Annotated in this window: 53 protein-coding genes, 1 tRNA gene and 1 pseudogene (1 of these 55 running past the window's edge); 28 read left to right on the forward strand and 27 right to left on the reverse strand. The window is 67.9% G+C overall.

Translation table 11 applies throughout. From position 1 onward, the window contains the following. Positions 1–318 precede the first annotated feature (318 nt). From P3L18_RS02420 to P3L18_RS02430, 3 genes are read right to left on the reverse strand one after another with little or no spacing between them, the layout of a single operon-like run. Positions 319–1596: a hypothetical protein gene (locus P3L18_RS02420; protein ID WP_276113138.1), complete on the reverse strand. Its 1278-nt coding sequence runs from the start codon at positions 1594–1596 to the stop codon at positions 319–321. Further along, positions 1596–2993: a condensation domain-containing protein gene (locus tag P3L18_RS02425; RefSeq protein WP_276113139.1), complete on the reverse strand. Its 1398-nt coding sequence runs from the start codon at positions 2991–2993 to the stop codon at positions 1596–1598. Before P3L18_RS02425 ends, P3L18_RS02420 begins: the two co-directional genes overlap by 1 nt. Continuing rightward, complete coding sequence (locus P3L18_RS02430) at positions 2990–4456, reverse strand: condensation domain-containing protein (RefSeq protein ID WP_276113140.1); 1467 nt, start codon at positions 4454–4456, stop codon at positions 2990–2992. The genes P3L18_RS02425 and P3L18_RS02430 overlap by 4 nt, the downstream gene beginning before the upstream one ends. 620 nt (positions 4457–5076) lie before the next feature. Here P3L18_RS02430 and P3L18_RS02435 point away from each other — a divergent pair. The 3 genes from P3L18_RS02435 (at position 5077) to P3L18_RS02445 (ending at position 8827) form a co-directional block, all read left to right on the forward strand. Next, positions 5077–6048 (forward strand): glycosyltransferase family 2 protein, encoded by a 972-nt coding sequence (locus P3L18_RS02435; protein WP_276113141.1) that lies wholly within the window; start codon positions 5077–5079, stop codon positions 6046–6048. Positions 6049–6122: 74 nt separating this feature from the next. Further along, positions 6123–7430: a hypothetical protein gene (locus P3L18_RS02440; RefSeq protein ID WP_276113142.1), complete on the forward strand. Its 1308-nt coding sequence runs from the start codon at positions 6123–6125 to the stop codon at positions 7428–7430. A gap of 23 nt (positions 7431–7453) precedes the next feature. Continuing rightward, entirely contained in the window at positions 7454–8827 is a 1374-nt protein-coding gene (locus tag P3L18_RS02445) for a glycosyltransferase (protein WP_276113143.1), read from the forward strand. 17 nt (positions 8828–8844) lie between these two features. Here P3L18_RS02445 and P3L18_RS02450 read toward each other — a convergent pair whose 3' ends face one another. From P3L18_RS02450 to P3L18_RS02475, 6 genes are all read right to left on the reverse strand, one after another. Beyond that, positions 8845–10164 (reverse strand): hypothetical protein, encoded by a 1320-nt coding sequence (locus tag P3L18_RS02450; protein ID WP_276113144.1) that lies wholly within the window; start codon positions 10162–10164, stop codon positions 8845–8847. A gap of 1 nt (position 10165) precedes the next feature. Then, positions 10166–11014 carry an ABC transporter permease gene (locus tag P3L18_RS02455; protein ID WP_006369512.1) on the reverse strand — a complete coding sequence of 283 codons (849 nt, stop codon included), beginning with the start codon at positions 11012–11014 and terminating at the stop codon, positions 10166–10168. Positions 11015–11037: 23 nt separating this feature from the next. Next, complete coding sequence (locus tag P3L18_RS02460; RefSeq protein WP_276113145.1) at positions 11038–12021, reverse strand: ATP-binding cassette domain-containing protein; 984 nt, start codon at positions 12019–12021, stop codon at positions 11038–11040. A 48-nt stretch (positions 12022–12069) separates the two neighbouring features. Continuing rightward, the gene (locus P3L18_RS02465) at positions 12070–15099 is read right to left on the reverse strand and encodes a BTAD domain-containing putative transcriptional regulator (RefSeq protein ID WP_276113146.1); all 3030 of its coding nucleotides are present in this window, start codon (positions 15097–15099) and stop codon (positions 12070–12072) included. Between the two features lie 15 nt (positions 15100–15114). Then, on the reverse strand, positions 15115–15687 hold the full coding sequence (locus P3L18_RS02470; RefSeq protein WP_079931113.1) for a nitroreductase family protein: 573 nt from the start codon (positions 15685–15687) through the stop codon (positions 15115–15117). A 147-nt stretch (positions 15688–15834) separates the two neighbouring features. Further along, positions 15835–16596, reverse strand: a complete 762-nt coding sequence (locus P3L18_RS02475) for a PaaX family transcriptional regulator C-terminal domain-containing protein (protein WP_276113147.1) — start codon at positions 16594–16596, stop codon at positions 15835–15837. A 159-nt stretch (positions 16597–16755) separates the two neighbouring features. On the opposite strand from P3L18_RS02475, the pseudogene P3L18_RS02480 reads away from it, so the two are divergent. After that, positions 16756–17925: pseudogene (locus P3L18_RS02480) on the forward strand (acyl-CoA dehydrogenase family protein); the annotation flags it as partial. Here P3L18_RS02480 and P3L18_RS02485 read toward each other — a convergent pair. After that, complete coding sequence (locus tag P3L18_RS02485; protein WP_276113148.1) at positions 17912–19432, reverse strand: MFS transporter; 1521 nt, start codon at positions 19430–19432, stop codon at positions 17912–17914. The pseudogene P3L18_RS02480 and the gene P3L18_RS02485 overlap by 14 nt on opposite strands. A 129-nt stretch (positions 19433–19561) precedes the next feature. On the opposite strand from P3L18_RS02485, the gene P3L18_RS02490 reads away from it, so the two are divergent. After that, complete coding sequence (locus P3L18_RS02490; RefSeq protein ID WP_006369519.1) at positions 19562–20320, forward strand: TetR/AcrR family transcriptional regulator; 759 nt, start codon at positions 19562–19564, stop codon at positions 20318–20320. An 11-nt stretch (positions 20321–20331) separates the two neighbouring features. On the opposite strand, the gene P3L18_RS02495 is transcribed toward P3L18_RS02490, so the two are convergent. Beyond that, on the reverse strand, positions 20332–21624 hold the full coding sequence (locus tag P3L18_RS02495) for a hypothetical protein (RefSeq protein ID WP_276113149.1): 1293 nt from the start codon (positions 21622–21624) through the stop codon (positions 20332–20334). A gap of 156 nt (positions 21625–21780) precedes the next feature. Between P3L18_RS02495 and P3L18_RS02500 the strand changes: the two genes are divergently transcribed. From P3L18_RS02500 to P3L18_RS02510, 3 genes are read left to right on the forward strand one after another with little or no spacing between them, the layout of a single operon-like run. Continuing rightward, the gene (locus tag P3L18_RS02500) at positions 21781–23046 is read left to right on the forward strand and encodes an aspartate kinase (RefSeq protein WP_006369521.1); all 1266 of its coding nucleotides are present in this window, start codon (positions 21781–21783) and stop codon (positions 23044–23046) included. 5 nt (positions 23047–23051) lie between these two features. Next, positions 23052–24080, forward strand: coding sequence for an aspartate-semialdehyde dehydrogenase (locus P3L18_RS02505; RefSeq protein ID WP_276113150.1), 1029 nt, complete (start codon positions 23052–23054; stop codon positions 24078–24080). A gap of 48 nt (positions 24081–24128) precedes the next feature. Then, complete coding sequence (locus tag P3L18_RS02510) at positions 24129–25157, forward strand: fused (3R)-hydroxyacyl-ACP dehydratase subunits HadA/HadB (protein WP_276113151.1); 1029 nt, start codon at positions 24129–24131, stop codon at positions 25155–25157. A gap of 73 nt (positions 25158–25230) precedes the next feature. On the opposite strand, the gene P3L18_RS02515 is transcribed toward P3L18_RS02510, so the two are convergent. Next, the gene (locus P3L18_RS02515; RefSeq protein ID WP_014358718.1) at positions 25231–25938 is read right to left on the reverse strand and encodes an FCD domain-containing protein; all 708 of its coding nucleotides are present in this window, start codon (positions 25936–25938) and stop codon (positions 25231–25233) included. Between the two features lie 154 nt (positions 25939–26092). Here P3L18_RS02515 and P3L18_RS02520 point away from each other — a divergent pair, with 154 nt between their 5' ends. From P3L18_RS02520 to P3L18_RS02540, 5 genes are all read left to right on the forward strand, one after another. Then, positions 26093–26608, forward strand: coding sequence for a gluconokinase (locus P3L18_RS02520; RefSeq protein WP_006369525.1), 516 nt, complete (start codon positions 26093–26095; stop codon positions 26606–26608). Continuing rightward, positions 26605–28059 carry a gluconate:H+ symporter gene (locus tag P3L18_RS02525; RefSeq protein WP_276113152.1) on the forward strand — a complete coding sequence of 485 codons (1455 nt, stop codon included), beginning with the start codon at positions 26605–26607 and terminating at the stop codon, positions 28057–28059. The genes P3L18_RS02520 and P3L18_RS02525 overlap by 4 nt, the downstream gene beginning before the upstream one ends. A gap of 51 nt (positions 28060–28110) precedes the next feature. After that, complete coding sequence (locus tag P3L18_RS02530) at positions 28111–29394, forward strand: lipase family protein (protein ID WP_172398913.1); 1284 nt, start codon at positions 28111–28113, stop codon at positions 29392–29394. A gap of 1 nt (position 29395) precedes the next feature. Then, positions 29396–30832 (forward strand): hypothetical protein, encoded by a 1437-nt coding sequence (locus tag P3L18_RS02535; RefSeq protein WP_276113153.1) that lies wholly within the window; start codon positions 29396–29398, stop codon positions 30830–30832. Between the two features lie 97 nt (positions 30833–30929). Further along, the gene (locus P3L18_RS02540) at positions 30930–31586 is read left to right on the forward strand and encodes a hypothetical protein (protein ID WP_276113154.1); all 657 of its coding nucleotides are present in this window, start codon (positions 30930–30932) and stop codon (positions 31584–31586) included. Between the two features lie 27 nt (positions 31587–31613). On the opposite strand, the gene P3L18_RS02545 is transcribed toward P3L18_RS02540, so the two are convergent. Beyond that, complete coding sequence (locus P3L18_RS02545; RefSeq protein ID WP_079931982.1) at positions 31614–32942, reverse strand: amidohydrolase family protein; 1329 nt, start codon at positions 32940–32942, stop codon at positions 31614–31616. Continuing rightward, entirely contained in the window at positions 32939–34000 is a 1062-nt protein-coding gene (locus P3L18_RS02550; protein ID WP_079931983.1) for a 2OG-Fe(II) oxygenase family protein, read from the reverse strand. The genes P3L18_RS02545 and P3L18_RS02550 overlap by 4 nt, the downstream gene beginning before the upstream one ends. A 254-nt stretch (positions 34001–34254) precedes the next feature. Between P3L18_RS02550 and P3L18_RS02555 the strand changes: the two genes are divergently transcribed. The 7 genes from P3L18_RS02555 (at position 34255) to P3L18_RS02585 (ending at position 40646) form a co-directional block, all read left to right on the forward strand. Beyond that, positions 34255–34722, forward strand: coding sequence for a Fur family transcriptional regulator (locus P3L18_RS02555; protein ID WP_276113155.1), 468 nt, complete (start codon positions 34255–34257; stop codon positions 34720–34722). Between the two features lie 155 nt (positions 34723–34877). After that, positions 34878–35309: an organic hydroperoxide resistance protein gene (locus tag P3L18_RS02560; protein WP_079931985.1), complete on the forward strand. Its 432-nt coding sequence runs from the start codon at positions 34878–34880 to the stop codon at positions 35307–35309. Positions 35310–35385: 76 nt separating this feature from the next. Continuing rightward, entirely contained in the window at positions 35386–35868 is a 483-nt protein-coding gene (locus tag P3L18_RS02565) for a DNA starvation/stationary phase protection protein (RefSeq protein WP_079931986.1), read from the forward strand. A gap of 178 nt (positions 35869–36046) precedes the next feature. Further along, complete coding sequence (locus tag P3L18_RS02570; RefSeq protein ID WP_276113156.1) at positions 36047–36676, forward strand: histidine kinase; 630 nt, start codon at positions 36047–36049, stop codon at positions 36674–36676. Between the two features lie 422 nt (positions 36677–37098). Continuing rightward, complete coding sequence (locus P3L18_RS02575) at positions 37099–38175, forward strand: helix-turn-helix domain-containing protein (protein ID WP_276113157.1); 1077 nt, start codon at positions 37099–37101, stop codon at positions 38173–38175. After that, complete coding sequence (locus P3L18_RS02580; protein WP_276113158.1) at positions 38172–39194, forward strand: helix-turn-helix domain-containing protein; 1023 nt, start codon at positions 38172–38174, stop codon at positions 39192–39194. Before P3L18_RS02575 ends, P3L18_RS02580 begins: the two co-directional genes overlap by 4 nt. 102 nt (positions 39195–39296) lie before the next feature. Continuing rightward, positions 39297–40646, forward strand: coding sequence for a dipeptidase (locus P3L18_RS02585; RefSeq protein WP_079931989.1), 1350 nt, complete (start codon positions 39297–39299; stop codon positions 40644–40646). A gap of 5 nt (positions 40647–40651) precedes the next feature. Here the strand turns inward: P3L18_RS02585 and P3L18_RS02590 are convergent, their stop codons facing one another. From P3L18_RS02590 to P3L18_RS02600, 3 genes are all read right to left on the reverse strand, one after another. After that, positions 40652–41707, reverse strand: coding sequence for an acyl-CoA dehydrogenase family protein (locus P3L18_RS02590; RefSeq protein ID WP_276113159.1), 1056 nt, complete (start codon positions 41705–41707; stop codon positions 40652–40654). A 72-nt stretch (positions 41708–41779) separates the two neighbouring features. Then, the gene (locus P3L18_RS02595; RefSeq protein WP_276113160.1) at positions 41780–42448 is read right to left on the reverse strand and encodes a lipocalin family protein; all 669 of its coding nucleotides are present in this window, start codon (positions 42446–42448) and stop codon (positions 41780–41782) included. Positions 42449–42556: 108 nt separating this feature from the next. Continuing rightward, a complete protein-coding gene (locus tag P3L18_RS02600; protein WP_276113161.1) occupies positions 42557–43000 on the reverse strand; it encodes a hypothetical protein in 444 nt (147 codons plus the stop codon). A gap of 180 nt (positions 43001–43180) precedes the next feature. Between P3L18_RS02600 and P3L18_RS02605 the strand changes: the two genes are divergently transcribed. Further along, positions 43181–43254: transfer RNA gene (locus P3L18_RS02605), tRNA-Pro, on the forward strand. A 96-nt stretch (positions 43255–43350) separates the two neighbouring features. Here the strand turns inward: P3L18_RS02605 and P3L18_RS02610 are convergent. Continuing rightward, positions 43351–43563 (reverse strand): hypothetical protein, encoded by a 213-nt coding sequence (locus P3L18_RS02610; RefSeq protein WP_276113419.1) that lies wholly within the window; start codon positions 43561–43563, stop codon positions 43351–43353. Between the two features lie 34 nt (positions 43564–43597). On the opposite strand from P3L18_RS02610, the gene P3L18_RS02615 reads away from it, so the two are divergent. Continuing rightward, entirely contained in the window at positions 43598–44386 is a 789-nt protein-coding gene (locus P3L18_RS02615) for a crotonase/enoyl-CoA hydratase family protein (protein WP_079931995.1), read from the forward strand. A 15-nt stretch (positions 44387–44401) separates the two neighbouring features. Here the strand turns inward: P3L18_RS02615 and P3L18_RS02620 are convergent, their stop codons facing one another. The 4 genes from P3L18_RS02620 to P3L18_RS02635 all read right to left on the reverse strand — a co-directional run bounded on the left by P3L18_RS02620 (position 44402) and on the right by P3L18_RS02635 (position 49128). Continuing rightward, on the reverse strand, positions 44402–44806 hold the full coding sequence (locus P3L18_RS02620) for a hypothetical protein (RefSeq protein ID WP_006373136.1): 405 nt from the start codon (positions 44804–44806) through the stop codon (positions 44402–44404). A 92-nt stretch (positions 44807–44898) separates the two neighbouring features. Continuing rightward, positions 44899–45594, reverse strand: a complete 696-nt coding sequence (locus P3L18_RS02625; protein ID WP_079931993.1) for a haloacid dehalogenase type II — start codon at positions 45592–45594, stop codon at positions 44899–44901. A gap of 13 nt (positions 45595–45607) precedes the next feature. Further along, positions 45608–46606 carry a metallophosphoesterase gene (locus P3L18_RS02630; protein WP_276113162.1) on the reverse strand — a complete coding sequence of 333 codons (999 nt, stop codon included), beginning with the start codon at positions 46604–46606 and terminating at the stop codon, positions 45608–45610. 71 nt (positions 46607–46677) lie between these two features. Then, positions 46678–49128 (reverse strand): transglycosylase domain-containing protein, encoded by a 2451-nt coding sequence (locus P3L18_RS02635; RefSeq protein ID WP_276113163.1) that lies wholly within the window; start codon positions 49126–49128, stop codon positions 46678–46680. A gap of 311 nt (positions 49129–49439) precedes the next feature. Here P3L18_RS02635 and P3L18_RS02640 point away from each other — a divergent pair, with 311 nt between their 5' ends. Further along, positions 49440–49748, forward strand: coding sequence for a WhiB family transcriptional regulator (locus tag P3L18_RS02640; RefSeq protein ID WP_006373141.1), 309 nt, complete (start codon positions 49440–49442; stop codon positions 49746–49748). A gap of 138 nt (positions 49749–49886) precedes the next feature. Here P3L18_RS02640 and P3L18_RS02645 read toward each other — a convergent pair whose 3' ends face one another. From P3L18_RS02645 to P3L18_RS02655, 3 genes are read right to left on the reverse strand one after another with little or no spacing between them, the layout of a single operon-like run. Then, on the reverse strand, positions 49887–51419 hold the full coding sequence (locus P3L18_RS02645) for a hypothetical protein (RefSeq protein WP_276113164.1): 1533 nt from the start codon (positions 51417–51419) through the stop codon (positions 49887–49889). Positions 51420–51441: 22 nt separating this feature from the next. Then, positions 51442–52536 carry an ArsA family ATPase gene (locus P3L18_RS02650; protein ID WP_014358756.1) on the reverse strand — a complete coding sequence of 365 codons (1095 nt, stop codon included), beginning with the start codon at positions 52534–52536 and terminating at the stop codon, positions 51442–51444. Further along, on the reverse strand, positions 52536–53555 hold the full coding sequence (locus P3L18_RS02655; RefSeq protein ID WP_231387073.1) for an ArsA-related P-loop ATPase: 1020 nt from the start codon (positions 53553–53555) through the stop codon (positions 52536–52538). The genes P3L18_RS02650 and P3L18_RS02655 overlap by 1 nt, the downstream gene beginning before the upstream one ends. 183 nt (positions 53556–53738) lie before the next feature. Here P3L18_RS02655 and P3L18_RS02660 point away from each other — a divergent pair, with 183 nt between their 5' ends. The 4 genes from P3L18_RS02660 to P3L18_RS02675 are packed head-to-tail and all read left to right on the forward strand — an operon-like array spanning position 53739 to position 56108. Then, positions 53739–53903 carry a DUF4177 domain-containing protein gene (locus tag P3L18_RS02660; RefSeq protein WP_006373145.1) on the forward strand — a complete coding sequence of 55 codons (165 nt, stop codon included), beginning with the start codon at positions 53739–53741 and terminating at the stop codon, positions 53901–53903. 4 nt (positions 53904–53907) lie between these two features. After that, complete coding sequence (locus tag P3L18_RS02665) at positions 53908–54384, forward strand: RidA family protein (protein WP_014358758.1); 477 nt, start codon at positions 53908–53910, stop codon at positions 54382–54384. Positions 54385–54433: 49 nt separating this feature from the next. Further along, entirely contained in the window at positions 54434–55201 is a 768-nt protein-coding gene (locus P3L18_RS02670; RefSeq protein WP_276113165.1) for a TSUP family transporter, read from the forward strand. 43 nt (positions 55202–55244) lie between these two features. Further along, positions 55245–56108 (forward strand): MBL fold metallo-hydrolase, encoded by an 864-nt coding sequence (locus P3L18_RS02675; protein WP_020172490.1) that lies wholly within the window; start codon positions 55245–55247, stop codon positions 56106–56108. A gap of 98 nt (positions 56109–56206) precedes the next feature. Here P3L18_RS02675 and P3L18_RS02680 read toward each other — a convergent pair whose 3' ends face one another. Both P3L18_RS02680 and P3L18_RS02685 read right to left on the reverse strand, forming a co-directional pair. After that, positions 56207–56881, reverse strand: a complete 675-nt coding sequence (locus tag P3L18_RS02680) for a Crp/Fnr family transcriptional regulator (protein ID WP_006373149.1) — start codon at positions 56879–56881, stop codon at positions 56207–56209. Positions 56882–57093: 212 nt separating this feature from the next. Then, the gene (locus P3L18_RS02685; protein WP_026920367.1) at positions 57094–57306 is read right to left on the reverse strand and encodes a hypothetical protein; all 213 of its coding nucleotides are present in this window, start codon (positions 57304–57306) and stop codon (positions 57094–57096) included. Between the two features lie 148 nt (positions 57307–57454). Here P3L18_RS02685 and nth point away from each other — a divergent pair, with 148 nt between their 5' ends. After that, positions 57455–57671 carry the start of an endonuclease III gene (gene nth / locus P3L18_RS02690; RefSeq protein ID WP_276113166.1) on the forward strand. 605 nt of this gene lie beyond the right edge of the window, so the window shows 217 of its 822 coding nt (coding positions 1–217); it begins with the start codon at positions 57455–57457; its stop codon lies beyond the right edge, outside the window.

Genomic DNA, 57671 nt, shown 5'->3' on the forward strand with positions numbered 1-57671 from the left:
GGGAAGGGCCCGTCCATCGGGTAGGGCGGCCACCGGGTGGGAAGGGCGTCAGCATTTGATCGTCAGGTGGGGGAAGACGCGAGCATTCTTCGATGGCGAGTCGTCTTCCCCCGGATGGTCGAGGTGCGAGCCGCGTGCGGCGAGCCTCGAGACTGCCTGCACCGGAGCTGGATTCGAATCACCGTGGACCGGAAGCCCTTCGGCACAGAAGGTCTCGTCGCTGGCGCTCCTCGACACCTCGACCAACCTCAACCATCGGGGTGGGCGCCATCTGATGGAAAGGGCGCGGAAGTGTGCTCCTGGTTGGAGATGTCTCGATCAGGGTGCGGGCAGGGCGAGCGGTCGCGGCTCCCGCAGTCGGCTGCGGAGCGCGGTCAGCAGGCCGGCGATGACGTGCTCGGCGACCGGGCGAGCCGGGTGGCGCACGCGCAATTCGAGACCGCTGTCGGAGCGGGTGAACCAGAACTGTGCCGTGTCGGTCGACGTCATTGCCGAGATGTGTTGTGCGCCGGGAAGCGCAGGCCCGAACTTGCGATAGTCCAGGTACGACACCATGAAGATGTCCTCGGTGGGCAGATGCGGACGACACTGCGTCAGCACGTGATCGAGAGGTAGGCCGGCCAACTCCGAGGCGTGACGTAACCACGTGGTGGCACTGTTCGGGTCGCCGGCATTCACGACGACCGGGGCGTTGGACACCAGCCACCCGGCCGTGGAATGCCACCCGGATGTCCGAGGTCCCCGGGTGTGTATCGGTATCAGCGTCGCCAGGCGCTCCGGACCACCCACGTCGGCGACCGCGGCGGCCAGTGCCGACAGGATCGTCGCAAACGACGAATCCGGCAGCAAATCAGTGCATTCGGAGTCATCGAGCAACGGAACGACGACAGTTCGTTGTGGTGCGCGGCCGGCACCGAGGCGCAGAGGAAACGCCGGAACGGCACCCTCGGTGAGAGCGAAGAAGTCGTGCCACACCTGCATGAGCCGCGTTGAGTCCGCGTCGTCGCAGCGGTTCGGTGACGACGCTGCGGCAGCGTCGGTCAGACAGCGATCGGCATAGCTGAGTGTCGGACGCCGCGGCGTCGTCGGGTCGATGTAGTACTCGCACAAGCGGCGGAGGACCAGGTCGATGGTGATCGCGTCGGCGTGCGCATGGTCGAACGCGCAGATCACCGTGTCGTCGAGGATTCCGAAGAAGACGCCGGGAACATTGCCGGCACGGCAACGCTGCGTGAGCAAGGACTCCACGAAACCGTGCCACACCCGCCCGACCACCCTGGGGCGGACCTGCAACTGCGTTGCGTCGAAAACGTCTTGCGTCGGGACCACCGACACGGTGAAAGACGCTCGGAGGGCATCATGTTCGCCGAGCAGGCGGGCCACTGCACCCGCGACCCTCGACGGATCGGGATGCGCGTCGGGTAGGGTGACCGTCCCGGCCAGCCATGCCCCGCGACCACTGCGCTGCGCCCGCAGATGATTGCCTTGATTGAAGCCGACGGGAAGCCCGCGGCGAGCGGGCGCGCCGACCCAGGTCACCGACAACTCGGTGAGGGTGCCGGTCAACTCGACCTGATCGATGGCGGTGACCCGCATCAGCCGACCTCCACGGTATCGGCCGCCACGGCGGCGGCGAGAATGTCTCGGAGCGTGCGAAACCAGCGGCTCACCGAGTCGGCGGCCACCGGGTTGTCGGGGCGCTGGGTGGTGATCCGGAGCCCGTCGTCATCGCGGGTGACCCACAACGACGCATTGCCGGTCCGGCCCTCGCCGGTGAAGACGAGGAGATCGGAGGTGGCCGGCGGTGCCGGAAACCACCGGAGATCCAGATAGGTCACCATCTGCGGGCTCGCCACGACGGCAGGGTCGATGGCACCTTCGGCGAGGAGAACACCCAACGCGGCATGGACCGGATCGTCGGCGGCCGTACGAGATCGGGCAAGTGCAGCGGCCGCGTCGTCGAGAACGTCCGCAAGCGTGTCGCCGGTCACCTCGAAGCCGAACGGTGCGAAATTGCAGAACCATCCCTGGGAGCCGGCGTACTCGTCGGCCCGCCTGGTGCTGACAACGGTTGCGGTTGCATACCATTCGGCGCCGGTCACTGCGCGCTGCGCGAGTCCGAGTGCCGCGTAGATCACCGCTGTCATCGAGGTGTGGTGCGCGGTCGCCAGCGCGGCGAGCCGGGCCGTCGTCTCACCGTCGGCGAGGTCATCGCCGTGGATGTACACGGGTTGCGGAATCACACCACCGGCGTCCGAGTCGAGGCCCAGAGGTAGTGGGAAGGCGGGGATGGTTCCGCCCGACCGTCCAAGAACCCGCCGCCATTCGGTCACACCCGGTGATAGCGGCGAGATCTGTGCTGCGCGAGCCGCTTCGGCGGCGACGTGGTCGAGAAAGCTGTCATGGGCATCGGTGACCAGCGGATTGTCGAGCGAACCACGGTAACGGGCGAGGATTTCGGCGATACCGAGAATCTGCGACGCACCATCACCGTAGGCGTGATCGATGCCGTAGTACAGATCGAACGATCCCGGACGCGCCACCGCACCGAACGCGCAGCCCGGCCACGAATCGAACACAGCCGCGTACGGAAGATGTTGTGCCAGAGGCTGATGCGGATCGATCTCGCCGAGTACTGACGCCGTGAACTCCACGTCCGCGACGTCGACGACGTAACGCGTGACCGCTGAATCGTCGAGACGGAACGATGATCGCAGACCCTCGTGGGCACGGACGAACTCCGTGAGCGCCGTGGTCATCCGTTCGGTGTCGAGATCGTCGTGCACGGTGACGACGCTGCAGGTGAAACCGCGGTGCTCGCGACCGGCCTCGCGGTGCCGGAGCGTCGCGGAGATGTGGTCCTGCTGAAGGAAAGACGGACCCACCGGATGTGGCGGGGCGGCGGCCGCTGCAGCGAGCGACCGCTCCGACGGCGCCCAGCACACGACGTGACCGGCGGCGGGTGTCCACTCCCGCGCCGCGCCCAGTCTCATCGCCGCTCCGCTGAGCGCGTCGTCGACACGGTGCGCTCCGTCGGCGCGCCGGCGTCCAGCGCCAGTTCTCCGCGATCGGCGACCTCGAGCAGAACCGCCCGGAACTCGGCGAGCAAGGCATGGATCGATGTCGTGGCGATCTCGTTGTTGGGGAAGCGAAGGGAAATGTTGATTCCCTCATGTGTGCGATTGATCCAGAGGTAGACCTCGTCGAGGTTGTGAATTCGGCTGCGCAGCGCTCGATCCCGATCACCCCAGGAGTCGGCACCCGGCACATGTCGGCCGTCGACGTAGGAAACTGCGAAGCGCGGCGCCTCGGTGATGCCGAGCAGTGACGCGATACGCGGGTGCGGCGCGTGCGCGAGAGCTGCATGCCTGCGCACTCCGTTACTTACCGAAGTCAGCGCAGCACTGAAGGTTTCGGCCCCTTCGAGTGACAAATCGACTGGGACCAGACCGACGTACCAGCCGGCCGCGGCCAACGATTGCGGGTCGGTGCGCGTATGCATCGGCATGACGAACCGAACCGACGAGTCGCCGGTGAGCCGTTGAATCGCCACCGCAAGTGCGGTGAACGCGCCGCCCGACATCGACGCACCGTGATTCTTACAGGCCGCAGCGAAGCCGTTGGTCTCCTGCGCGGTCAGCAGCCACCGGGAAATGCTCGACTGCCATCCCGCGCCGTCGGCCACCGCCCCGGTGGGTTGCGTCGGCAATGGCAGGCGGGGCATCTGTAGCCGGCCGTCATCAGTGGTGAGGAAGGATCGCCACGCCTGCACGGCAGGATGATCGGCGGTCATGGTTTCCGCGGCTTGGAATTCGCGCGCACAGTGGTCGACGTACGAACCGCACGACGGCAGCGCCGGCGCCCGACCCTCGACGAGCGCACGATGGATTTCACGGAACTCCGCGATGAGCAGCAGCTGGGTGTAGGCGTCCATCACCGAGTGATCGGCGGCGACGATGACGGTGACTCCTTTCGCCGCCTCGATCGGGCTGTCGGGCTCGATGGTGACAGCCACGACGTGCGGCCACCGCACGGCGCTCACCTCACGGGCGAAGAAGCGCTCGAGATGCCGGTCGACACCGACACCGGGCGGCGGGGCCTGCTGTACCCGCGCGGAGATCGTCACCGATTCGGCCACCGCAACCACCCGGGCGTGGGTGTCGCCGCGCCGGGTGACGGTGGTTCGGAAGGCGTCGTGCCGAACGATCCATGCGCGCAGCACCGCGGCGAACACCGAGTGGTCGAAGTCGCCGGGTAACCGGAATGCGGTGCCGATCCACGATCCCAGACCGAGGTCGCCGGAGTCCGGCGCCGACTCCGAATTATAGAGATGCGCAGTGTGATTGGGCGACAGCGGTCGATCGTCGGATTGCCAGCGGTCGGGTTCGACCGTCGGGATCCACTCGGTGATCCGGCCCGCAGGGACCGGATAGTCGGCGAGCTCTGTGTACTCCATGACATCCCCCGGGGTGACTAGACGGACGGACGGAAACGGCGTGCGCGCGGTCCCCGTTCCGTGCGTCAACGCCGTTGGGGAGAAAGGCTTCACATCTTCTGCAGCGGTGAACACGCGTCGACAGCACCCGACATCGGGCCGTCGGTGGCATGTGCCGACCGCCATCCCCAACCGCTGACGGTGACACAGGTATGACAGTAGGGCCGCCGCCGCGGGGTGACCAGTGGGGAGAGTGAGACATAGGTGACGTTTCGCCGGGCTTGCCGAATCCGTGGTTAGTGATGCAAAATAGCGGGCTTTCTCGTGATTCCTCACGGCGTACGGAATCCGGTGTGCCGTTGCTCCCCGATATCGACGCGACGGTCAACCGTGGTCGTTTCCATGCGAATTCGCTGATGTGACCCAGAACCCTCTGTATTGCCAGGCTTCCGAACCTGACCTAAGCTCCGCTGGGAAGGACATCACGGGGGTCATGTTCGACGACGGTGGTGATGCTTGTGCTCGCCGATCAACGCTTTCCGGTGTGTTCTCCCGACGTTCATGCGATCCGGCACCGATGCCGGTGGTTCTGCCTCGCCGGCCGGCCATGACGCCGATCGGCTACAACACAAGGGATTACGGTGATCTCAGAGACGACCACCCGCGCGGTTCACGACGGCGCGCACGCCGACCATGCCCTGCCGACGCCGCGCGGTGACGGGCGGATTCTCTTGTCGGTGGTGATCCCGGTGTTCAACGAGGCGGACACCATCGGGACGTGTCTGGACCTGCTCATCGAGCAGATCGACGACATCGCCGAAATCGTTGTGGTCGACAACAATTCGACGGACGCCACGCGTGGGATCGTCGAGGAGCGAATGCTGCGGAGCCGTCGGATCCGGATTGTCGAGGAATCCACACAAGGTCTTGTGCACGCACGGAATGCCGGCATGGACAGCGCGACCGGTGACGTCATCGCCCGCATCGACGCCGACACCCGGATTCCGTCGGGGTGGGCTCAGACCATCGTGGAGTTCTTCGAAGCGGATTCGCAGGGCCACTGGTCGGCGCTGTGCGGCCGGGGCGCCGCCTACGGGTTGCCGTTCGAGGGTTCGATGAGCCGGATCGCCCGGCTGCTCGGGCCCGCGGTACGGCGCCTGCGTCGCGACCGGACGACCGTGCCGGAATCATCCGAACCCCGGGAGATACCCGTCCTCTACGGATCGAACATGGTGGTCCGGCGCGAGGTGTGGCAGGTGATCCGTACCCGCGTGAGCATGCGCCGCGACATCTTCGAAGACGTCGACATGGGTCTGTGTGTGCAGGACATCAATGGGCGCAACGCATTTCTGGCATCGCTGACGGTGGGGGTGTCACCGCGGCGGATGGAAACCGGTGTGTCGGCCTTCGCCGAGTACATGAGTTTCCTGCCGCGGACGCTGCTCCTGCATCGCCGCTACGGGCTGGCTGCGGGTGCCGCGTTGGGCTATCTGCCGCCGGTCATCGTCGTCCATGCCGCGCGTCTGGTTCTGATCCGCGCCTATGACGCCGACGCCGGCACGTTCTCGGTACGCAACCTCCTGCGCCCGACGACCGAGCGCGGCCTGCCATGACGGCGCCGGCCGCGACAACTCCCATTGCGACGGCGCCCACCATGTCGGGTCCTGCGATCACACCGGTTCCGCGGGTGAGCGGGCCGGACGAGGCGTTCCTGCTCGCCGAGGAGAAACTCGGCTATGGCACATCCATCCAATACTGCTGGGTCCTCGACGATGACCCCGGAATCGGTGCCGTCGAACGGTTCGCCGAGCAGCTGAGTCATGGACTGCTCCATCGCAGTGTGGGGCCTCGGCGGGTGCCGGGCGCGCAACGGCGGTGGCTGCGGTCACCTTTTGCGCCGCAAGTGATCTCCGGCGCCCGAATCGATGACGCCGCCATCGGGGTGTGGGCCGACGAGGTCCTGCGGGCTGCCGATCTCCGACCGTCTCGCGGACCGGCGTGGCGACTGCACACCACCACCACGACACGGGATCGCCGCGTCGTGGTGCTCCTGGCCTCGCACCTCGTCGCCGACGGCGAGGCGATCATGCGCGCGATCATCTCGGCCGCCGACGGTGCGGCCGTCGACTTGCCGGACACGCACAGCGCCCTGGGGGCTCGGGCATTTCGTGCCGATCTACGCGACAGCGCGCGCCAGGTTCGGGCAGCGGGACGCTCGGCCCGCGCGGCGGTGCGTTCGGCGCGGCAGAAACGTCGGTCGGCGGTCCCCGCGCCGAAAGCCGGAAACAACTCGGCTGCACCGACCTACGATCCCTACCGCGCGAGCCTGGTCACCGTCGACATCGATCGTGACCGATGGCATAGGTGCGCGAAGGCTCACGGCGGGACCGGCAACACCTTGTACACCGCGGTCACCTGCGGCGTGGTGCACAGGTCGGGAGTCCCTGTCGGAGAACAGCTCCGCGTGAGCGTCGCGGTGAGCAAGCGTGGCGGGCCCGAGGACCAGCGCGCGAATGCCTCGGGCGGGGTGTGGCTCCGGATCGACCCTCGGCACCGTTGGCCCGGCGACCTGGGATACCTTCGGGCACTGAGTCGAGAAGCGTTCGCCGCCTATGCGACGTCGGGTACCGACGTTCCCGACGACCTGCAGGCGCTGGTCCGGGTGATGCCACGCCGTGTTCTGGGTGCCGCGCTGCGCAGTGTTCCGGCACCTGACGTCAGTGTGTCCAACCTCGGGGTGCTCGACGAGAAGGTCCGCGCGATCGGCGGTGTGCCGGCATCGTCGTTCCTGCTGCGGATGCTCGTGCGCGGCCGCGCGGGCCGTGATCTGGTGGTACCGGGCCCGGGTCTGTCGACGTGGATCGTCGAGTACGGCGACCGCATCACCATGACGGTCGCCGGTTTCGTGCCCGAATACCACGGCGACAGTGCACAACTCGCGGCAGTGGTCGGCGACGAGTTGTCCGCCTGGGGTCTCCCGCACAGGTTCTGGTGACATCAGCGGTGATCCACACAACGATGCGTACCGGCGCGCCCGACGCCGCGCACCTGGTCTTTCTGCTCTACGGCAGCCGAGGCGACGTCCAGCCGGGCCTGTGTCTCGCTCTGGAATCGGCACGCCGCGGACACCGTGTCACCGTGGCGGTTCCGCCCAATCTGGTGCCGTTGGCCACCGCGGCCGGGGTCGGGGAGGTGGTGCCGATCGGCGCCGACACCGATCGGCAATGGACCTCGGACGAGGCACTCGACGCCCAACGATCGGCACATCCGTTGCGTCAGGCGAAGTTCGCGATCGACACCGCACGCGCGGGCATCGCGGCGTTCGACGACGCGATGATGACGACATTTCTGGGCGACGATCCCACGATCACCGGCGTCGACGCCCTCATCGCCGCACCGCTGTGTCAGGCCCGAGGGCTGGCCGTGGCCGAGCGACTCGGTGTGCCGCTGACGGTGCTGCGGTATGCACCGATGTCGGAGAACGCCCTGATCGGGCCGGTTCCCGGGGTCACCGACGGGTGGACTTCGCAGTGGACGCGCCGGGCGTGGCGAATTCACGATGGCGCGGTGTGGTCGGTGATGAGGCACGGCGAGAACCGCTTTCGACAACGAGCAGGACTACGCCCCGTTCGCACGTCGTGTGCGCAGCGCCTGAATCTCGCGCAGATCCCCCAGATCCAGGCCTACGATCCGGGCATCGTGCCCGGCCTCGCCGAGCAATGGCGGGCGGGACCGTCGATCAAACCGGTGGTCGGGTTCCTCGATCTGCCCTCCCATGCGCGTGCGACGCTCGACGAAACCTCCGGAGCCGATGCCGATCTGGTGCGGTGGCTCGACGCCGGGGAGCCGCCGTTGTTCGTGGGCTTCGGGTCGATGCCGATCGCCAATCCGGCGGCGACGCGCGCGATGATCGCCACGGCCGCCCGGCGCCACGGCATGAGATGCGTATTCGCCTTCGGTGGTCGGTCGGGGGCGCAGGGTGTTTCCTCGGATTCCGGGGTGTCATCCGACGCCGACGAATCGTCCGATAGCTACGACGTGGCCGCGGTGAATCATTCATGGCTGCTGCCGCGGTGTTCTGCAGTGGTGCATCACGGGGGCGCCGGAACCACCGCAGCCGGTCTGCGTGCCGGCATCCCGGCGATCGTGTACTCGTTCACCGCCGAACAGCCGTTCTGGGCCGGCCGGATCGCCGACCTCGGGCTGGGCACCGGGCGGCGCTTCACCCGGCTCACCGCCGAGACGATGTTCGACGACCTGACGGTTGCGCGCAGCGAGTCCGTCCGCACCGCCGCAGCCACATTCGCGGCGACGATGATCAGTTCGGATCGTGCGGTGCGCACCGCCGCCGACATCGTCGACGCGCGCCTGCTGCAGGGAGTTGCCGGATAACCGCGGTCTGCGGGCGGTCAGGCACCCCAGAGGGTGGCAGGCAACCGCCACCGCTCGAGTTCCTCGGCGACGAGACCGCTCAGTGTCGGCTCGTCGGGTACCCGTATGGGATCGAGAGCGGTCAGACACAGGGTGACCACACCGGCACTGCGCGACGACCAACCACTGATACCACCGTCCATGCGGCGCAACGCTTCCGTGGTGGCGCCCAGCGTCATCGACCGCATGGCGACGGGTCCGGGTCGGCCGAAGCCGAGGCCGGCGAAGGCGCCGCCCAGTGTTCCGAGGTTCGACGCGAGGCACAGCGGCGCCCGGGCATCGGTGGCCAGACGCCGAACTATGGTGTCGCCGAGCGGTTGCGCGATCCGCCCGAGGAGTTCGAGCGCCCCCGGCTCGTCGGAGACCGCGGCGAACGCGGCCTTGCTCGCCGCACGTAGCGGGCGCAGATCGCGGCGTCGTGCGGCGCTCAACCGATAGAGTGCGGTGGCGCCGGTGGTGGCGTTCGCCCGACGATCACCGGGCGTTCGCGTCGAGACCGGTAGCCCGATCGGGATCTCGTCGCCGTCGGCAACCCGGCCGGTGGCTTCGAGGACGCCGATCACCAGCGCGGTGAACAGCGTGTTGGCGGTCCCGCCGACAGCGGTTGCAGCAGAGTCGAACTCGGACTCGTCGACGGTGACCACCACCGAAGGGCTCGGCGACGGAACACCCGGCTGTCCGATCGCGGGCACCGGCTCGACCGGCGGTGCCGGCGGACGGGTGAGGGTCGCGGGCCGCGACATCAAAAGCCTTCGGGCGGCGTCGGCGGCACACAGCAGGGTCCGGGCGCCCTCCCGAACCGTGTCACCGACGCCGGCCCGGGCGTCGGTCACGTCGAAGGTCTCACCGGCCACGGCCTCCTCGACGCCGGTGATCACCGCACCGCCGTCGGCGATGACGTGTGAATTCACCCACGACACCGCGGTTTCGCCGGTGTCGTCGACGTACACGGCGGTCAGCCGCCATGCCGGGCCCACCACGGCATCCACACCGACCTCGGCCTGCCGCCGGGCCCACGCCGGTATCTCGTGCGCCGCGATCGCCTTCTCGCAGAACCTGTGGGCACCGGCGGCTCGGGTGTGAATCCACCTGTCGCGCTGCGGAAACGGTGTCCGATCCACCAGTCGGGCCAGGCGCCCGCAGCTCAGCGTCCGGCCGAGCGCCGCGAACTCACCGGGGTCGATGCGGCCCGGCAGGCGCCAGATGGCCTGGTTGACAACGGGTACGCCGAGGGCATGTTCCATGCGGAGGAACAGGTCGTCGTCGACGGTGAGGCGTTCGGGTCGGTCCGGTGACACATCACGCCTGACGGAGATAGGCGCGCACGGTGATCGGTGCGACGACGACGATGATGGCGACCGCACCGATGAGTGTCCAGCCCACGTGCGCGGTGACCTGCCCGTCGTTGATCAGCGAGCGGAGCGAGGACACGAGATGTGAGATCGGATTGACGTCGGCGAGCGTGCGCATCCAGCTGGGCATCGTGGTCACCGGCACGAAGATGTTGGAGGTGAACGTGAGCGGCATGAGTACCAGCATCGACACCCCCTGTACTGCAGAGGCTTTCGACATGAGCACTCCCATCAGCGCGAAGATCCAGCTGATCGCGAAGGCCGCGAAGAGGGTCAGGATGATGCCGGCGATGGTGCCGAGCACACTCGACGGCCGGTACCCGAGGATCATGCCGACGCCGATCGACATGACCGCGGCGATGAGGTAGCGCACGACGTCGGCGATCAATGAGCCGGCGAGCGGGGCGATACGCGCGATGGGCAGGGAGATGAAGCGGTCGAAGACCCCGCGGTCCATGTCCTCGCGCAGTTGCACGCCGGTGACCACCGACGCGGTGATCGCCACCGAGACCAGCACGCCCGGCACCAGCTGGGGCAGATAGGCATCCACGCTGCCGGCGATGGCGCCCCCGAAGATGTTGGCGAACATCACGGTGAACACGATCGGGATGACGATCACGTCGAACAGTTGTTGCGGAGTGTGCTTGAGCCGCAACAGGCCTCGGCGCGCCATGGTGATGGTGTCCCGAATGGCCTTGCCGATACCGATGTGGTCGACGGGGGTGCCCAGGTGCAGTCCTGGGGTGGGGATTTCGGTGGCGGCGCTCAATTGGCCACCTCCGGTGGCGGCGCTCAATTGGCCACCTCCGGTGGCGGCGCTCATGCGGCCACCTCCCTGGACGGTCCGGCGGTGAGGGAGAAGAACACGTCGTCGAGGCTGGGTCGTCGCACCGAGACCTCCCCGACACCGATGCCCGCGCCGTCGAGCGCAACGACCGCACGAGCCGCGGCAGACGGATCGGTGATCGCGGCGATGAGCTGTCCGTTCTCGGGGGTGGTGGTCACCGCCGTGTCGAGAGCGATGCGCAGCACCTCGCGCGCCTCGGAGAGGTGTACCGGGTCGACGGTGACCTCCAACGAGCGGTCGCCGACCCGATCCTTGAGGGTGTCGGCGTCTCCGGAGGCGATGACGCGGCCCTTGTCGATGACGACCAGGGAATCCGAGAGCTGGTCGGCCTCATCGAGATACTGCGTGGTGAGCAGGACGGTACTACCCTGCGCGACCAGGTCGCGGACACTGGACCAGACCTGGGTGCGGGTGGTCGGGTCGAGTCCGGTGGTCGGCTCGTCGAGGAACAGCAGTGCCGGGGTACGGATCATCGATGCCGCGAGATCGATCCGGCGCCGCATACCGCCGGAGAATCCGCTGACGGGACGCCGCGCGGCGGCACTGAGCCCGAACCGGTCGATGAGATCGGTGGCGCGCGTGCGTGCGGCCCGGCCGCTGTATCCCAGCAACCGCGCGAACAACTCGAGGTTCTCCGTGGCGGTGAGATCCTCGTCGACCGAGGCGTATTGGCCGGTGAGTGAGATGAGCGACCGCACCGCGGTGGCGTCGGCGGCCACATCCCGGCCGAAGATCGTCGCGCGTCCGGCGTCGGGGCGGATCAGGGTCGCGAGCATGCGCACGGTGGTCGTCTTGCCTGCGCCGTTGGGGCCCAGGACGCCCAGGATGGTTCCGCGCGGCACGGTGAACGACACGTCGTCGACCGCGACGACGCCACCGAAGGTCTTGCGCAGGTGGTCGGCGTGGATCGCGGTGTCGGGAAGCGTGTCGGCGTGGTGGGTGCTGTCGGCGAGCATGGTGTCGACCCTGCCCGACGCCGCTTTCATTTCGCTTTCACGCACCCCTCAGCGCAGGACGGTGAGCAGCGCGGTGCGCCGTGAGCGTGGGCCGTCGCCGAGATCGATGACGGAGAAGTCGCGCCGGTAGCGGGCGCCCCGAGCGGCAGCGGCGAGGGCATCGGAGGACACCCGGTCGGTGACGAGGGCCACCGCGGCCGCCGCGGCGCCCAAGGCCGGCAGATTGGTGGCCGGCGCTGCGGCCAAGTGCGACAACGAGACCCGCAGCGACTCGGCGGCCAGGCGTGCGGCGACGACCTCGCCGGTCCGCTGCAGGATCACCGCGCGCACACCGTGCAGATAGGCACAGTGGGCATCGGTGGGCGGCCCGACGATCTCGATGGCGCGTTCGGCGGATCGGCGGGCTCCCGACGGGTCGTCGGCGACCAGCAGATCGGCGAGCGCGGCGTGGGCGGTCGCGACGAACGCTTTCGGCGAGTCACCGGAATCGCGCAGACAGGTCTCGAGCAACTCGACCGCGACATCCGGTGCGGAGACCGACAAGGCGACCGCCTGATGAACCCGGGTGCGGGAACTCTCCTCCTGAAAGCCCAGGGCGGCATGGTCATCCGCGGCGCGAGCGAACAGCGTTGCGGCACCCGCACGGTCGCCGAGGAGCAGGTGGCCGCGGCCGAGACGGTGCCGTGCCGCGGCGGTCAACCACGGATGCCCGGCGCGTTCGGCGGCGACGACCGCCCGCAGCGCCGACCGCCGGGACATCGACGGCGCAGCAGCGAACTCGGCGACGTCGGAACGCGCGATCTCCGCGACGGCGGCCACCACCGGGTTCGGAGACCGCGATGCCCGCGCGAGGACGTGCGCGAGCCGTCGGGGCGAGCCGCTGACGGCCTCGACCAGCGGGGCGAGGTGCTCGGGGGGCGCGTGCCGCCGAGCCGTCCGGCGCAATGCGGCACGGGCCCGGCCGGCTGCCCGATACCTGCCGAGAGCAATGAGATAGCCGGTGGCGCAGAGGAGTCCGGGAATCTCGGCCGAGTTGCCGCAGTCGGGGTTGCCGCAGTCGGGGTCGCCGCAGTCGGGGTCGCCGCAGCCCGCGACGGCTGCCTCGGCGAGGTCGCCGAGGTTCGGGTGTCCGCCGGTGCGCACCACCCGCCACAGGGTGATCGGCAGCAGCCGGGCGGGCGCCCCGGGGTCCGCCGGGTCGGGGTCGCCGACGGCGGAGTCGAGGATCGCGAGCACCGCGTCGGTGGTCTCGTCGAGCCGCGCGAAGGCCTTGATGATGTCGGTGCCCAACAGTGCTCCCGCGACGTCGGTCACGAGTCTGCTCGCCCAGTCGACCTTCTCGCGACGCAGTGCGGCCTCGCGCGCCGGATCGGCAGCGGTGCGGGCTCGCGCGAATTCCCGGACCGTCTCGGTGAGTCGATACCGGGTCGCCCCGTCGGGATGGTCGACCACGACGGCGAGCGAATGATTGCAGACCTCGGCCAGTGATCGCTCGGTCACCTCGGTGAACATCAGGGCGTCGTCGAGGCGGACATCACCGGGAAGCGAGGCGAGTACCTCCAGCGTGCGCTGTGCACTGTCGGGCAACAATTCCCAACTCGTCGAGACGATCTCGGACAAGGAGCGTCGGTGTCCGCCGCCGGTCGGGGTGAGGAGTTCGAAACGGGAATCGACACGATCGAGGAGGTCGCGCGGCGACAGGTGCCGCAACTGTGCGGCCGCGAGTTCGATGGCCAGCGGTGAACCGTCCAGGCGTGTGCACAGCTCGCCGAACACCGCGACGTCGGTCGGTATCCCCGGTCGTAGTGCGCGAATCCGCCGCTCGAACAGTGTGGCGCCACGCTCGGGTGTCAACGGCGATACCGTGAGGACCCTCTCATCGACCAGGCCGAGTCCGATGCGGCTGGTGGCCACGATGGTGAGATCGCTACGTCGGGAACGGATGTCGTTGATCAGATCGACAACGAAGTCGATTAGATGCTCGCAGCCGTCGAGCACGATCACCGCGCCGGCGGCGGCCAGGTGTGCCAGGGCGGCGCCGGCAATGCCGGCGGCGGACGCCGAAGAAGCGGTTGGTGCAGCAGCGGTGCCCTGCTCGGGCAGCGCACCGCGGCCGAGCGCCGCCGCCACCGCCGCACGCACGTCATCGGGGGCACGCGCGGCGGACAGATCCACGAAGACATTCATCGGGGCATGGACGGCGATGTACTCGGTGATCAAACGCGTCTTGCCGATCCCGCCGGGACCCAGCACCGTCACCACCGACGACTCACGCAGCGCCACAGCCAACTGCGTCATCATCTCGGCATCGGCGAGGTACTCGTCGGAGGGGGGTGGGGGAGTCCGTGGCAGCGGTGCGTAGGTGAGCGCGGCGCTGTGGGCCGCCGCCAGTTCGGGTCCGGGGTCGGCGCCGAGTGATTCGGTGAGCCCGGCGACGATCCGGGCGTGGATCTGCAAGGCGGCGTTGGGGTCTCCGGCGGCAAGGAGGGCCCGCATGTGTACCGCGGCGAGATGCTCGTCGAGTGGTCGGCGCTCGCGCGCAGTCGCCAACTCGGTGGCCACGATCTGCGGTTCGGTGCGCAACCGGTGGCGCCAGTCAGCCTCCTGCAGTGCACGATATGCGCGTTCGGTGCGCGCGGCGAGCCGTTCGCGCAGTTCGCCGTCCGGGAGGTCGGTGCCCGGCTCGCCACGCCAATTCTGCAGCTCGGCAGCGTATCCGGTGTCGGATGACTGTGTTGACCGTGAGAGAGCCTCGGCGAGGGTGAGATCCGACACCGGTCCGTCGACGACGAGGCGATATCCCGCCGCCGACCCGGCAATCGTCCCGGCGCCGAGAATCCTTCGGAGACGCGAAATCTGGGTCTGGACCGCCCCGTTCGGGTTCTGGGGAGGCCGGTCCGGCCAGGCGTCGGCGACGAGCGCGTCGATGCCGACGGGTCGCGGGTGAGACAGGACGAGTGACACCAGCAGGCTGCGCGCCCGCCCCGAGGTGACCGGCGTCGGCTCGCCCGCGGTGGTGAACACGCAGACCGGCCCCAGGACACCGATCCGCGGGTGGGTCCGGGGTGCCTCGGTCACGATGTCAGGCCGGGATCACTGTGCGGCGGCGAACGGCTCGCCCCACCTGCGGGCGAACGCGATCTCGCTCAGCGGCAACCGTTCCCGGGGTTGGCTGTCGCGGTCGGCGACGTCCGGGTCGAGAAGCGTGGGGTCGTCGGCGAGGCGGCCGAGCGCGAGTATCACCATCGGCCGCTTGTCGGCCGGGACGTCGAATGCCGCGCGTGCGGCGCTCGCGTCGAAGCCGGCCATGGGATGGGGGTTGATCCCCATCGAGACCGCCTGGATGCTCATCTGGGCCACCGCGAGACCCAGGTCGACGGCGCCGTAGTCGTGCAGCTTGGCGTCGTCGGCGGCGTCGCTGGTGCACACCAGGATCAGGGCGCCGGCCGATGGCGCCCACCCCTTGTTGCCGCGATTGAGGGCGGCGGCCAACTGCTCGAACGTGGCGTCGCCGCGGAGACCGACGACGAAGCGCACCGGCTGGATTCGCCCCCACGTCGGCGCCCACCGCCCGGCCTCGAGGATGTCGGTGATCTCTTCGGCGCTGATCGTGGCGTCGGGGTCGTATCCCCGCGCGCTCCAGCGTTCTTCGATGAGTTCGTGCACGCCGTCGAGACTACGTCGTCGTCTCGTGGCCGGCCGGCGAGCGCAGCGTGGCTGTCCTGCGCGGCGCACGAACTGGGCACTGTGGCCGAGGCCATCTCGGGCGAGCGCTGTGACCCGACCCGCCGGGGCTTTGGTCCGCGACACCGCTCAGCGCGGTTCGGTATCGGCGACCTGGTCCTCGCGGAGGTTCTCGCGCATGGCCGCGAGCCATGCGCGGTATTCGGCGTACACCGTGGTCAGCGCCTCGGCGGGCCAGCCTTCCGGGAGCAGCTCGTCGGGCAGCAGTGGGTCGGTCTGCAGGTGATGTACGGCGGCGACCATGATCCGGAACCGCCTCGGCTCGTCGGCCGCACCCCGGTCGGCGACATCGTCGAGAGCGTCGAGGAACGCGTGGCCCCGGCGCGACCAGGCGTCGAGATCCCACAACCGGTGGGTGAGTTCGGCGGAGCCCGACAGTGGGTGGGCCTCGAAGCAGGTCGACACCTCGAGGAGACGGGCCGAGAACGGTCGGTCCAGATTGGCGGGCCGGGTCCAGACGCCCTCGCGCAGTTGCGCAACCCGTTGGCGTGCCATTTCCGAGCGCAGGGCGACCCGGTCGGCGGCGTCGCGTCCGGTGGTGGTGACGACCGCCATCTCCCACAACCCGGTCCACGGCCGGCGATCGGGGGGCTCGACGTCTCGCTGGCGCTGCACGAGGCGCTCGGACAAGGTGTGGCCCGCGTCGTCGCGGATGAGGTCACCGCCGGCCACCATGCGCGTCAGCGCTACCCGCGTCGTGGACTCCGCAATGCCGAAAAGCCGCATGGCGCCAACGATCTCGCGCACCGTCAGCGTCGGTGGGTGAGCACCGAGGAGCAGGCTCAGGATCGCCGAGCGCGCCGGGACGGGAGGCGCGAGCGGATCGGTCATCGCATCCGGACGTTACACCGCGCATCGCCTGCGCCGATGAATCGGCGGCATTACATCATTACATCAGATGATCGCCATGTGTAATGCTCGGTGGATGGCCACCCACGAAGTGACGAATCAGGTTCCTCCGCTGCGCGATGCGAATCCCGCCCGGTTCACCCGGGCCTGCGGCCTCCGCTCGACAAGCGTGGACTCATCGCGGGGATGTCGATGACCGAGAAGCAGGGCGGCTCCGACGTTCGGGCGAACACCACGACCGCGGTGCGCCACCGCGACGGTACCTATCGGATCACCGGGCACAAGTGGTTCACTTCCGCGCCGATGTCGGATCTGTTCCTCGCGCTCGCGCAGGCCCCGGACGGGCTGACCTGTTTTCTCGTCCCGCGGGTACTGCCCGACGGCACCCGCAATCCCTTTCTGCTGCAACGACTCAAGGACAAGCTCGGCAATCACTCCAATGCCAGCAGCGAGGTGGAATACGACGACACCGTGGGCTGGCGGGTCGGGGACGAGGGCGCCGGGGTCAAGGTCATCGTCGAGATGGTCAACCTCACCCGCCTCGATTGTGTGCTGGGGACCGCGACGGCAATGCGCACGGGCGTCACCCAGGCGGCCCACCATGCCGCATACCGCCGCGCATTCGGCACGACACTCGCCGATGCGCCCCTGATGCGCAACGTGCTGAGCGACCTCGCCGTCGAGGCCGAGGCGGCGACGACGGTGGCGTTGTGGCTGGCCGATCTGACCGATGTCGCGACCCGTGGTGATGCGCGTGCCGGCCTGCTCCGGCGAATCGCGTTGGCGGTCAGCAAGTATCACGTGTGCAAGCGCGGGCCCGTCCATGCCGCGGAGTCGCTGGAATGTCTGGGTGGCAACGGATATGTAGAGGACTCGCGCATGCCCAGGTTGTTCCGGGAGTCGCCACTCCTGTCGATCTGGGAGGGCTCGGGCAACGTCGCCGCACTGGACGTGTTGCGGGCCATCGCCAGACAGCCGGAGACGCTCGGGGTGTTCCTCGACGAGGTGAAGCGGGCGGGTGGGGCCGACCGGCATCTGGACCGGGCCGTCGCCGATCTCGAATCGACCTTCGGCGCCCTCGATCCCGCCGACACCGATGCCCTGCAGTACCGTGCCCGTCGCATCGTCGGCGACATGGCGATGGTGCTGCAGGGTTCGCTGCTGGTGCGCTTCGGTCACCCGGCCGTCGCCGACGCCTTCACCGCGAGCCGACTCGGCGGTGAGCAGGGAGACGTCTTCGGCACACTGGCCGCAGGCGTCGACACCCGGTCGATCATCGAGCGGGCCACACCGAAGATCAGCTCCCGCTGATCGCGTCCTTCGGGTTCCGCATCACGACAGCGAGGACGACCGCGAGCACGGTGAGTGTGATCACCGCGGCAAGCGAGGCGGCGTGGACCCCGTCGACGAAGGCTGCGCGGGCGGCGTCGGCGAGGGCGGTGCCGTCGGCACCCATGCCGGTCGCCCGATGCAGGGTCTCGCCGAGGGTGTCGCCGAACCCGGCTCCCGAGCTGTGCTCGCGGAACACCAGCGTCGCCAGCGAGCCGAGCAGCGCAAGACCGAGCGCGGTGCCCAGCTCGAAGCTCGTCTCGGAGATGCCGGAGGCCGCACCCGACCGTTCGGGCGGAACCGAACCGACGACGACGTCGGAGACCAGGCTGAACTGCACGCCGTAACCGATACCGGCGATCGACGTCGACACCAGATAGATCCACAGCGGGCTGTCGGTGGACAGCCACAGCAACCCGAGGTTGCCCAGCGCGGCGAGCACCACCGACCCGATGAACGCGGTGCGGGTACCCACCCACGCCGAGACCCGGCTGGCACCGATCGAGAAGACGGCGACGGCGATCGCCATCGGCAGACCGGCCAGTGCCGCGGCCAGGACGTCATGACCCATCACCGATTGCAGGTACACGCCCGTCAGATACGACATGCCGCCCAACGCCATCATGCCCACGAGCGCGCAGGCGACCGCGGCACTGAAGGCGACGTTGCCGAACAGCTTGAGGTCGAGCAACGGGGCACGGGTACGACGTTGCTGCAGGAGGAACACCGCGAACATGATCACGCCAAAGACACCGATCACCGCGACGACCGGGGTGACACCGTCGGCGGCCATGGTCTTGATCGAGTACACGATCGGCAGGATCGCCAGCAGTGACAACGCCACGCCGAGGAAGTCGAAGGGGTCGGTCGACGGCGCGCGGTACTCGGGAACCAGGCGCGGGGCGAGCACGAACAGCACGGCCAGTACCGGCACGTTGATGAGGAATACGACGCCCCACCAGAAGTGGTGCAGCAGAACGCCGCCCACCACCGGACCGATGGCTGAACCGCCCGCGAAGGCGGCCGTCCAGACGCCGATCGCGCGAGCGCGATCGCGGGCATTCGGGAACATGTTGGCGATCAACGAGAGACTCGACGGCATCAGGGTCGCACCGCCGATGCCCATCAGTGAGCGGGCGGCGATGAGGACACCGGCGCTCGGCGCGAAGGCGGCGATGACCGAGGCGATGCCGAACATCGCGGCACCGGCGAGCAGGATCCGTCGCCGACCGAGCCGGTCGCCGACATTGCCCATCGTGATCAGCAGACCGGCGATGAGGAAGCCGTAGATGTCGAGAATCCAGAGTTGCTGGGCGGCGCTGGGGTCGAGCGCATCGGTGATCGACGGGATCGCCAGATAGAGCACCGAGAAGTCCATCGACACCAGCAGCACGGGCAGCGTCAACACGGCCAGCCCGAGCCAGGTACGGCGATCGGCGACCGAGGTGTCCCGGTGGCGCTGATCGGTCGTGCGGCATTCGGTGGTCATGAGGAGGGCTCCGTATCTGATGTCTGGGTGTTGGTGTCTGGGTATCTGGTGTCCGGATTCTGCATCCGGGGGTTCGCGTCGTCGCGGGTCGGCGCCCGCGTACGACGTACGCTCATAGACGGTACGGATATGGGTACGCTGTACGCAAGTGGAAAATTCCCGGTGCGGGGTGAGGGGAGCGTGGTGGTGGCCCAGTCGGTCCAGAAGCTGACGTCGTCGGCGATCGTCGAGGCAGCCATCGTCGTCGCCGACCGTGACGGGCTCGACGCGCTGTCGATGCGCCGGATCGCCGACGAACTCGGCGTCGGCGCGATGTCGCTGTACCGGCACATCGCCGACAAGGACGCGTTGCTCCACGCCATGGCCGAGGAGATCGGCACCCGGTTTCCCTATCCGGTGCAAGATTGCTCACCCACGTGGCGCGAGCGCATCGAGATCGCCGTCGACGTCGACTGGGCGCTCTACCAACGCCATCCATGGGTGGTGCTCGCGTATGCGACGCCGCGCTACGCCTTCGGGACCGAGTCGCTGGCCGGACTCGATTGGCTGATCGCCGGATTCGTCGACGTCGGTGTCGGGCACGTGCGGGCCGCGGAGATGGCCCTGGCGTTCTGGTCGTTCGTGAACGGCGTCGCGCTGGCCGCCGTCGGCGAACAGCTTCTCAGTGAGCAACTCCGGCGCCCGGGTGCCGAGGCGTCGCCGTCGCCGGCCGGCGGTCTGGCCGACCTGATCGCCGGGCGGCTCGCCGTCGACCCGACGACCCTGCCGCAGCTGGCCGCCCTCGCCGGCAACCCGGACGCGACCCGACTCTCGGACCCACGAGCGGTGCTCGACGCCGGGCTTCGCGTGCTGTGTGCGGGTTTCGCCGCCGAAGTGTCGGGTGGCTGAGAGTCCCGGACCTACATGGCGTGCGGGTACACCGTCAGCATGTGGGCCCCGAACCATGAACTGGCCAACACGATCGGCACCATCACGGCCACCCCGATCGCCGGGCGGGCCCGGGCGAGGACGATGGCCAGCGGCAGGAGCAGCACGAACGCGGGCAACAGCAGCCGGGGCCGACTCATCATGAGACCACTCGACGCCACGATCGACGCGGTGACCAGAACGCCGTAGGTCAGGACCGGCCACGGCAGCCGAGCCCACAGCGCCACCACCACCATCACCAGCGTCGCGACGATGATCCACGACGTCGCGACCGGTGCCACCTCGCCGGAGTTCACCAGTTGATCGTTGACGAAGGTGAATGCCGCCACGCCCCAATCGAAGCGGGTGTCCCAGCCCTGGGTCTGGATCGTGAACCACCCTGTCGGCGAGCCGGTCTGGGCCCACACCACGGCCAGGTAACCGAGGTAGCCGAGCGGGCTGAGGACCACCGCGAACCAGGCGCGGGCGGCCGTCCACATCGACCACGGTGACTCAGACCGGCCAAACACGTCGATCAGCGCGGCCAGCATCACCACCCCGATGACGACCACTGCGGTCGGACGCACCGTCCCGACCAGGCACGCGCAGATCCCGGCGAGCACCCACCGCCGCTGCAGCACACCGACCAGAGCCCAGATGCTCAGCGCACAGAACAGCGTCTCGGTGTAGGCCATGTTGAGGACCACCGACATCGGGGTCGCGGCGAAGATCGCGACGAGATAGAGCCCGACGCGCCGGGCATACGAGTCACCCGCGTCGGTGTGGTCGAGAGCGGCGAGCATCGGTGTCCGCCCGGCCATCCGCTCCACGCACAGCACACCCAACCGCGCTGCCCCCACCGCGGCCACACATCCGAGCACCAGATTCAGTAGTACTGCCGCACCGAACGGGCTCAGGAACGGAAGGTGGGCGAGTGCGCCCACGGCATACGGATAGCCGGGAAAGAAGGCGAAGGCGGTGTCGGCGGTGTGGTAGCCGCGGGCGTCGGTGAGCTCGACGGGCACACCGTCGTATCCGTGTTCGGCGATCGCGAGCATCCATTTGCCGTCCCACGCCGACAACGACTCCCGCAGCGACGAGCCGCGCAGCGCGTCGAACCGGGCCAGCACGAGAATCCCGACGGCACGAATCAGCAGGAAGATGCCGATCGGCGCGAGCCATGACCGCCACTCGGGGGTGGGCAGCGCGCTCGCCGCCGACGCGTGCGTTGGTTCGCCGGGGTCGGGTGTGCGCGCGTCGCGGCCGACGGCACTCGTGGTGGACACGCAGAGATGGTAGGTCAGCGACCTGTGGAAAGCGCGACCTGTGGAAAGTGCGATCTGGGCGGGGCGCCGAGCGGCGGCTGCGAGGTGCACGAGGGCCGCCGGTAAGGTTGTCCCGGCAAACAACGCATCGACACACCTTGCAGGAGGGCAGCCGACGTGGCACTCGTGGTGCAGAAATATGGCGGATCCTCGGTCGCCTCGGCCGAGCGGATTCGTCGTGTCGCCGAGCGCATCGTCGAAACCAAGAAGCAGGGCAACGACGTCGTCGTGGTCGTCTCCGCGATGGGTGACACGACCGATGAGCTGCTCGATCTGGCCCAGCAGGTCAATCCGGCGCCTCCGGCCCGCGAGATGGACATGTTGCTGACCTCCGGTGAGCGCATCTCCAACGCGCTGGTGGCAATGGCGATCAGTTCGCTCGGCGCGCAGGCGCAGTCGTTCACCGGCTCGCAGGCCGGGGTGATCACCACCAGCAGCCACGGATCGGCCAAGATCATCGACGTCACGCCGGGGCGCGTCCGCGCGGCGCTCGACGAGGGCAAGATCGTGCTGGTCGCCGGCTTCCAGGGCGTCTCGCAGGACACCAAGGACATCACCACGCTGGGCCGCGGCGGCTCGGACACCACCGCCGTCGCGCTCGCCGCGGCGTTGGAGGCCGACGTCTGTGAGATCTACACCGACGTCGACGGCGTCTACACCGCCGATCCGCGCATCGTGCCCGACGCCCGGCGGCTCGAGACCGTCTCCTTCGAGGAGATGCTGGAGATGGCCGCGTGCGGCGCCAAGGTCCTGATGCTGCGGTGCGTGGAATACGCCCGCCGATACAACGTTCCCGTTCACGTGCGCTCGTCGTACTCGACCAAACCCGGCACGATGGTGGCCGGATCGATGGAGGACATCCCCGTGGAAGAAGCGATTCTCACCGGCGTCGCGCACGATCGCAGCGAGGCCAAGATCACCGTCGTCGGACTCGAGGACCGGCCGGGCTACGCCGCCAAGGTGTTCCGCGCGGTCGCCGACGCCGAGATCAACATCGACATGGTGTTGCAGAACATCTCCAAGGTCGACACCGGCAAGACCGACATCACCTTCACCCTGCCGCGTGAGCTCGGGCCGCTCGGCGTGGAGAAGTTGACCAAGCTGCAGCAGGAGATCGGGTTCACCGAGGTCCTCTACGACGATCACATCGGCAAGGTGTCGCTGGTCGGCGCGGGCATGAAGAGCCATCCCGGCGTCACCGCCACCTTCTGTGAGGCGTTGAGCGAGGCCGGCATCAACATCGAACTCATCTCCACCTCCGAGATCCGGATCTCGGTGCTGTGCCGCGACACCGAACTCGACGACGCGGTGCGCGCGCTGCACGCCGCGTTCGATCTCGGTGGCGACGAGGAAGCCGTCGTCTACGCGGGAACGGGGCGGTAAGGGACATGGGACTTTCCATCGGAGTCGTCGGGGCCACCGGTCAGGTCGGCGGCGTCATGCGAACCCTGTTGGCGGAGCGCAAGTTCCCCGCCGATTCGGTGCGGTTCTTCGCGTCGTCGCGCTCGGCGGGCAAGAAGCTGCCGTGGGGTGACGGCGAGATCGTCGTGGAGGACGCCGCGACCGCGGATCCGTCGGGACTCGACATCGCGCTCTTCTCCGCGGGGGCGACGATGTCGCGCGAGCAAGCGCCGCGCTTTGCCGCCGCCGGGGTGACCGTCATCGACAACAGCTCCGCCTGGCGCAAGGATCCCGATGTGCCGCTGGTGGTTTCGGAGGTCAACGGCGAACTCGCCAAGAACCCGCTCAAGGGCATCATCGCCAACCCCAACTGCACCACCATGGCTGCGATGCCGGTGCTCAAACCGCTGCACGATGCTGCGGGTCTGCAACGGCTGATCGTCTCGTCGTATCAGGCGGTGTCGGGTAGCGGCCTGGCCGGCGTCGAGGAACTGGCGTCGCAGTCGCGCGCGGTGATCGACGACGTCGAAAAGCTGGTCTACGACGGATCGTCCGTCGAGTTCCCGGCGCCCGACAAGTACGTCGCGCCGATCGCCTTCGACGTGATCGCACTGGCCGGGGCGTTGGTGGACGACGGGTCGGGGGAGACCGACGAGGATCAGAAGCTGCGCAACGAATCCCGCAAGATCCTCGGACTGCCCGAATTACTGGTGAGTGGTACGTGCGTGCGAGTGCCGGTGTTCACCGGGCACTCGCTGTCGATCAATGCCGAGTTCGCCGAGCCGCTCTCGCCGCAGCGCGCGAGGGAGATCCTCGCCGGTGCAGCGGGAGTCGAGGTCGTCGACGTTCCGACGCCGCTGGCCGCCGCCGGCCGCGACAACTCGCTGGTCGGTCGCATCCGTGCGGATCCGGGTGCCCCGGACGGGCGGGGTCTGGCATTGTTCGTCTCGGGCGACAACCTCCGTAAGGGCGCGGCGCTCAACACGATCCAGATCGCCGAACTTCTCGTCCCGTAGCGGGCGCACGATCATTCCCTCACCCCTTCGACCGTAAGGCGTTGCGCCATGTCCGCACCCGACTCCCCGTCCCTCGACTCGCGGCTGGGGCATTACTACGTGATCGACGAGCCGTACCTGGTCGGTCGCGAGAAGGTGCGCGAGTACGCGCGTGCGGTGCAGGATTATCACCCCGCGCACCGTGACGAGAAAGCCGCTGCGCAACTGGGATATTCGGGTGTGGTGACGCCGCTGACCTTCACCTCGATCCCGGCGATGGCCGCCAACCGCGACCTGTTCGAGTCGGTCGTCGTCGGCTACGAGACCTATGTGCAGACCGAGCAGGTCTTCGAGCAGCACCGGCCGATCGTCGCCGGTGACGAACTGACCACCGACGTCGAGTTGTCCTCGGTCCGGCGGGTGGCCGGCCGTGACCTTATCACCGTCACCAACACCTTCACCGACGCCCACGGCGCGGTGGTGCACACCATGCACACCACCGTGGTCGGGGTGACCGCCGACGAGGTCGACCCGGGGATCTCCGACGCGGTGCGCAGCATCATGGTGCACGACGTCAACATGCTCTCCGCCGAACAGTCGGATGCGGAGTATCGCAAGACGGTGCGACCCGAAGGGGAACAACGCATTTCCACCGGCGGTGCCGATCGCGATCCGGGATCGTTACGGTTCGAGGACCTCTCCGTCGGCGACGAACTGCCGACGCGTCACGCCCGGCTGTCACGCGGCGATCTGGTGAATTACGCGGGGGTGTCCGGTGACGGCAACCCGATTCACTGGGACGAGTCGATCGCGAAGCTGGCCGGGCTGCCCGACGTCATCGCGCACGGCATGCTGACCATGGGTCTCGGCGCGGGTTTTGTCTCCGCCTGGTCGGGCGATCCCGGTGCGGTGACCCGCTATTCGGTGCGCCTGTCGCAGGTGGCGGTGGTCTCGGCCGCCGAGGGTGGCGACATCGAATTCAGTGGGCGGATCAAGTCTCTCGACGCCGAGACCCGCAGCGGCGTGGTCATCATCGTCGCGAAGTCCGGCGGCCGCAAGATCTTCGGGCTGGCGACGATGAACGTGCGCTTCGCCTGACGCCTGGAATTCCTGACGGCCGGAATTCCTGACGCCCGAAAGGGCGACGCGCCCAAGATATGTGGCGGGCTGATCAGCTGCGCTCGTCGGCGACCGCTTGTGCTGCCTCGTCGATGATCGCGCGCATGGCGTTCTCGGCGGTGTCGGGTTCGCCGAGCCGGATTGCGCGGGCGACGTCGTCGTGCAGCGCGATGGCCGCGGGATTGGGCCGCGCCGGCATCATGCCGTGATGGGTACGGCCGGCGAGGACCTCGCCGACCACCCCGGTCAGTGCCCGGAACATCTCGTTGCCGCTGGCCTCGAGGAGGCCGCGGTGAAAGATCTTGTCGGCCAACAGGTAGGCGTCGAGGTCTCCGGTCCGCCCGTGCACGGCCATGTCGGAGGCCGCGGCGGCGAGTACGCGGCACTGGTGTTCGTCGGCGCGCTGGGCGGCCAGCGCGGCCGCGGCGGGCTCGATACCCCGGCGTAGTTCGGACAGCGTCAGCAGGAAGGCGGCGCGATCGGCGCCGTCGAGGCGCCACCGGATCAGTCGCGGGTCGAACACGCTCCAGCGGGTTCGGGGCTGCACGGTGATCCCCACGCGTCGCCGGGACGCGACGAGTCCCATCGACTCGAGCACGCGGATCACCTCGCGGGCCAGGGTGCGGGAGACCGCGAACTCGGTTCCGATCCCGTCGAGGGTCACCACCGCACCCTCGGGCAGATCGCCGGAGGCGATGCGCACCCCGAGTTCGGTGAGCACCTGTTCGTGCCGATCGGTGGGGGCAGTGGTCTCGGTCACCCAATCATCTTCTCATTTGCGTGGAGGAGTCGCTCAGCTCCGCTGTTCATCGCGCTGAGGCCGGTAAAGGCCGATGATTCCCGGCATTCACTTGCAATAGTCATACCTTTGAGGCAGTCTATGTGACCAGTAGCACAGCAGCAGAGGAGCGGGCATGGGGTCACCGGTGGTGGTCATGGGAGTATCCGGATCGGGGAAGTCGACGGTCGGCGCCGCGTTGGCGCAGCGCCTGCGGGTGCCGTTCGCGGACGCCGACGACTTTCATCCGCAGTCGAACATCGACAAGATGACGGCCGGTCACGCCCTGACCGACGTCGACCGGCAGCCGTGGCTCGACCTCATCGGGGACTGGCTCGGTGAGCACGGCGACGGCGGGGTGATGAGCTGTTCGGCGCTCAAGCGTGCCTACCGCGACCGCTTGCGCAGCCACCGCCCGGACACGGTCTTCGTCCACCTCGACGGGCCGCTCGAGGTGATCGCGCGGCGGCAGGCGTCTCGACCCGGGCACTTCATGCCGGCATCGCTGCTGCACTCCCAGTTCGACATCCTGGAGCCGCTCGGATCCGACGAGCGTGGAGTGATCGTCGATGTCGACCAGCCCATCGACGTCATCATCGACCGCATCGTCGCCGCGCCACTGATCACCGATGCCACCGGAGGCACCCGATGAACACGCTCACCGCCCTCGCCGCCGACACGAAACTGCCCGACCCGGTCGGCTCCGGCTGGCATCTCGTCGTCGCCGCACTCGCGGGCATCGCCGTCATCGTCGCCCTCATCACGTGGGCCAAGGTTCATCCCTTCCTCGCGCTGATCGCCGGTGCTGCCACCGTGGGAATCGTTGCCGGCGAATCGGTTCCGAAGGTCATCGACTCGTTCACCTCGGGCTTCGGATCCACCGCGGCCGGGGTGGGCATCCTCATCGTGCTCGGAGCGATGTTCGCCAAACTGCTCGCCGACTCCGGTGGTGCCGACGAGATCGTCGACACCATCGTCGGCCACGCCGGGCCGCGGATGCTGCCATGGGCGATGGCCCTCGTGGGTGCGGTCATCGGTCTGCCGATGTTCTTCGAGATCGGCCTGGTGTTGTTGATGCCGGTCATCTACCTCGTCGCCCGGCGCTCGGGCCTCGGCCTGATCCCGATCGGTATCCCGGCGCTCGCCGGACTTTCGGCCATGCACGGCTTCGTCCCGCCGCATCCCGGGCCGCTCGTCGCCATCGACGCGCTGCACGCCGACCTCGGTCTGACCTTGGCTCTCGGTGTGGCCGTGGCGATCCCGACCATCATCGTCGCCGGTCCGCTGTTCGGCACGCTGGCCGGGCGGTGGGTCGTCCTCGACGCACCCCGTACCTTCGACGCCGACCCGGGAACCGTCGGCGCCCACTCCGAGAGCTCCCCGGCAGAGGGCGAATCAGACTCCGGCGCAATACCTTCGGCGCGGTCGCCGAAGGGCCCGGGATTCGGCATCACCCTGGCGACGGTCCTGTTGCCGGTGGTGCTGATGCTCGGCAAGGCCATCGCCGAGATCATCGTCGACGATGACGGTCAATGGCTCCGCAAGATTCTCGACGTGCTCGGTACGCCATTGGTCGCACTGCTGATCGCCGTCGTCGTCGCGATGTTCACCCTCGGGCGGCGCTCGGGCATGACCCGCGACACCCTGTCGTCCTGTGTGGGATCGTCGCTGCCGCCGATCGCGGGCATCCTGTTGATCGTCTCGGCCGGTGGCGGATTCAAACAGGTCCTTGTCGACACCGGCATCGGCACCCTGCTCGCCGACTGGGCGTCGGCCGCGAACATCTCGGTCATCCTGCTCGGCTGGGTGCTCGCCGCGCTCATCCGCGTCGCCACCGGATCGGCCACCGTCGCCACCATCACCGCGTCGTCGTTGATGCTCGGACTCGTCGACGGGCTGAGTTCGGGTCAGGTGTCGCTGGTGGTTCTGGCGATCGGCGCCGGCTCGGTCTTTCTCTCACACGTCAACGACGCGGGATTCTGGCTGGTCAAGGAGTATTTCGGGATGAGCGTCGGGCAGACCTTCAAGACCTGGTCGGCAATGGAGACGATCCTGTCGGTGACCGGACTGATCGTGGTGTCGGTGCTCGGCCTCGTGATCTGAGGGTGACCGGGCTCTACCCCGCGAGGTTACTGTGCGGTAGCTTACCTAGCCATGAGACGAATTCGGGGATTGAACTCATCACGACGAACCTGGGGGATTCGGGGTGCGGCGGTGCTCACCGCCGGCGCGCTGGCCGCCACCGGAGCGAGCCTGGCAGCACCGTCGGCCCAGGCCGCCGACTTCTACACACCGCCCGCGCACTTCGCGAGCGCACCGGGATCGATCATCCGCAGCGAGCCGTCACCGCTGCTGCTGCAGATCCCCGGCATCCCGAACCAGTGGCCGGGTACCGCCAAGCGCGTCATGTACACCTCGGAATACCAGGACGGCTCGCCGGCCGCGGTGACCGGAACGGTAGTCGAACCGACCGCACCGTGGCGCGGCAAGGGGCCACGACCGACCGTCGTGCTCGGCCCCGGCACCGTCGGGCAGGGTGATCAGTGCGCCGGGTCGAAGCTCATGTCGTTCCCGTTGGCGATCGATCCGAGCAAGCCGTCGATCGCGATGAACTACTCGGGTCTGGAGATGAACCTGCTGCTCATCAACGGTGTGCGCGTGGCGATCACCGACTACATCGGGATGGGCACACCCGGTATCCACACCTACGTCAATCGACTCGAATCCGGCCACGCCATGCTCGACGCCGCGCGCGCAGCGCTGAAGATCGCCGGGGCACCGGCGAATTCACCGGTCGCGTTCTCCGGCTACTCGCAAGGTGGTGGTGCGGCGGCATCGGCGGCCGAGCTCGCCTCGACCTACGCGCCCGACCTCAACGTCAAGGCCACCTATGCCGGCGCCCCGCCCGCGGATCTGTCGAAGGTGATCGACCGCATCGACGGCACCGCGATCTCCGGTGCCATCGGCTACGCGATCAACGGCCTCGAAGCCCGGTACCCGGCGCTCAAGACCGTCGTCGACCGGCAGACCAATGCAGCCGGACACACTGCGCTGCAACGGTTGTCGACGCAATGCATCGGTGACACGATCCTGTCCTACGGATTCCAGCGAACCAACTCCTGGACCCGCAGCGGGCAACCGCTGTCGGCAATCGTCAACGCCGATCCGCAGGTCCGCAAGATCGTCGGTGACCAGCTGATCGGGAAGCTCAAGCCCAACGCCCCGGTGTTGCTCGAGGGCGGTATCAATGACGACGTCATCCCGTATGACCAGGTCGCCCAGCTGTATCGGGACTGGAAAGCGCAGGGCGCCACCGTGTCCATGGTCACCAACACCCTCCCGCCGATCTTCCCGGGACTGGTGGTGAACCACGCGCTGCCGATGCTCACCACACTGTTGCCGGCGACGAATTTCCTCCTCACCGAACTCACCAGGTGACATGACGGGCCGACGGATTCGGGCGGCGGCGGTCGTCGCGCTGATCACCGGCATGGTGGTCGCCGGCGCCGGTCGCGCGGCGGCGGACCCGCCGCCCGATCCGGGGCCGCCGATCCTCGGTCCCGTCGGCACATCGTTGATGCACGGGGACCTCGAGTCCACCGACTCCACTCCCCACCGCGGACCCGGCCGCGGCGCCCGACTGCTCGCGTCGTCGGTACCGGGAGCCGCGTGCGCGGCGACCTTCATCGGCAGTGACGGCATGCCGGTCTCGTTGTGCACCAGATACATCGGGGTGCCTGGAGGCGGGTCTGCCGGCGGGTTCGCCGTGCCGTCGGTGACGCTGTTCGATCCGGCGACCGCCGCACCGCTGGCGTCGGTGCAACTGGCCAAGGGCGGATTGCTCGGCGGTGTGTACGGCTACCTCGACGGCCATGACCGGGTGGTCGTCGCCGACGGCTCGAACGCGATCCTCTTCGTCGCCCACCGGCGCACCGCGCGCGGGTGGCAGGTGTACGTCGACGACCGGATCGACGTGTCCGGGCACATCCCCGCCGGTGACTCGATCACCGGCCTGGCGCCGGATGGGCTGGGCCGCATCTGGTTTGCGACCACCCACGGCGTGATCGGGACCGTCGACACCGACCGTCGGGTGCACTCGGTGCACCTGCCGCCCGGCGAGGACCTCGGCAACGGACTCAGCGTCCGCCCCGGTGGGGTCTCGGTGCTCACCACCCACGCGCTGTACGAGATGTGGGCGACCCCGGGTGCTGCGCCGCACACGATCTGGCGGCAGGCCTACGACCGCGGCCCGGCACGCAAACCCGGCCAGCTCACGTGGGGATCAGGCACGACGCCAACGTATTTCGGTCCCGGCGGCGACGGCTGGGTGGCGATCGTGGACAACGCAGCGCACCGCCCGTCGCTGATCGTGCGAGACAGCGACACCGGGCGGCTCGTGTGCACGATGCCTGCCTTCGGCGCGTCCGGTCAGGGCACCGAGAACTCGCCGATGGCGTGGGGTGACTCACTGGTCATCCCCAGCACCTATGGCTACCAGTACCCGCCGATGGCGGTGTCGGGGCCGTCGATCCCGGCGACCGCGGGCTTCGTCGGCGGGTCGACCCGCATCGACGTGACGGCGCACGGGTGTCACCGCGTCTGGGAGAACAACGACCGCCTCGCGTCGTTGCCGAAGCTCTCCCGCCCCGACGGCCTCATCCACGGCCTCGGATACGGACCGTATGTGCCGGGGGCCATCCAACAGAGCGGGCCGGTCGACTACATCGCGAGCGACTTCGCCACCGGCCGGCGGGTGGTCACACGGCAGGTCGGCACCGCGCCGATCGACGAGCCGCTGGAACTGACGGGCACCATCGCCGCCGACGGCACGTTGTGGCAGGCGACGGTCGGTCACATGCTCAAGATCGGCCGGTGAGTCCGGTGTTCGTCGGCCGGCCGCGCGGTATCCCTCTCGCCGTGCTCCCTGAACAGGTGCGCCGTCGCGTCGACGCGACGAGTGTCACAATGCGACCATGATCGATCCCACGTCGGAGGACCCCGACCGCAGGCCGTCGCAGGCCGAGCTCGACGCGCAGGACCTCGCCGAACTGCAGCGGACCTCGGCCGACCGGGACCGGGCCAACCTGTACCCGAAGCCGCCCAACGCGCCCGGGCCCGCCCCGGCCGCGTTGGCACTCCACGCCCGGGTGGCCTTCTGGGGAGCGGCCGCGGCCGGGCTGGTGTGCGTCGTGTACGGGGCGATCAACCTCGGAGCGATCAGAGATCTTCTCCGTGATCGGATGCTCGCCGACGCCGTGGCCACGCCCAAGGGGCAACCCAACGCCGGTCAGATCGACACCTTCGCGTCGGTGCTGCCGGTCGCCGGGTTGATCATCACGGTGCTGTTCCTTCTCGGCGCATATCTGTTCCTCCGGGCCGCGGTCACCCATCACAGCCGCAACTGCCGCAACTTCTTCCTCACGATCGTCGTCCTGAACCTGATGTGTATCCCGGTGGGACTCGATCTGTTCTTCCGCTATCCGAGCCTGTGGTCGGGGACCGTGGTCCTCGGATGGATTCAGTTCGCGTTGCTGCTGGTGTCGGCGGTCATGACCCTGCGCCGTGTCGTCGACCGCTGGCTGCCCGAGTCGACCCGGATGCGCCCGACGCGAATGCTGCGGGCCCGGTAGGGAACTCACCGCGCCCGCAGCCACCGGTCACCCGGCGGTCGCGGCGATCAGCTCTTTGGTGAACTCAGCCTCGTCGATGCGCGTGCTGCGACCGTCGGCGACGACTACCTCGCCGTCGACCATCACCGTGTCCACCAGACGCGGGGAGCCGGTGGTCAGCAGCGAGGCGCCCGGATCGCGGACGGGGAGTGTGGCGTAGTCCCGGTCGAAGCGCAGGAGCGTCAGGTCGGCGGGGGCACCGACGGCGACGCCGCCGATCGATTCGGGGAGTCCGAGCGCGACGTTGGCGCCGCCGCAGGCGATGTCGAGCATCGTGGCGTTGTCCATCAGATCCGCGCGCCGATGCACCGCCCGCTGTACATAGGCGCCGATGCGCAGCGTCTCGAGCATGTCCTGGGTGTCGTTGCTTGCCGCGCCGTCGACACCGAGCCCCACAGCGAGGCCGCGATCGAGCATCGCAGGCACCGGCGCGACGCCACTGCCGAGTCGCATGTTGGACAACGGGTTGTGCGAGATCGCCACACCGCGGTCGGCGAGCAACGCCTGCCCGTACTCGTCGAGTTCGACACAGTGCACCGCGAGCACCCGATCCCAGAGGAAACCCCCGCGATCGAGGTAGTCGACGGCACCGACACCGGCGTGCTCACGGCACATCACATCGTCGGTCGGAGTTTCCAGCAGATGGATGGAGACCGACAGGTCACGTTCCTGGGCGAACTCGCGCAGTGTCGTCATGCCGGGCTCGGTGAGCGATCGCGGATTCGGGACCGCGAGGGCGATCGAGATCGTCGATCCGTCGACCTGTGCCCGTAGGTGATCGATGTGGTCGAGGACCTCGTCGAGGGGTTGCATGAGCCGCGGCTCGAAGCCCCACTTGCGGGTCGCGTCCCCCCGATCGGCGACGCCCCGCCCGAGTAGGGCACGAATCCCGGTGTCGCGCAACGCCTGGATCACCGCACCGTGGACCTCATCCGACGGATGGGGCCACATGTGCTCGACGACGGTCGTCGTGCCCGACCGGAGACTCTCCAGACAGGCGGCCACGGCCGCGAGATACGCGCGCTGCGGTGTGATGGCCACCGACTGCTCGCCGATGGCCAAGAGCCACTCCAGAAGTGGTGTGCACTCGGCGATTCCGCGCATCAGCGACTGCTGCAGATGGGTGTGGGTGTTGACGAAGCCGGGGATGAGTACCGCGGGCGGTCCGGTGTCGGGGGACGCGGTGGTGTCGGTGATCGCGCTGACCGCCCCGGCGGCCACGTACACATCCTGGTGGGCGACCCACGTGCCGCCTACACGGACGGTGACGTCGGTGAACGCCCGGTCGCCGTCAGGTGATCCGTTCGGGGTGGTCATCGACGACCCTTCGTGGCGTCGAAGTTGGCCGAAAGACGTTGGGCGATATAGTCGGCGGCAGTGATCGGCGGGTACTTGCCCGCGGCACTCTCGATCAGCACGTCGGTGTTGGCCTGCGCGAAGTAGGCGATGGTGTAGCGCGGGCCCCGGTACTCCCCGCGTCGCGGTGCGCGCACGCGATGAAAGTTCGACGGCAGGGCGTCGTCGGACCAGCGCATCAGCATGTCACCGATATTGCAGGTGATGGCCTCGTCCGAGGGCTCGACGGGAGTCCATGCCTGGCTGTCGGTTTCGGCTCCCGGCAGCACCTGCAGGCCGCCCTGTCCCGATCGCTGGAACAGCAGGGTCAGCACGTCGAAATCGGTGTGCGCGCCGGCCCGCCAGATGTTGGGCTCGTCGAGCAACTCGTCGGGGAAGGGATAATAGTGCAACAGCCGCAGGGTGCTCTGATAGGTCTCGACGGCCGGATCGTGTGCGCGGGTGAAGAACTCGCGATCGAAGCCGAGCTTGTCGGCGAAGCAGCCGAGCAGGTCCATGGCGATCTGCCGGCACCGCGACTCGAAATCGTCGAGGGTACTGCGGAATCCGGTGAGCTCGTCCTCGGTGGGCCACAAACCGTCCATACGCGGGCGGGTGAACTGGTAGGACTCCTTCTGATCCGGGGTACCCACCGACGGCCGGACCTGGGTCATGAACTCCCAGCCCGCGTTCTGCCCCTTCTTGAGTGGATAGCGCTCCTTGATCTCCCGCGGCAGTGCGAAGAACTGTTCGGACATGGCGAACGCATGGTTCACCACGGACATGTCGATGCCGTGGTCGACGATCTGGAAGAAACCGATATCAGTTGCGGCCGACCAGAGTTGCTCGGTGATCTCGGCGCGGCGGGTGGCGAAATCGGCCAGGGAGATCTGGCGGACCTCGCGGTCGGTGGTCTCGATGCCCGCCCCGCCCATCCGTGATTCCCGGGCGAGTTCGGCCATCGGGGTGGCCGGGATGTGGGTGGGATCGGTACGGATGGCAGACGCGTGGATGTCGACGGTGGTCGTCGTGTCGCTCATGGTGTGACTCTCTCGGTGGTGATGAGACGGTGTGCGCTTTTCGACGCCGGCCGCGTGAGAGAGGAGTGGCCGACGGACGCGAACAATCGGCTTCTTGCCGATTGCTACACACGATCTCGTGCAGAAGACGATACGACAGCTTCGGCCGACCCGCCATCCGAGCGGGCCGTACCCGGAAAGGTTAGGCATACCTGCATTAATTTGGAGTTGATCCAATAGTTGGATTTACTCCAGAAAAAGGCTACACTGGAGTCATGCCCGAGATCGATGACGTCACCCCCGCGCAGCTGCATCAGCAGCTGCGCGGAGCGGGCATGCGCGTCACCGCACCGCGGGTCGCGGTGCTGCAGTTCGTCCACGGGCACCCGCATTCGACCGCCGACGTCGTGGCCGACCATGTGCGGGAGCACCTCGGCGGCGTATCGACCCAGACGGTGTACGACGTGTTGGGGACGTGCGCCGACAAGGGGTTGCTGCGACGGATCGAACCCGCGGGTTCGGCCGTCCGCTACGAGACCCGGACCGGCGACAACCATCACCACCTGGTGTGCCGGGTTTGTGGGGAGATCACCGACGTCGACTGCGTCGTCGGCGCAGCGCCGTGTCTGAACCCCGACCACGATCACGGCTACCTCGTCGAGGAAGCCGAGATCACCTTCTGGGGACTGTGCCCGAGATGCCGCAGCACGGCGTCGGTGGCAACCGAACCCGAGGGGCCGTGACCCGACGCCGGGAATTCTCGCCGAATTCACCGCTTCGGGAACGAAGAGTCGTCGAGAATGGTTGCAGAGCAAGGTAGTTCGACAACAACCGGCAATCCGCTCGATCCAGTACGTCCAACAGCCGTCCACGGACGGCCGACAACCGAGGAGACATCATGGCAATCGAACCCGCATACAGCATCTCGTCCAAGGCCAGTGGCGGTGGCCGCGACGGAGAAGTGGTCTCCGCGAGTGGTCAGATCGACCTCGAACTGCGTCCGCCGAAGGAACTCGGTGGCAGCGGCGACGGCAGCAACCCCGAGGAGCTGTTCTCCGCCGGCTATGCCGCCTGCTTCCTCGGGGCCCTGCGCGCCACCTCCAAGCAGGCCGGTACACCGGCCCCCGACGACGCCACCGTCACCGTGACCGTCGGTATCGGCAAGGACGAGTCCGACGGCGGTTTCGGGCTCGTCGTCGACATCGAGACCTACCTGCCGGGCCTCGACGAGACGAAGGCCAAGGAACTCGCCGAGAAGGCCCACGCCTTCTGCCCGTACTCCAAGGCCACCAAGGGCAACATCGATCACACTCTGACGGTCCGCGTCTAAGGACGCCACGACCCACCGCACCACCGCGCATTGCCGGCCACAGCCAGGCAACCGCACCACAGGAAGGAGTCACACCATGACTGCACTATCCACCCCCATCACCAGCACCCTGAGTGATGAGCAGAAGGAGATCACCGGCAAGGCCCTCCAGGAGACCCTCGTCGATCTGATCGATCTGTCGCTGATCGCCAAGCAAGCCCACTGGAACGTCGTCGGCGCCCAGTTCCGGTCGGTGCACCTCGAACTCGACGAACTCGTCAGTGTCGCTCGCGAATTCACCGACGCGGCCGCCGAGCGTGCCACAGCCATCGGCGTCAGCCCGGATGGGCGCGCGGAGACCGTCGCCAAGACCGCCGGTACCAAGGGATTCGGAGAAGGCTGGACCAAGGACGCCGACGTCGTCGTCTCGATCGTCGAGAATCTCAAGGCCGTCATCGCCGGTCTGCGCGAGCGCATCGACGTCACCGAGGACGCCGACCCGGTCACCCAGGATCTGCTCATCGGCTTCGCCTCGAAGCTCGAGCAATTGCACTGGATGTGGCAGGCACAGGTGGCCTGAGCGCCCCGATAGCCGGTGGAAGCGAGGGCGACAGCCTGGTCCTCGGCTCCACCGATCACAACGACGGACCCTGCCCACGCGGCGGGGTCCGTCGTCGTATCCGGGGTGGGACGTGGTTGCCGACGGAACCGGGCGGCTGTGACCTGACGCACGTCGCCGAGTGCGACGGCGGTAGCGTGTGGGCGTGGAGTACTGGGGAGTCATGGCGGGGATCGGATTGCTGGCCGTGGTCGTCGCGGGCATTGCCTTCGTCCGCTACCGCGATCGGGAAACAGAACAGTTACGACGCGGCGCGTCGTTGGCGGGTGAATTACGTGCCCTGGCCGCCGGGGATGCGGTGCGACTGGCCGCGGTCGAGGAGTACGAGACCTCGCTCTATCAGCGACTGTTCTACGTCTCGACGGTGTCGCCGCGGGTTCGCAGCGCCGTGTGGTGTCTGCTCGCGGCGGTCCTCTCGGCCGCCGGTGCGTTGGCGACACGCGGTGACGGTCTGGCGTTGACGATCGTGCACTGGGCGGCGTTGTTCCTCGCGGTCCTCTTCGCGCTCGCGACACTGTTCTTCGCGGGTCTGGCCGCATTCCACGCGGCCACCACCCCGCGCGTGTCCTTCGCCGAGTCCTATGCGAGCGACAGTGCTGCTGGTTCCGACGCCGCAGATTCCGGTGCAGCAGGCCCTGATACCGCCGTCTCGGACGCTGACACACCGGCGGACGCCGACGCGCCGGCTACCGAAAAGACGACCGCCGAAAAGACGACCGCCGAAAAGACGACCGCCGAAAAGACGACCACCGAACAGACGGCCACCTAAAAGGCCTCACCCACCCTCATGACTTGTCGAGTTCCGTGAATTCGTGCATCAATCCGGGACAATAATCGGACAATTCGTGCCATGTTGTGGCACTTTCGCTGCGCCGTCGGTCCGATGTCGTGGTCGGTTGACAAGGTGCCGCGCACCGTCATCCGTTCGGGGGAGCCTGCCGGATTCCGCGCTTCTCACCTGCGCTTTCGGCGCTTCGCGCCTGTGCTGCGCCCCGGTCCGAGACGGGCCGTGAGGGGTATGTGAGAGTTCCCTTTCCACGGTTCCACGCTGGTGGAGAAAGCTCGTGGTGGTGCGGTTGGATATCGCCATGACGCTCCGTGTGCCGAGGCTGGTCAAGAGTCACGGCAAGGACCGCCCGCGCACCACTGGGCTGCGCTGTGGGATGCAGCGACGGGAGAGAGGCGGGAACGGTGACGACGCGCGAAGGGTCGGCTGAGCCCGAGTCCGAGGGGCTGGCACCGGCCGCGGTGCAGTCGTGGCTGGCGCGGATCGGCGCCGACGACCTCCTCGGTGCCAACCCGACGCGCTACATCCGGCGCAGCGGCGCCGAGGGAATCGCCAACTACATCCCGGCACTGCAGATCACCACCGACGATCCGGGCGGGTTCGACGAGATCGCCTTCTGGCGACCCCTGCCCGGGATGTTGGTCTACGCGCTGATCCGGACCCCGTCCACCATGACGCGCACCCCGGAGATCATCGCCGAGTACCCATCGCCCTATGTCGTGGTCGGCACACAGTCGATGCCCGGTGGGGGCACCTTCACCCAGGCCGGCAGCAGCCACCCCTATCGGGCGCCCGCGCACATCGTGATCTTCGACAACAACGAGCCGTACCAGCAGACCTCCGAGGAGGTCGCCGATCTCGCAGGTGTCTGGATTCCCGTCGAATCACTGGGCAGCGACTTCGTCGGCGTCCCGATCGCTCCCGTGGTCACCGGGACGCCGTTGGCCTGTGCGGCTGCGGCGTTCATTCGCAACTTCGCGGTCGACGTCGCCGCACGCGGTGCCGATGTGGACCCCGACACGGAACTGGCCGTGATCGACCTCGTCCGGGCGATACTCGCCCGCAGGCAGGCCGATCAGTCCGACCGCGTCTGCACCGACCCGGTGTACGTGCGCGAGGCCACGCGGGCATTGATCGATCATCATTTCCGAGATCCGGAGTTCAGCGCGGAGACGATCGCGAAGACCCTGCACATGAGTCGGCGACATCTGTATCGCTACTTCGGCGACACCGATGACTCGCCGGCCACGATGATCGCGACGCGCCGCCTGGAACGCGTGCGCGAACTGCTGGCCTACCGCGAGGGTGCGGGCCTGGATTCGATCGCCGCCGCATCTGGCTTCACATCAGCGGCGACCTTGCGCAATCGATTCCGTGCGGCATTCGCCGTCACTCCGAACGAATACCGTCGCTCGCTCGCCGACAGCCGACGTGCGAGCACTGATGGTGCGGGACGTGGTGACCCGGGGGAGGGTTCGTGACGGGCGCCCTCCCCGGACTCGATCCGCGGCTGGTGGCGCGTTGGCGACGCGAGGTCGGACTTGCGGGTGACGACGCGGGCGATGCGGTACGTCTGCGTGGGCGGGCGGGCGCGTCGACACTCGGGTGCGCGCGAGTCGTCGGCGACGCGAGGACCTTCGATCTCGTTCTCGCGGCGCGGCCCTTGCGTCACCTGCATGCGTACTGTGCGCTCGTCGCGCCGGGTGTGTTCGAACAGGATGGACGACACCGAGATCACCGACGCACGGTCGACTCCCAACCCGGTGTTGCCGTTCTGGTCACCCGTTTCTCCGGGTCGATCACCATCCGTCGCGGCGAGGAACAGACCACGTACGGTCCCGGACAACTCGTCGTGTACCCCTTTGTGGAGCCGGCGGTGATCCCCGTCGAGAGTCTGGGCGAGGAGTTCGGGCGGCGAACCGTCCGCGTCCAGACCCTGCTGAGCCGGGCCACCGCGCAGTTCGTGCGCGAACTGGCCCTCTCGTCGCTGACACAGGCGCCGTCGTTCGATCCCGACGTCGAACTGGCGGCGATCGATCTCGTGCGCGCCGTTCTCGACAACCAGCGCACAGATCTGTTTCGGGTCCGCGACAATTCGCTGGTGATGCGGGCGGCGGTCGACGACCTCATCGCACGCCGCCACACCGACCCCACCTTCGGTGTCGCCGACATCGCCCGGGAACTCAACATCAGCCGGCGTCATCTGTACCGGCATTTCACCTACTCGTCGAAGTCGTTGTCGGACTTGATCTCCGAGAAGAGAATCGCCCGTGCGCAGGGTCTGTTGGTGGCGCCGCAACGACACACGTTCGCCGAAATCGCCGCAGCCAGCGGATTCGGCTCGGCCGCCACCCTGCGCAGCAGATTCCGGACCGAACTCGGTCTGACCCCGGCAGAGTATCGACGGCAGATGACCGTCGTCGCCGACTCGAAGCCGCCGACGAGGAGGCCGGGACGGCCGATCCTCGATCCCGCCGAGGACTCCGCAGCCCAAGGCTGATCGCCGCGCCACCCGCCCGCACGACGGGATAACTTGGGGACACGACCTCGCCGCGCGGGCATGCGTGTGGCGTCGAGGCGGCCGACGACGAGAGGACCCGACGTGACCGACGATGCGATCGCAGACCGCGTGCACGATCTGATGGGAAGGGCGCGCACGGATCTCGCGGAGATGGTGGCCTTCGAATCGGTCTACGACCCCGCCGCGCCCGCGCCCGCCGACTGCGCACGGATGGTCGACTGGCTGCAGGAGACCTTCACCGAGGCCGGCGTATCCGACGTCGAGGCGCACGTCACCGCCGACGGATCGCAGGCGGTGACCGGACACATCCCCGGACCGGCCGACGCACCGACGGTGCTGCTGTACTTCCACCACGATGTGCAGCCGCCCCTCGACGCCGATGCGTGGGACTCACCGGCGTGGACGCTGACCGAACGCAACGGCCGCTGGTACGGCCGCGGCGCGGCCGACTGCAAGGGCAATATCGCCGTGCACCTGACCGCGCTGCGGGCCATCGGCGACGACCTCGGCGTCAACGTCAAAATCATCGGTGAGGGGTCCGAGGAGCAGGGCTCCGGCGGCATCGAGGATTTCGTTCCCAAGAACCCCGACCTGTTGCGCGCCGACGCGATCCTCATCCTCGATTCCGGCAACATCGAAGTGGGCCGCCCCACTCTGACGACCAGTCTGCGTGGAATCGCCAACGTCGTCGTCAGCGTCGAAACTCTCTCCTCAGCAATGCATTCCGGGATGTTCGGAGGTGCGGCGCCGGATGCGCTCGCCGCCCTGATAGCCATGCTGGCCACGCTGCGTGACGATGCGGGCAACACCACCGTCACCGGGCTCGACTCCGATCAGGTGTGGACGGGCATCGATTACCGAGCGAGCCAGTTCCGGAAGGACGCAACGGTTCTCGACGGGGTCGGGGTGCTCGGTTCGGGATCGATCGCGGAGATGGTGTGGGCCCGCCCGGCGGCGACCGTGCTGGGTATCGACTGCCCACCGGTGGTCGGCTCGTCGGCGTCGGTCGTCCCGCGGGCCCGTGCGCGCATCAACCTGCGTGTGCCACCCGGCATGGATCCGGCGGCCGCCCAGGATGCGCTGATCGCCCACCTGCACGCCGTCGCGCCGTGGCATGTGCGGGTGTCGGTGGAGCGTGAGGCGATCGGAGCGCCGTTCTCGGGTTCGACCGATGGGCCTGCTTTCGAGGCGATTTCGCGGTCGTTGAGCACCGCCTACGGAGCCGAGGTCGTGCAGCAGGGGCAGGGGGGATCGATCCCGCTGTGTACCGTGCTGCAGAACACCTTTCCCGACGCCGAGATCATGCTGTTCGGGGTCGAGGAACCGCGCTGCCTGATCCATGCGCCCAACGAGAGCGTCGACCCGTCCGAGATCGAGCACATGGCGCTGGCCGAGGCATTGTTCCTGCGGGACTACGGCTCTGCGCGGTGAGCTGATCAGCCCCCGCTGAACCGCTGCACCAGAAGATCTTTCACCTGCGGGCGACTGGCTGCGACGAGGGTGAACATGGATTCGCGGGCCAGGCGTTGTGCGTCGTTGCCGGACAGCAGGGCGCGGCCACCGTCGGCGGAGACCAGCGCGGCGGCGGCGTCGACGGCGAGACGGGCGGCGTCGGCGCGCGCGTCGATCATCGGCCCGGGGTCACCGGCGCCGAGCGCGTTGTCGAGGCGCGCGCGGACCTCGCCGGCCCGTTCCCGAAGCGTCCGAGCGGCTTTCACCTCGCTGCCGCGTTCGAGCAGGGCGGTGGCACGACGCAGGATGCCGAACGGAAGGGTGCCGTTGATGCGTAAGCCGGTGATCTGGGTGGCGAAGAATCGCTCGAGGCTGACGCGAGAGACGATGTCGGCGTCGTCGACCCGCAATCCCTCCACTCTCAGGAACACCGTCCGCGTTGCGTTGCACACCGACAGGTGGGTCGGGGTCACCGCGATCCCCGGAACCGGTTGGGTGACATCGACGATCGCCGCGATCACGTCGTCGGTCTGCACATCCCGGGCCGAGATCTGCAGGATGTGCACGATGCCCCAGCCGCTGACGAACGGTGCGTACCCGTCGAGAATCCAGCCGCCCTCGGTGCGTGTGGCCGTCATCCGCGGCGGGGTCGGGACGACACCCGCGTAGGCCACACCCGCCCGGACCCGGCCGGCGACGGTCGCATCGAGATACCGGTCCTGCAGCATGTCGTTGTCGGTGCCCGCCAACGAGATCACCACCCCGTGGTGCTGCAAGCAGGTGAACGCGGTGGGCAGGCATCCACTCGCGAGCACCTCCCCGATCTCCAGAACGGTGGTGAGTTCGAGTGGCGGATCGCCGGTGACCAGTCCATAGAGCCCGGCGTCGGCGAGCTCGCGCCAGTGGGAGTCGGGAACAATGCTGCTGTGGTCGACGTCGCCGGCCGCGGGGTAGAGGACCTCGTCGGCGATGCGGTAGGTGTCGGCGAGGAGTTGTTCGACGCGCCCGGATCGGGCCGGGTCACCGGTGGTCGCGGTCACCCGTCCACAGTAACGCCGTCGCACCGGCTGCAGAGCGATGCAGCCGGTGCGAGAACGAACGGAATCAGTCGATCAGACGGTGCACAGCGGCGAGTAGTCCGAGCGTCCGCCGGTCGTCGGTGAGATCAGGAAGGTGCACGAATTGAATCCCGCGGCCTCGGTGCGGCGCTTGAGCATCCGCAGCTGATCGGTGGTGAGCACCTTCTCGCGGCTCAACACGAATCCGGACAGCCGCGTCGGATCACCGACGATCGCGAACTGGTACGGCTCGGTGCTGTTCGCGCCCGGCCCGGTGGCATCGCGGCCCTGTCCGTCGCCGACCCAGGTCACGATGTAGTTGGGGTTGTTGCCCGGGTTGATGGTGTTGGGTACGCCCGGAAAGGTCACCACCAGTTGTGCTTTGGTGACCGGATCGATGACGGTCGCCTTGCCCTTGATGCCGTCGGGCTGACCGGTGAACGAGGTGCACTTGTTATCGACGCCGATGGTCGTCGCGTTGATCTGGGTGTAGGTGGCGTTGGTGTCCTTCGCGCAGCGCACACCGAAGAACGACGGGATGGTCGCCTGCTGCCACCACGTGCCGAGATATCGCGTGACGTCGAGCTTGGCGACCGGCTTGAGGGGCGCGGCGTCGGCGGTCGCGGGGGTGGCGACCAACGCCACCACGGCCCCGAGGACGGCCAGGAGCGGCACGAGGAGGCGGACGGTTCTGCGAGTGTGTGGCATGCGCGGGAGCGGCATGGTCGGGAATCCCTTCGGTCGTCGGTACCGGACGAGCGGTGATTCGCCGCCGACCCCGGTCCCGGATGGGTGGGGAACTGCCCGCCCTGCGTCCGACCCCGCGTCGGCTCAGCGTCCGGCTGTGCGACCGTGCGTCACCTGGCGCGGGTTCCACGAGCAGACCGCCCAGATCAGGATGACGTCGAGGGCGATGATGAGGATCGACCATGCGGGGTAGTGCGGCAGCCACAGGAACTGGGTGATGATCGACAGCGCGGCGATGATGATCGCCGCGACCCGCGCCCAGTCGGCGCCGATGGCCAGCCCACCCGCGATGATGACCGCCAACACGCCGATGACGATGTGAATCCAGCCCCAGGCCGTCAGATTCAACTCGAAGACGTAGTCCTGGCCGAGGACGAGAAGCGTGTCTTTGTTGAGTGCCGAGATCCCGACGAAGACCGAGATCACCCCGGCGACGAACAGCAGAGCCGCCGCGACGATCGTGAGTCCGAAGGCGAAACCCTGTTTGACGGCCGACTCGGCGGCCTCGTCGTCGAACCTCTGGCTCATCACAGCCATCCCTTCCGTCGTTTTTGCGCGATTCGTGAATCAGCGTAATCGGATTCCCGGCGCCTGTTCGTCGCTTTCGCCCAGTGGGTGCCCACGGGTGGCCGCAGCCCCCGTTTTGGTGGTCTACCAGGCGATTTAGTACCCGGGCATCATCGGGGGTAAGCTATCGCAGGTTGCACACGGGGTGTGGCGCAGCTTGGTAGCGCGCTTCGTTCGGGACGAAGAGGTCGTGGGTTCGAATCCCGCCACCCCGACGCAAGGTTGAGATTGCAGAAGAGGCCCTGGCCAGGAGAAATCCTGGTCAGGGCCTCCTCGTTTTGCTGACGTGCCGTGATGCCGCGCCCATCACCTCACCCGTTGCCGGCACCCTCGGAATCGTCGAAGAACGCCCAGTCGCCGTCGTGCTCGACCTCCATGCGCCAGCCGAGCTCGGTGTTGTCGGCTTTCTGGTCGATGAACCAGGCGTGCGCGTCGTCGGCGTTGTCGATGTCGCGGGTGGCGACGACGGAACCCTTGGGATTGATCACTCGATAGTTGGCCGTGGGCCTCGGGTACCCGCTCACGGGCGGATCGAATCATCTCAGCGGTCGTGGGGGCATGATCGGAGTGGTGAGCACTCAGACGATCCTCGAACGTTCCGACGGGCCGGTGCGGATTCTCGGCCTCAACAGACCCGAGCGGCGCAACGCCGTCGACGGGCCGACCGCGCAGGCGCTCGCCGACGCGTTCCGTCGTTTCGACGCCGACGAGGGCGCGTCGGTGGCCGTGCTCTACGGGGAGGGCGGAACCTTCTGCGCGGGAGCCGATCTCAAGGCCATCGCGGACGGCAGCACCCGTAATCGGGTGGAGGCCGACGGAGACGGGCCGATGGGACCGACGCGACTGCGACTGGGCAAGCCGGTGATCGCCGCCATCTCCGGACACGCGGTCGCGGGCGGATTGGAACTGGCGATCTGGGCCGATCTACGGGTCGCCGACGACGACGCGGTGCTCGGCGTGTTCTGCCGACGCTGGGGAGTACCGCTCATCGACGGCGGCACCGTCCGGTTGCCGCATCTCATCGGGTCGAGTCGGGCGATGGACCTCATTCTCACCGGCCGCGCGGTGCCGGCGCGTGAAGCTTTCGACATGGGGCTGGTCAATCGGCTCGTGCCGTCCGGGACGTCCCTGGAGCGGGCGGTGGAACTGGCGCATGAACTCGCCGCGTTCCCGCAGACCTGCCTTCGCCACGACCGGCTCTCGGCGCTCGAGCAGGAAGGCATGGCCGAACCCGACGGCATCCACAACGAATACCTGCACGGCCTGCAGTCGATCCAGGCCGATACCGTCACCGGGGCAACACGATTCGCGCAGGGCGCGGGACGACATGGGACGTTCGGGGATTGACGCCGTGCTATGGCCTCAGTCGGTCTGCCAGGTACAGACCGCCCAGATCACGACGAGGTCGACGGCGATGATGAGGATCGACCACCACGGGAAGTAGGGAATCCAGAGGAAATTGGCGATGATCGACAGCGACGCGATGATCACCGCGCTCACGCGGGCCCAGGTCGCGCCGACGAACATGCCGAAGGCGATGAGGATTGCGATGATGCCGAGGATGATGTGGATCCAGCCCCACGTGGTCAGGTTGAGCTGGTAGACGTACTGCGGGCCGACGACGAACAACTCGTCCTTGACGACGGCCGAAATGCCCTCGGCGAGACCGATGATGCCGACGACGAGCAGGAGTGCGGCGGCGCCGATCGTGGCTCCGCCGGCGAACCCCTGGCGGACCGGGTGATGGTGAGAATCGGGTGACGTCATCACGAGCCTTTCGGGAGTGACTGCGTCGTGATCGTCACATGCGAACGGCGCCGGTCACATCACCCGAAAAGGATGAAACGCGCGTGCACCCCTCAGCACCCCAGCTGATCGGCCAGGTCGTCGAGGTCTCGGGCGTGAAGGTCATTGTCCGGCGAGCCCGAATCGTCTTTGAGCGCAGGGTCACCCCACTCGAGGGGACGCTTGATGAAGGCCGACCGTAACCCGTGGGAGCGGGCGGCGTCGAGATCGGATTGGTGGGTCGCGACCATCATCACCTCGTGGGGCCGCGCTTCCATCAGTCCGGCCAGCCCGAGATAGGTCTGCGGCGCCGGCTTGTAGTGATGCCACAGATCCGAGCCGCCGATGAAATCCCAGCCGAAGCCGTTGCGTTTGGCCATCTCGGTGAGCAATGCGACGCTCCCATTACTCAACGCGCACACCGTGAATCGACGTCGCAGACGAGCCAGGCCGCGCGCCGAGTCCGGCCACCCGGGGATCTCGCGCCAGGCGTGCACGAGGTGGGCGGCACGGTCGGCGCCGATCGCGACGCCGAACTGTGCGGCGACCTCGGCCAGGGTGTCGGCCTGCAGGTCGTCGAGTCCGCGCCAGCCGGTCTCACCGGCCTCGACGCGAGCGATGGCGGGAGAGTAGCGGGCTCGCCACTGCCGCGCGAACTCGACCGCGTCGACCCCGGGCACGGAACGCGCCACTGCGGCGCTGATACCGCCGAGCCAGTCGGTGACCGTCCCGAAGGTGTCGAATGCCAGGACGCGAGGAGGCGTCGACATTGCCGGCATCGCGTCAGCGCGCGTCGGTGGCCAACTGCGGCAGCGAGTGGTCCTCGTCGAATTCGGCGTCGCCGTGAGAGACCGGGGTGAGGGTGAGCAGACTCGCCTCGGGCCGGCAGCAGAACCGTGCCGGCACATACGGCGAGGTACCCAGACCTGCGCTGACGTGCAGCTTCATCGTCGACCCCCAGGCCGAGGCGCCCTTGACCCGGGAGCGATCGAGGTGGCAGTTGGTGACGAGCGCACCGACGAGCGGCAGACACAGCTGGCCGCCGTGGGTGTGCCCGGCGAGCACGAGGTCGTATCCGTCGTCGGCGAAGCGGTCGAGGACCCGTGGTTCGGGTGAATGCGTCAGACCCAGACGCAACTGGGCGAGCGGATTGGGCCGTCCGGCGATGGTGTCGTAGCGGTCGCGTTCGATGTGCGGGTCGTCGACACCTGCCGCGACCACCCGCACCCCGCTGACCTCGAGTTCGCGCACCGAGTGCGTGGCGTCGAGCCAGCCACGCTCGACGAACGCGGCCCGCAGATCCTGCCACGGCAGGGGATCGCCGTGCGTGCGCTTGTGTTCGGTCTTGAAGTATTTCAACGGATTCTTCGGTGTCGGACCGAAGTAGTCGTTCGACCCGAACACGAAAAGGCCGGGGCGCGAAAGCAATCCGCCGAGGGACTGGATCACCGCGGGCACCGCCTGCGGATGCGCCAGGTTGTCGCCGGTGTTGATCACCAGGTCCGGTTCGAGCGCTTCGAGTTCGGACACCCAGGCCTGCTTGAGTCGCTGGTTGGGCATCATGTGCAGGTCGCTGATGTGCAGGACCCGCAACGGGGTGGCGCCGGGTTCGAGCACCGCCATCGTGGTGTGACGCAAGGTGAATGCGTTGCGCTCGATCAGCGTCGAGTAAAGCAGTCCGGCAGCGGCCGCCCCCGCACCGACGGCAAGCGTCCGTGCTGCCGTCGACGTGGGGAGAAGGCCGTCCACGCGCCAGGACCGGGTCGAATCGAGGATGGACATTTCCTCAGGATACGCGCCGCCCGAGGGCACGCGTCAGGGTCGTGACGGACAACCCGTCCGGCGACTCGACCTCAGCCGGGCAGATCGATCACCACCGGCCCGACGCCGGGTACCTGCACCGTCGTCTGGGTCGGGCCGTTGCTGCCGCCCGCGGACTGACGTCCGTTGCTCACGTAGATCGTGATCGTGCTCCCCGGCAACGCCGAGTCCGACGGTGCGGTGAACACCACCGTGCCCTGCGGGCGCGGGGAGTCGATCTCGAGCTGGGTGACCTTGAAGCCGGCAGCCTGCAGCCGGGCGGTCGCGTCGCTGGCGGTCAGACCGGTGACGTCGGGGACCCGTCCGCGACTGTTGCCGGACACGTACTGCGGATCCTGCGGTGGCAGGCTCGTCGGCCCGAACTTGTTCGCGACCGGCAGGACCGCCGAATACCAGGTGCGTGCCGGCTCGTATCCGCCGTAGAGGTTGCCGTCGTAGCAGGACCGCAGCGGGCTGGTGCAGATGCCCTCCGGGTTGGGACCGTCGCTGTAGACGTAGACCGACCCGGCGATGTTGTTGGTGAAGCCGAGGAACGCCGCCGAGCGGTGCGCCTCGGTGGTACCGGTCTTCGCCGACACCGGCAGGTTCCAGCCGGTCGAGCCGGCGGCCGCCGCCGAGGTGCCCCCGCCTCGGTCGTCGAAGCTCATCGCATTGGCCAGGGTGTTGGCCAGACCCTGCTCGACGACGCGGTCACATCCCGGTGCGTTGAACGGCACCGTGGTCAATACCGGTGCGCCGTCGGGGCCGGGCACCGCGTTGCTGTTCTCGTCGCGCTTGATGGTGCTGATCGAGCCGATCGGGTTGGGCGGGCACCACACCCCGCCCGAGGACAGGGTGGCCGCCACATTCGACAGCTCGAGTCCGTTGACCGGGAAGGGGCCGAGGGTGAACGAACCGAAATTGCCGTCCTTGACGTACTGGGCGATCGACTTGTCGCCGTCACCGGAGGTGCCCGGCGTGTTGTAGGAGCGCAGCCCCAGGCGCACGGCCATGTCGACGGTTGGCTTCACCCCGGTCTGCTGCAGCAGCTTGACGAAGGCGGTGTTCGGTGACTGGGCCAGCGCCTGGGAGACCGACATCGACGCCGGATAGCGGCCGTCGTTCTTGACGCAGTAGCTGTCGGCAGGACATCCGTTGGAGCCGCCGCTGCTTCCCATGCCCTGCACGGCCAGTGTCGACGGGACCGGGATGTTGGAGCCGGTGCCGAGACCCTGCTCCATCGCCGCGGCCGTCGTGAAGACCTTGAAGACCGAGCCCGCACCGTCACCGACCAGCGAGAACGGCTGCGGCTGCACGGTTTGGTCGGCATTCTGATTGAGCCCGTAGTCGCGGCTCGACGCCATCGCCAGCACGGGGTGCGACGTGGTGCCCGGCCGGATCGCGCTCATCACGCTCGCGACGCCGTCGGCGTGCGGATCGGCCTGCGTCTGCACCGCACGCTCGACCGAACGCTGCACGTCGGGGTCGAGGGTGGTCTTGATGATGTATCCGCTGCGCATCACCGAGTCGCGGGAGATGCCGTTGGCGGCGAGGAACTGCAGCGCGTAGTCGCAGAAGAATCCGTTGTTGCCGGCGCCGATGCACCCCTGGGTGGGGATGTTGGGATTGGGGACCACCCCGAGCGGCTTGGCCTTGGCCGCGGTCAGCTCGTCGCGGCGGTTGGGGAAGTTCTGGATCATCGTGTCGAGCACGGTGTTGCGTCGTGCCAGCGCAGCCTGCGGATTGGTGTACGGGTTGAGCGCGCTGCTCGACTGCACCATGCCCGCGAGCAATGCGGCCTGCTCGACGGTGAGGTCCTTGGCGTGCTTGTTGAAATACACCTGCGACGCGGCCTCGATGCCGTAGGCGTTGTTGCCGAACGGCACCACGTTGAGATAGCGCGTGACGATCTGCTTCTTGGCCTCCTGCTTGGCCGCGGCGTCGGAGAGGCCCTTGCGTTTGGCCTGCTCGGTGAGCGACTGCTCCATCGTCAGCGCCATCCGGACCTCACGCAGCTTGCGTGCCGGGGTGGTCTCGGTGGCCGCCTCCCGATCGGCCTCGGTCCGCGCGAGCACGAGGAGTTGATAGTTCTTGATGTACTGCTGATCCAGCGTCGACGCGCCCTGCTGGACCTCACCCGAGGACGAGTTCTTCAGCGCGGCGCGGATGGTGCCCTTCCAGTCGACGCCGTCGTGTTCGAGGAAGCGTCGGTCCTCGATGGAGATGATCGCGGCGACCATGTCGGGCGAGATGTCGTTGTAGCCGACCTCGTAGCGGTATTGGTCGAACAGCAGCGCGATCGGGTTGCCTGCTGCGTCGGTCATCGTCGAGACCTGGGGCAGGGTGCCGTTGAGCAATTCCGACGAGACGTTCTCGACAGCCGAAGCGGCTCTGTTGGACACCAGTCCCACCCCGCTGGCGACCGGATACAGGAGTCCGGCGACGAGCACGCCGGCCAGCACGCACGCGGCAGCGAGCGGCCCAAGCTTCTTCGAGATCGGCACCCCGACAGAATACGTGTGATTTCCTCAACACCCCCGCAGCCCGCGTCGCCGCGCATGGCACCGGCGGGGTCGGTGGCGATGACCAGGTGTTTCGCCGAGAGTCTGCACGGTTGTGCCAGTTTTTCGGCCTCAGGGGTTGCGGTCGCATGCACAGATCCCTAGATTGAGGGCAGAATGTGACTCACTTAACAGCCGATGCGGCAGAGTGTTAGAGATATCAAACTCGATCAATTGTCTAGGTGAGCAAGCGGGTTGCAGTCGCAGTGCGGTGACGTGGTCATCGCAGACAACGACAGACAGGGGCGATAACGATGGCAACAGCGGCAGTATCGGCAGACGAGGCGCGGTTGACCTGGGTGTCGCAGGCGCGGTGCCGCGGAGAGAACCCGGATGACCTGTTCGTGCGGGGCGCAGCGCAGCGCAAGGCCGCCACGATCTGCCGGCACTGCCCGGTGCAGTTGCAGTGCGGCGCCGACGCTCTCGACAACCGCGTCGAATTCGGGGTGTGGGGCGGCATGACCGAACGCCAGCGTCGGGCGCTGTTGCGTCAGCATCCCGAGGTCACCTCGTGGTCGGCGTTTTTCGAGGCGCAGCGTCGCCGCCAGCGCGTCGCGGGCTGACCCGGACCCACAAACTCACATCACCGGCGGGAGTGTCCCGCCGGTGATGTCGTGTCCGGGGGTGTGGTCCGTTCGGGGGACAGTGTCGTGTTGAGGAACAGGGCCGATCGGGACGCACCATTCACTGCAGGCCGAGATTCACAGCGGGCCGAGGTCGACCGGCTCCGGCCACTGCATGGTCCCCGGCCGCAGGATCTGCAGCACCCCGCCGGCCGCCACCCAGAGCGTCCCGTCGTCGGTGCGTGCGACCGACACGGTGGACGAGAGCACCGGGGTGCTGAGTGTCGGCGTGAGACCGTCCCGGTCGAGGACGGTGAGCAACCAGAACCGGCCGCGGTCGTGGTCGTACTCGGCGGGTCCGGGTAGCGGCCACCACCCCGACCGCGCCGTTCCGTCCGGCGGGTGACCGAGGGTCCACAGCCCGTCGCCGACGGTCCCGGCGTAGAAGAATCGCCGTGGAACATGCTGTGTGTCAGTCGCTTCGAGAGTCGGTGCCAGGGTGACGACGCTGTCGTAACAGGCGATCCCGAGTGGGGAGGTGAGCAGCGAGGGTCGGTCGTGGTGGTCGTCGAGGATCACCGGATCGCCCACATCCATTGCGCCGTCGAGGCCGACGCGCACCAACACCACACCGTCGGTGCGCGGGCTCGGTGAATGCAGCAGGACGACGAACGAGTCGCCGTCGGCGATCGCCGCGGTGACCACGGCGGTGGGGACCTCGACGCTGCGTGATTCCCCGCCGGGACCGTGGATGCTCCACCGACCCGCGCCACCGCAGGCCAGAAAGTGTTCGCCCACAACGGCTCCCGCGACGACCGGGGTGTCGTCGACGGTCCGTGCAGGCTCTCCCGGCGTCAGGCGGTGGGTTCCGTCGGGGCCGCCGATCCAGCATCCGGTGGGCGTCGCCCACACCGACCGCCCGTATCGCACCGGGCCGGGAAACAGATACTCGCTTGCCCGGTGGTCGGAGTCGATCCGAAACGCCAGCGGCAGAACCGCATCCAGCGCCCACAGGTCGTCGCCGGCAGCGGACACCTCGGCAATCACTGCCGGCGGACGCAGTGGATACGGTCCGGCGTCGTCGAGATCGAGATCGATCAGCGCGCCGGTGTCGACGTCGGTCGGTGACGGGCAGTCGGCGTCGAACCGGTCGTCGGTGAAGAATCTCGGCGCGCGGTCGACCTCGCGATAGGTTGGCCGGCGCCCCGGAGTCAGGCTCCATCGGCGTGGCGGCGGAACCCGCTGCCACGAGTGCGAGACGACCTGCACCCGGGTCACGCGCCCGCGCACCGACCCCTCTGCGTCGATCCCCATGACGCCGTGAAAGGTGCCGGTCAGTTCCACCTGTCCGGTCCGCGGCCGTTGTCCCTCCCACGACGCGGTCCAGCCGTCGCCGCGCAGCAGTCCACTCCACCAGAGGTCGTGTTGCCCGGCGTTATCGGTGGCCGCGGTCTCGTCGATGACACCCCGCCGATGTGGTGGGCGACCGGACGGTTCGAGCCGGGCGCGGATGGTCATCGCGTCGTGCTGATCGGTCCCGGTCTCGCTCGTCGAGTACTCCCAGAACCGCAGGGGGAATTCGACGACCTCCCCGATCGCGGGTGGGGGAATCTGCCCGTCCTCGATCGCGATGCGATCCACCAGGATCGTCAGTACGCGGCGGCGATCCATCGGTGTCCCAGGCGGATCGAGGTCAGCCCCGACCGGTGATCTGCTCGGCGACCGCGCGCAGGGCGACGCGGTCGGCCACCTCGAACGGTAACGACGGGACTCCGACGATCGGCACCGTCGGATGCGCAGAGGTGAACCGCCCCAGCAGGTGGACCTCCCGTTTGGCCGTCGCGGCACGCTCCGCGTGCACCAGCAGCACGCCGCGCGTCAGGTCGTCGTCGGCCTTGTCCACGGCCACCCGCGCGACCTCTTCGGGGATGCCGGTGAGGTTCGGGTGGGTGCGATTGAGGATGAGCCCGGCCAGCGGCATCGACTCCTCGGAGAGGCGATCGACGAAGAAAGCCGCCTCCCGCAGGGCGTCGGGCTCGGCCGCGGCGACCACCGCGAAGCGGGTACCGGGCTGTTTGAGCAGTTCATAGGTCTTGAGCGCGCGGTCCTGGAAGCCGCCGAACATCGAGTCGAGTGACTGCACGAACGTCGCGACGTCGCGCAGCATCTCACCGCCGATGATGGTGGAGACCCCGCGCATCGCCAGGCTCATCGCGCCGGTGACCATGCGGCCGACGCCGCGGCCGCCGCCGACGAGCACCTTCATCAGCCGACCGGACAGGAACGACCCGAGGCGCTGCGGTGCGTCGAGGAAGTCCAGGGCGTTGCGCGACGGTGGGGTGTCGACGATGATCAGGTCCCACCGGTTGGTCTCCAGCAGCTTGCCGAGCTTCTCCATCGCCATGTATTCCTGTGTGCCGGAAAAGGATTCGGCGACAGTCTGGTAAAAGGAGTTCTCCATGATGGCCGCGGCGCGCTCGGGCGTGGAGTACTCCTGCACCATCTCGTCGAAGGTGCGGCGCATGTCGAGCATCATCGCGTCGAGCGAGCCGGTCCCATCGATGGCCACCGGTTGTGGATCGTTGGTCAGCTCACTCATGCCCAACGACTGCGCGAGCCGCTTGGCCGGGTCTATGGTGAGCACCGCGACGGTGCGGCCGTGTTCGGCGGCGTGTAGGGCCATCGCCGCGGCGGTCGTCGTCTTGCCGACGCCACCGGCGCCGCAGCAGATGACCACGCGCGTCTCCGGGTCGGCGAGCACCGAGCCCATCTTCAGGTCGAGGGGCATCAGGCACCCGCTTTCTGCAGCAGATTGGCCAGTTCGTAGAGGCCGCCGAGGTCCATCCCGTCGCCGAGGGTGGGTAGTTCCAGCGTCGGGACCTCCACCTCGTCGAGTTGGGCCTTGGCCACCTGCTGCGCCTGCAGCCGCGAGGCGTGTTCGATCGTCTCGGTGAGCAACCCGGCGAAATCGGCCTCGCTCGCCTCGATGCCGGCGTCGGCGAGCCCGGCCGCGACCCGCTGTGCGTCGACGTTGCCCTCGGCGATGTCGTCGATCTCGTCGGGCGGCAGGTGCATCGGGTTCACCCGGTTGATGATCAGGCTGCCGACGCGCAGGTTCTTGCCGCGCAATTCCTCGACGGCCTCGATGGTCTCGGTGATCGGCATCGCCTCGAGGAGGGTGACGAGGTGGATCGCGGTCTCCTCCGAGTGCAGCAATCGCGCCACCCCCTCGCTCTGGTTGCGGATCGGGCCGGTCTTGGCGAGGTCGGCCATCGCCTTGGTGACGTCGAGGAAGCTCCCGATCCGGCCGGTGGGCGGGGAGTCGACGACGACGGCGTCGTAGAGCCGCACGCCCTTCTTGTTGGTTGCGATGATGCGTTCCTTGATCTTTCCGGTGATCAGGACGTCACGCAGCCCCGGGGCGACCGTGGTGACGAAGTCGATCGCGCCGATCCGCTTCATCGCCCGGCCGGCGAAGCCCAGGTTGTAGAACATGTCGAGGTATTCCAGCAGCGCATGCTCGATGTCGAGGGCCAGCGCCCACACCTCGCCGCCGCCCTCGGCGGTGGCGATGCGGGTGTCGGTCGGCGGTAGCGGCGGCAGGTCGAAGAGTTGCGCGATGCCTTGGCGCCCCTCGCATTCGACGAGCAGGACGCGCTTTCCCGCGGCAGCCAGGGCCAGCGAGAGCGCGCCGGCGACGGTGGTCTTGCCGGTGCCGCCCTTACCCGAGACGAAGTGCAGACGTGCTTTGGCGGCCGAGTCCGGCCAGATGTTCGGTGCGGTCACCGCCTCCTCGTCGTCGAGAATCGCTGCGACCCCGTCAGGTCGGGGTCGGCTCTGCCGACCACTGGATGTCTGGTCGCCCCCGGGCGTGTCGTACACCACGGATTCACCATATCGACTCAGTCGTCGTCCAGGGTCACTCCGGTCAGGTCATTTCGCCCGATCGTGCCTGCGGGCACGCCGCCCCGATGCCCTAGGCTTGGGGCCATGAGTGATGTCACCGCCTGGGAATACGTGACGGTTCCGCTGCTGACCCACGCCACCAAACAGATTCTCGATCAGTGGGGCGCCGACGGCTGGGAGCTGGTCAGCGTGCTGCCCGGCCCCACCGGAGAGCAGCACGTCGCCTACCTCAAGCGGCCGAAGGGCTGAGGCCATGAGCACCTGGACACAACGGCTCGACGAGCTGGGTATCGAGCTGCCGACGGCCCCCACCCCGGTCGCCAATTACGTCCCGGCGGTCCGGTCGGGGAATCTGGTCTACACCTCGGGGCAGTTGCCCTTCGTCAACGGTGAGCTGTCGATCCACGGCAAGGTCTGCACCGGCGCGGAGGGTGTCGTCAAACCCGACGAGGCGACGGCGGCCGCACGACAGTGCACCATCAACGCGTTGGCCGCGATCAACGGACTCGTCGGGCTGGATTCGATTGTGCGCGTGGTCAAGGTGACCGGGTTCGTCGCATCGGCGCCGGGCTTTACCGGGCAACCGGGTGTCCTCAATGGTGCGTCGGACCTGCTCGGCGAGATCTTCGGGGAGGCAGGCGTGCATGCCCGCTCCGCGGTCGGGGTCACCGAGTTGCCGTTGGGGGCGCCGGTGGAGGTCGAACTCGTGGTCGAGGTCGGAGACCGGTGAATGTCACCGAGGTCGGAGACCGGTGAAGTGTGTCCGAGGTCGCTGACGCTTGAGTGCTGAGGTCGTCGCGGCGCTGATCGTCGCCGCGGTGGCCGCGGGATGGGTCGATGCCGTGGTGGGTGGGGGTGGTCTGATCCTCATCCCGGCTCTGTTGATCGGTGCGCCCGGGATCGTTCCGGCGTCGGCACTGGCGACCAACAAGCTGGCCGCAGTCATCGGTACCGCGTCCGCGGCGTGGCGCTATTCACGCACGGTGTCGTTGGATTTCCGTCGTCTGGCGCCGGTGTTCGCCTGTGCCGCAGTCTGTTCCGGTGCGGGAGCGTTTGTGGCGAGTCGGTTGCCCACCGACGTCTTCACACCCATCGTCCTGGTGATGCTGGTGGCCGTGGGGTTGTTCGTCGCGCTCAATCCCGGGTTCGGATCGGGTGTCGCGCGGACGCGCTCCCGGACGTCGGTGGTGTGCGGGCTGGTGATCGCCGGGATCGTGGTGGCCTTCTACGACGGTCTGATGGGTCCGGGCACCGGAACCTTCCTGATCATCACGCTGACGGCGTTGGTGGGTACGGATTTCGTGCAGAGTTCGGCGACGGCGAAGGTGATCAACACCGGAACCAATCTCGGGGCGCTCGCAGTGTTCGCCGCGCAGGGCCATGTGTTGTGGTTGCTCGGATTGGCGTTGGCGGTGGGCAATGTCGTCGGCGCGCAGGTCGGCGCACACATGGCGCTGGGCCGGGGCAGCCGGTTCGTGCGGTGGGTGCTGCTCGTCGTCGTGGTGGTCATGGTGGCCAAGCTGTCCTACGACCTCATCACCGGATGAGCCTGACTCTCGCGCGGTGTCGCCGCGGCATTACCCTGGCCCCATGAGCGCCCCCGACGACCAGTCCCGAGCCGGCGAGGTTCCCGACGACGCTGCTGCCGCCGCCGACCCCGTGCATCCCGCCTACGGGGTACTGCGCGAGGTGACGCCGTTCGCGTCGGTGTTGTTGTGCGACAACCCCGGCGTGATGGAACTCGACGGCACCAACACGTGGATTCTGCGGGCGCCGGGTAGCACGGAATGCGTCGTCGTCGACCCTGGGCCGCCGCGCCACAAGAAGCACGTGAAAAAGGTTGCGGCGCAACCGGGTATCGCGCTGACCCTGATCACCCACCGGCACTTCGACCACACTGGGGCCATCGACGCCCTGGCCAAGCGGACCGGTGCCCCGACCCGTGCCCGCCTGCGGTCGCACTGCCGCGACGCCGCACCCCTGCGTGATCGCGAGGTCATCGAGATCGCCGGTCTGCGCATCACGGTGTTGTTCACGCCCGGCCACACCGGCGACTCCGTCAGCTATCTCGTCGAGCACGACGGGCAGCGCGCGATCCTCACCGGCGACACGATCCTGGGCAGCGGGACCACCGTCATCGATCCGTCCGACGGCAGTCTGCTCGATTACATGGGTTCGCTGAACCGGTTGATCGTCGACGGTGCCGAGGCCGCGCTGCTGCCGGCGCACGGACCCGACCATCCGACGCTCGAACCCGTCGCGCGCTTCTACAAGGCGCACCGTGAGGAACGGATCGACCAGATCCAGGCCGCTCTCGACGAGATGGGTGTCTCGGCCAAGAAGGCCAAACCGATGAAGGTGGTCCGCAAGGTCTACGCCGACGTCGACAAGAAGCTGTGGCCCGCGGCGCGGATGTCGGTGAAGGCGCAGCTGGAGTATCTGCGTCAGCTGTGACTTGGGGGCGAAAACAATTCTTCCCCCACTCTTTCGTTCGTCCCCGGGAAATTGTCGGGGGAAGAACGAAAAAGTGGGGGAAGAACGTCGAGCTGAGGTCAGCGGGCGCGGCGGGCGAGTCGCTCGGAGTCGGCGATCAGCACGCTCTTGCCCTCCAGGCGCAGCCAGCCGCGCTGGGCGAAGTCGGCGAGCGCCTTGTTGACGGTCTCGCGCGAGGCCCCGACGAGCTGGGCGATCTCTTCCTGCGTGAGGTCGTGGGTGACGCGCAGCGAGCCGCCCTCCTGGGTGCCGAAGCGCTGGGCCAGCTGCAGCAGCTGCTTGGCCACACGTCCGGGCACATCGGTGAAGATCAGGTCGGCGAGGTTGTTGTTGGTACGACGCAGACGTCGGGCCAACACGCGCAGGAGCTGTTCGGCGATCTCCGGGCGGTCCTTGATCCAGGCGCGCAACGCATCCCGATCCATCGAGACCGCGCGAACCTCGGTTACCGTCGTCGCCGAGCTGGTGCGCGGACCGGGATCGAAGATGGACAGTTCACCGAACATGTCCGACGGACCCATGATCGTCAGCAGGTTCTCGCGACCGTCGGGTGACCGGCGGCCGACCTTCACCTTGCCGGACAGGATGATGTACAGCCGATCACCGGGTTCGCCCTCGTGGAAGATGACATGTCCCCGCGGAAAGTCGACAGGCTGAAGCTGCTTGGTCAGTGCCGCTACGGCAGAGGGCTCGACGCCCTGAAAAATGCCTGCCCGCGCCAGTACTTCCTCCACCAAGGAGTCCCTTCTCACTCATGATCTCGGTTGTGCTCCACTGGCACACCCGCTGCAACGCTACTCTCGCCCCCAGCATATGTGTTGAATGGGTCACCGGCGTTGTAATGGGTGGCGTGTCTGCTCAGGGCGAACATCGGCGGCCGACGACTACCGGGCAGAAGCGCATGCCGACGTGATCGGACGAGCGGCGCCGGGTGGTGTGGACGCGGTCAGCCGGCCCGACGATTGCGCAACTCGTCCAGCGCGGCCGGCATGCCCTCGCGGGCCAGGGTGTCGACGTCCTCGGATTCGGCCGCCGACAGGAATTCCTCGACGTTGTCGCGGTTCACGGTGACGCGATCTGTCCAGGACTGGACCTTCTCCATGCCGAGGGCGAAGAGCATCAGTACGGCCGGGAACAGCAGTACGGCTAGTCCTTGCATGGCCACAAGTAAACACAATCGGGCTCGTGACTCCCAACCAGAACGGCCGCGGTAACCCAGTTGTGACCAAAGCGCGCCGCTGGTTGACATCGGCAACACAGGGCGCCGCACCGCGCCCCACGCCACCGCGCATCGCTAACCTGGTCGGGTGAGCGCGCGCAAGACGGCTGCATCGAAAGCCCAGCCGAAGGCTGCATCGGCAACCCAGCCGAGGTCGGGGACGGGTGGTTCGGGCACCAAGAAGGCCGAAACCCATCTCGGGTTGGTTCGTCGCGCCCGCCGGATGAATCGCACGCTGAAGGTGGCTTTTCCGCACGTGTACTGCGAGCTCGATTTCACCACCCCGCTGGAATTGTCGGTGGCCA

It is taken from the genome of Gordonia sp. N1V (assembly GCF_029269935.1).
Lineage (GTDB): Bacteria > Actinomycetota > Actinomycetes > Mycobacteriales > Mycobacteriaceae > Gordonia > Gordonia polyisoprenivorans.

Coding starts and splice junctions, on each gene's coding strand:
- P3L18_RS02645 (WP_276113164.1), bottom strand. CDS start 51,419: ATGGATCGCCGCCGCGTACTGACGATCCTGGTGGATCGCATCGCGATC.
- P3L18_RS02510 (WP_276113151.1), top strand. CDS start 24,129: ATGTCCGCACCCGACTCCCCGTCCCTCGACTCGCGGCTGGGGCATTAC.
- P3L18_RS02555 (WP_276113155.1), top strand. CDS start 34,255: ATGCCCGAGATCGATGACGTCACCCCCGCGCAGCTGCATCAGCAGCTG.
- P3L18_RS02600 (WP_276113161.1), bottom strand. CDS start 43,000: ATGAGCCAGAGGTTCGACGACGAGGCCGCCGAGTCGGCCGTCAAACAG.
- P3L18_RS02620 (WP_006373136.1), bottom strand. CDS start 44,806: ATGACGTCACCCGATTCTCACCATCACCCGGTCCGCCAGGGGTTCGCC.
- P3L18_RS02615 (WP_079931995.1), top strand. CDS start 43,598: ATGATCGGAGTGGTGAGCACTCAGACGATCCTCGAACGTTCCGACGGG.
- P3L18_RS02535 (WP_276113153.1), top strand. CDS start 29,396: ATGACGGGCCGACGGATTCGGGCGGCGGCGGTCGTCGCGCTGATCACC.
- P3L18_RS02560 (WP_079931985.1), top strand. CDS start 34,878: ATGGCAATCGAACCCGCATACAGCATCTCGTCCAAGGCCAGTGGCGGT.
- P3L18_RS02660 (WP_006373145.1), top strand. CDS start 53,739: ATGAGTGATGTCACCGCCTGGGAATACGTGACGGTTCCGCTGCTGACC.
- P3L18_RS02545 (WP_079931982.1), bottom strand. CDS start 32,942: ATGACCACCCCGAACGGATCACCTGACGGCGACCGGGCGTTCACCGAC.
- P3L18_RS02525 (WP_276113152.1), top strand. CDS start 26,605: ATGAACACGCTCACCGCCCTCGCCGCCGACACGAAACTGCCCGACCCG.
- P3L18_RS02625 (WP_079931993.1), bottom strand. CDS start 45,594: ATGTCGACGCCTCCTCGCGTCCTGGCATTCGACACCTTCGGGACGGTC.
- P3L18_RS02520 (WP_006369525.1), top strand. CDS start 26,093: ATGGGGTCACCGGTGGTGGTCATGGGAGTATCCGGATCGGGGAAGTCG.
- P3L18_RS02540 (WP_276113154.1), top strand. CDS start 30,930: ATGATCGATCCCACGTCGGAGGACCCCGACCGCAGGCCGTCGCAGGCC.
- P3L18_RS02640 (WP_006373141.1), top strand. CDS start 49,440: ATGGCAACAGCGGCAGTATCGGCAGACGAGGCGCGGTTGACCTGGGTG.
- P3L18_RS02595 (WP_276113160.1), bottom strand. CDS start 42,448: ATGCCGCTCCCGCGCATGCCACACACTCGCAGAACCGTCCGCCTCCTC.
- P3L18_RS02425 (WP_276113139.1), bottom strand. CDS start 2,993: ATGAGACTGGGCGCGGCGCGGGAGTGGACACCCGCCGCCGGTCACGTC.
- P3L18_RS02685 (WP_026920367.1), bottom strand. CDS start 57,306: ATGCAAGGACTAGCCGTACTGCTGTTCCCGGCCGTACTGATGCTCTTC.
- P3L18_RS02490 (WP_006369519.1), top strand. CDS start 19,562: ATGGGTACGCTGTACGCAAGTGGAAAATTCCCGGTGCGGGGTGAGGGG.
- P3L18_RS02630 (WP_276113162.1), bottom strand. CDS start 46,606: ATGTCCATCCTCGATTCGACCCGGTCCTGGCGCGTGGACGGCCTTCTC.
- P3L18_RS02675 (WP_020172490.1), top strand. CDS start 55,245: ATGAGCGCCCCCGACGACCAGTCCCGAGCCGGCGAGGTTCCCGACGAC.
- P3L18_RS02665 (WP_014358758.1), top strand. CDS start 53,908: ATGAGCACCTGGACACAACGGCTCGACGAGCTGGGTATCGAGCTGCCG.
- P3L18_RS02475 (WP_276113147.1), bottom strand. CDS start 16,596: ATGACCGATCCGCTCGCGCCTCCCGTCCCGGCGCGCTCGGCGATCCTG.
- P3L18_RS02445 (WP_276113143.1), top strand. CDS start 7,454: ATGCGTACCGGCGCGCCCGACGCCGCGCACCTGGTCTTTCTGCTCTAC.
- P3L18_RS02430 (WP_276113140.1), bottom strand. CDS start 4,456: ATGGAGTACACAGAGCTCGCCGACTATCCGGTCCCTGCGGGCCGGATC.
- P3L18_RS02420 (WP_276113138.1), bottom strand. CDS start 1,596: ATGCGGGTCACCGCCATCGATCAGGTCGAGTTGACCGGCACCCTCACC.
- P3L18_RS02550 (WP_079931983.1), bottom strand. CDS start 34,000: ATGAGCGACACGACGACCACCGTCGACATCCACGCGTCTGCCATCCGT.
- P3L18_RS02505 (WP_276113150.1), top strand. CDS start 23,052: ATGGGACTTTCCATCGGAGTCGTCGGGGCCACCGGTCAGGTCGGCGGC.
- P3L18_RS02530 (WP_172398913.1), top strand. CDS start 28,111: ATGAGACGAATTCGGGGATTGAACTCATCACGACGAACCTGGGGGATT.
- P3L18_RS02460 (WP_276113145.1), bottom strand. CDS start 12,021: ATGCTCGCCGACAGCACCCACCACGCCGACACGCTTCCCGACACCGCG.
- P3L18_RS02485 (WP_276113148.1), bottom strand. CDS start 19,432: ATGACCACCGAATGCCGCACGACCGATCAGCGCCACCGGGACACCTCG.
- P3L18_RS02650 (WP_014358756.1), bottom strand. CDS start 52,536: ATGCCCCTCGACCTGAAGATGGGCTCGGTGCTCGCCGACCCGGAGACG.
- P3L18_RS02565 (WP_079931986.1), top strand. CDS start 35,386: ATGACTGCACTATCCACCCCCATCACCAGCACCCTGAGTGATGAGCAG.